Annotated in this window: 59 protein-coding genes and 1 pseudogene (2 of these 60 cut by a window edge); 23 read left to right on the forward strand and 37 right to left on the reverse strand. The window is 39.6% G+C overall.

Going from position 1 to position 57,671, the window contains the following annotated elements:
- Positions 1–566 carry the 3' portion of a DUF2232 domain-containing protein gene (locus IAR63_RS16970; protein WP_187706082.1) on the forward strand. The gene continues 115 nt to the left of window position 1, outside the view, so only the last 566 of its 681 coding nucleotides appear in the window; the start codon falls outside the window, past its left edge; it ends in the stop codon at positions 564–566.
- Between the two features lie 2 nt (positions 567–568).
- Entirely contained in the window at positions 569–1,690 is a 1,122-nt protein-coding gene (cobT, locus tag IAR63_RS16975; RefSeq protein WP_187706083.1) for a nicotinate mononucleotide-dependent phosphoribosyltransferase CobT, read from the forward strand.
- 3 nt (positions 1,691–1,693) lie between these two features.
- On the opposite strand, the gene IAR63_RS16980 is transcribed toward cobT, so the two are convergent.
- Positions 1,694–2,065: a hypothetical protein gene (locus tag IAR63_RS16980; protein ID WP_187706084.1), complete on the reverse strand. Its 372-nt coding sequence runs from the start codon at positions 2,063–2,065 to the stop codon at positions 1,694–1,696.
- A gap of 159 nt (positions 2,066–2,224) precedes the next feature.
- Between IAR63_RS16980 and IAR63_RS16985 the strand changes: the two genes are divergently transcribed.
- A complete protein-coding gene (locus IAR63_RS16985) occupies positions 2,225–2,704 on the forward strand; it encodes a GNAT family N-acetyltransferase (RefSeq protein WP_235678305.1) in 480 nt (159 codons plus the stop codon).
- Here the strand turns inward: IAR63_RS16985 and IAR63_RS16990 are convergent.
- Both IAR63_RS16990 and ctpA read right to left on the reverse strand, forming a co-directional pair.
- Positions 2,701–3,390, reverse strand: coding sequence for a response regulator transcription factor (locus tag IAR63_RS16990; protein ID WP_187707507.1), 690 nt, complete (start codon positions 3,388–3,390; stop codon positions 2,701–2,703). The two genes, IAR63_RS16985 and IAR63_RS16990, sit on opposite strands and share 4 nt — an antisense overlap.
- Before the next feature lie 18 nt (positions 3,391–3,408).
- Positions 3,409–4,668 (reverse strand): carboxyl-terminal processing protease CtpA, encoded by a 1,260-nt coding sequence (gene ctpA / locus IAR63_RS16995; RefSeq protein ID WP_187706086.1) that lies wholly within the window; start codon positions 4,666–4,668, stop codon positions 3,409–3,411.
- Positions 4,669–5,030: 362 nt separating this feature from the next.
- On the opposite strand from ctpA, the gene petB reads away from it, so the two are divergent.
- From petB to IAR63_RS17010, 3 genes are all read left to right on the forward strand, one after another.
- A complete protein-coding gene (gene petB / locus IAR63_RS17000; protein WP_061546032.1) occupies positions 5,031–5,678 on the forward strand; it encodes a cytochrome b6 in 648 nt (215 codons plus the stop codon).
- A 73-nt stretch (positions 5,679–5,751) separates the two neighbouring features.
- Entirely contained in the window at positions 5,752–6,234 is a 483-nt protein-coding gene (gene petD / locus IAR63_RS17005) for a cytochrome b6-f complex subunit IV (protein ID WP_009341662.1), read from the forward strand.
- Between the two features lie 191 nt (positions 6,235–6,425).
- A complete protein-coding gene (locus tag IAR63_RS17010; protein WP_187706087.1) occupies positions 6,426–6,872 on the forward strand; it encodes an ATP-binding protein in 447 nt (148 codons plus the stop codon).
- A gap of 24 nt (positions 6,873–6,896) precedes the next feature.
- On the opposite strand, the gene pyrE is transcribed toward IAR63_RS17010, so the two are convergent.
- From pyrE to IAR63_RS17030, 4 genes are read right to left on the reverse strand one after another with little or no spacing between them, the layout of a single operon-like run.
- On the reverse strand, positions 6,897–7,520 hold the full coding sequence (pyrE, locus tag IAR63_RS17015) for an orotate phosphoribosyltransferase (protein WP_187706088.1): 624 nt from the start codon (positions 7,518–7,520) through the stop codon (positions 6,897–6,899).
- A 27-nt stretch (positions 7,521–7,547) separates the two neighbouring features.
- Complete coding sequence (locus IAR63_RS17020; RefSeq protein WP_187706089.1) at positions 7,548–8,051, reverse strand: GNAT family N-acetyltransferase; 504 nt, start codon at positions 8,049–8,051, stop codon at positions 7,548–7,550.
- A gap of 12 nt (positions 8,052–8,063) precedes the next feature.
- Positions 8,064–9,431 carry a DUF4335 domain-containing protein gene (locus IAR63_RS17025; RefSeq protein ID WP_187706090.1) on the reverse strand — a complete coding sequence of 456 codons (1,368 nt, stop codon included), beginning with the start codon at positions 9,429–9,431 and terminating at the stop codon, positions 8,064–8,066.
- Positions 9,431–10,060, reverse strand: a complete 630-nt coding sequence (locus tag IAR63_RS17030; protein WP_187706091.1) for a DUF3038 domain-containing protein — start codon at positions 10,058–10,060, stop codon at positions 9,431–9,433. Before IAR63_RS17030 ends, IAR63_RS17025 begins: the two co-directional genes overlap by 1 nt.
- A 122-nt stretch (positions 10,061–10,182) precedes the next feature.
- On the opposite strand from IAR63_RS17030, the gene IAR63_RS17035 reads away from it, so the two are divergent.
- Both IAR63_RS17035 and IAR63_RS17040 read left to right on the forward strand, forming a co-directional pair.
- Positions 10,183–10,701, forward strand: a complete 519-nt coding sequence (locus tag IAR63_RS17035) for an adenine phosphoribosyltransferase (protein WP_187706092.1) — start codon at positions 10,183–10,185, stop codon at positions 10,699–10,701.
- Positions 10,702–10,727: 26 nt separating this feature from the next.
- Positions 10,728–11,783, forward strand: coding sequence for an ABC transporter permease (locus tag IAR63_RS17040; protein WP_187706093.1), 1,056 nt, complete (start codon positions 10,728–10,730; stop codon positions 11,781–11,783).
- 127 nt (positions 11,784–11,910) lie between these two features.
- On the opposite strand, the gene IAR63_RS17045 is transcribed toward IAR63_RS17040, so the two are convergent.
- Positions 11,911–12,249, reverse strand: coding sequence for a P-II family nitrogen regulator (locus IAR63_RS17045; protein ID WP_187706094.1), 339 nt, complete (start codon positions 12,247–12,249; stop codon positions 11,911–11,913).
- 113 nt (positions 12,250–12,362) lie between these two features.
- Positions 12,363–14,828, reverse strand: a complete 2,466-nt coding sequence (hetF, locus tag IAR63_RS17050) for a cell division protein HetF (RefSeq protein WP_187706095.1) — start codon at positions 14,826–14,828, stop codon at positions 12,363–12,365.
- A gap of 827 nt (positions 14,829–15,655) precedes the next feature.
- On the opposite strand from hetF, the gene IAR63_RS17055 reads away from it, so the two are divergent.
- Positions 15,656–16,087: a hypothetical protein gene (locus IAR63_RS17055; protein ID WP_096546537.1), complete on the forward strand. Its 432-nt coding sequence runs from the start codon at positions 15,656–15,658 to the stop codon at positions 16,085–16,087.
- Between the two features lie 28 nt (positions 16,088–16,115).
- Here the strand turns inward: IAR63_RS17055 and IAR63_RS18585 are convergent, their stop codons facing one another.
- The 4 genes from IAR63_RS18585 to IAR63_RS17070 all read right to left on the reverse strand — a co-directional run bounded on the left by IAR63_RS18585 (position 16,116) and on the right by IAR63_RS17070 (position 19,554).
- Positions 16,116–16,940 carry a uroporphyrinogen-III synthase gene (locus tag IAR63_RS18585; RefSeq protein ID WP_231922547.1) on the reverse strand — a complete coding sequence of 275 codons (825 nt, stop codon included), beginning with the start codon at positions 16,938–16,940 and terminating at the stop codon, positions 16,116–16,118.
- 33 nt (positions 16,941–16,973) lie between these two features.
- Complete coding sequence (cobA, locus tag IAR63_RS18590; RefSeq protein WP_102981706.1) at positions 16,974–17,696, reverse strand: uroporphyrinogen-III C-methyltransferase; 723 nt, start codon at positions 17,694–17,696, stop codon at positions 16,974–16,976.
- Between the two features lie 11 nt (positions 17,697–17,707).
- On the reverse strand, positions 17,708–18,649 hold the full coding sequence (locus IAR63_RS17065) for a homogentisate phytyltransferase (protein ID WP_187706096.1): 942 nt from the start codon (positions 18,647–18,649) through the stop codon (positions 17,708–17,710).
- Positions 18,650–18,711: 62 nt separating this feature from the next.
- Entirely contained in the window at positions 18,712–19,554 is an 843-nt protein-coding gene (locus IAR63_RS17070) for a methyltransferase domain-containing protein (protein ID WP_187706097.1), read from the reverse strand.
- Between the two features lie 138 nt (positions 19,555–19,692).
- Here IAR63_RS17070 and IAR63_RS17075 point away from each other — a divergent pair, with 138 nt between their 5' ends.
- Positions 19,693–21,027 (forward strand): TrkH family potassium uptake protein, encoded by a 1,335-nt coding sequence (locus tag IAR63_RS17075; RefSeq protein ID WP_187706098.1) that lies wholly within the window; start codon positions 19,693–19,695, stop codon positions 21,025–21,027.
- 3 nt (positions 21,028–21,030) lie between these two features.
- Positions 21,031–21,726, forward strand: a complete 696-nt coding sequence (locus IAR63_RS17080) for a potassium channel family protein (protein ID WP_187706099.1) — start codon at positions 21,031–21,033, stop codon at positions 21,724–21,726.
- Here the strand turns inward: IAR63_RS17080 and queA are convergent.
- Positions 21,723–22,826 carry a tRNA preQ1(34) S-adenosylmethionine ribosyltransferase-isomerase QueA gene (queA, locus tag IAR63_RS17085; protein ID WP_096546545.1) on the reverse strand — a complete coding sequence of 368 codons (1,104 nt, stop codon included), beginning with the start codon at positions 22,824–22,826 and terminating at the stop codon, positions 21,723–21,725. The genes IAR63_RS17080 and queA overlap by 4 nt on opposite strands.
- Positions 22,827–23,304: 478 nt before the next feature.
- Here queA and IAR63_RS17090 point away from each other — a divergent pair, with 478 nt between their 5' ends.
- The 5 genes from IAR63_RS17090 to IAR63_RS17110 all read left to right on the forward strand — a co-directional run bounded on the left by IAR63_RS17090 (position 23,305) and on the right by IAR63_RS17110 (position 29,861).
- Positions 23,305–25,446 carry a DegT/DnrJ/EryC1/StrS family aminotransferase gene (locus tag IAR63_RS17090; protein ID WP_187706100.1) on the forward strand — a complete coding sequence of 714 codons (2,142 nt, stop codon included), beginning with the start codon at positions 23,305–23,307 and terminating at the stop codon, positions 25,444–25,446.
- A gap of 138 nt (positions 25,447–25,584) precedes the next feature.
- Entirely contained in the window at positions 25,585–26,661 is a 1,077-nt protein-coding gene (locus IAR63_RS17095; protein WP_187706101.1) for an NAD-dependent epimerase/dehydratase family protein, read from the forward strand.
- 118 nt (positions 26,662–26,779) lie between these two features.
- Positions 26,780–27,379 carry a DUF1349 domain-containing protein gene (locus IAR63_RS17100; protein ID WP_223007669.1) on the forward strand — a complete coding sequence of 200 codons (600 nt, stop codon included), beginning with the start codon at positions 26,780–26,782 and terminating at the stop codon, positions 27,377–27,379.
- 170 nt (positions 27,380–27,549) lie between these two features.
- Positions 27,550–28,653 carry a DMT family transporter gene (locus tag IAR63_RS17105; protein ID WP_187706102.1) on the forward strand — a complete coding sequence of 368 codons (1,104 nt, stop codon included), beginning with the start codon at positions 27,550–27,552 and terminating at the stop codon, positions 28,651–28,653.
- A 92-nt stretch (positions 28,654–28,745) separates the two neighbouring features.
- Positions 28,746–29,861 carry a hypothetical protein gene (locus tag IAR63_RS17110; RefSeq protein WP_187706103.1) on the forward strand — a complete coding sequence of 372 codons (1,116 nt, stop codon included), beginning with the start codon at positions 28,746–28,748 and terminating at the stop codon, positions 29,859–29,861.
- 124 nt (positions 29,862–29,985) lie between these two features.
- Here the strand turns inward: IAR63_RS17110 and IAR63_RS17115 are convergent.
- Together IAR63_RS17115 and IAR63_RS17120 are read right to left on the reverse strand one after the other, a co-directional pair.
- Positions 29,986–30,417 (reverse strand): annotated as a pseudogene (locus IAR63_RS17115) (S-adenosylmethionine:tRNA ribosyltransferase-isomerase); the annotation flags it as partial.
- 129 nt (positions 30,418–30,546) lie between these two features.
- Entirely contained in the window at positions 30,547–30,780 is a 234-nt protein-coding gene (locus IAR63_RS17120; RefSeq protein ID WP_187706104.1) for a hypothetical protein, read from the reverse strand.
- A 167-nt stretch (positions 30,781–30,947) separates the two neighbouring features.
- Here IAR63_RS17120 and IAR63_RS17125 point away from each other — a divergent pair, with 167 nt between their 5' ends.
- Positions 30,948–31,589, forward strand: coding sequence for a pepsin/retropepsin-like aspartic protease family protein (locus IAR63_RS17125; protein WP_187706105.1), 642 nt, complete (start codon positions 30,948–30,950; stop codon positions 31,587–31,589).
- Positions 31,590–31,786: 197 nt separating this feature from the next.
- Here IAR63_RS17125 and IAR63_RS17130 read toward each other — a convergent pair whose 3' ends face one another.
- The 10 genes from IAR63_RS17130 to IAR63_RS17175 all read right to left on the reverse strand — a co-directional run bounded on the left by IAR63_RS17130 (position 31,787) and on the right by IAR63_RS17175 (position 39,543).
- Positions 31,787–32,035: a HetP family heterocyst commitment protein gene (locus IAR63_RS17130; RefSeq protein ID WP_187706106.1), complete on the reverse strand. Its 249-nt coding sequence runs from the start codon at positions 32,033–32,035 to the stop codon at positions 31,787–31,789.
- 142 nt (positions 32,036–32,177) lie between these two features.
- Entirely contained in the window at positions 32,178–33,275 is a 1,098-nt protein-coding gene (locus IAR63_RS17135) for a T3SS effector HopA1 family protein (RefSeq protein WP_187706107.1), read from the reverse strand.
- A 75-nt stretch (positions 33,276–33,350) separates the two neighbouring features.
- Positions 33,351–34,499 (reverse strand): phosphotransferase family protein, encoded by a 1,149-nt coding sequence (locus tag IAR63_RS17140; RefSeq protein ID WP_187706108.1) that lies wholly within the window; start codon positions 34,497–34,499, stop codon positions 33,351–33,353.
- A 17-nt stretch (positions 34,500–34,516) separates the two neighbouring features.
- On the reverse strand, positions 34,517–34,726 hold the full coding sequence (locus IAR63_RS17145) for a hypothetical protein (RefSeq protein ID WP_187706109.1): 210 nt from the start codon (positions 34,724–34,726) through the stop codon (positions 34,517–34,519).
- A 116-nt stretch (positions 34,727–34,842) separates the two neighbouring features.
- Positions 34,843–35,076 carry a hypothetical protein gene (locus IAR63_RS17150; RefSeq protein ID WP_006278661.1) on the reverse strand — a complete coding sequence of 78 codons (234 nt, stop codon included), beginning with the start codon at positions 35,074–35,076 and terminating at the stop codon, positions 34,843–34,845.
- 73 nt (positions 35,077–35,149) lie between these two features.
- Positions 35,150–35,386 carry a hypothetical protein gene (locus tag IAR63_RS17155; protein ID WP_006278660.1) on the reverse strand — a complete coding sequence of 79 codons (237 nt, stop codon included), beginning with the start codon at positions 35,384–35,386 and terminating at the stop codon, positions 35,150–35,152.
- A 63-nt stretch (positions 35,387–35,449) separates the two neighbouring features.
- Entirely contained in the window at positions 35,450–35,680 is a 231-nt protein-coding gene (locus tag IAR63_RS17160) for a hypothetical protein (RefSeq protein ID WP_006278659.1), read from the reverse strand.
- A 304-nt stretch (positions 35,681–35,984) separates the two neighbouring features.
- The gene (locus IAR63_RS17165) at positions 35,985–36,221 is read right to left on the reverse strand and encodes a hypothetical protein (protein ID WP_187706110.1); all 237 of its coding nucleotides are present in this window, start codon (positions 36,219–36,221) and stop codon (positions 35,985–35,987) included.
- A 229-nt stretch (positions 36,222–36,450) separates the two neighbouring features.
- The gene (locus IAR63_RS17170) at positions 36,451–37,974 is read right to left on the reverse strand and encodes a M16 family metallopeptidase (RefSeq protein WP_187706111.1); all 1,524 of its coding nucleotides are present in this window, start codon (positions 37,972–37,974) and stop codon (positions 36,451–36,453) included.
- Between the two features lie 21 nt (positions 37,975–37,995).
- On the reverse strand, positions 37,996–39,543 hold the full coding sequence (locus tag IAR63_RS17175; protein ID WP_187706112.1) for a M16 family metallopeptidase: 1,548 nt from the start codon (positions 39,541–39,543) through the stop codon (positions 37,996–37,998).
- Positions 39,544–39,696: 153 nt separating this feature from the next.
- Here IAR63_RS17175 and IAR63_RS17180 point away from each other — a divergent pair, with 153 nt between their 5' ends.
- A complete protein-coding gene (locus IAR63_RS17180) occupies positions 39,697–40,323 on the forward strand; it encodes a TetR/AcrR family transcriptional regulator (RefSeq protein WP_187706113.1) in 627 nt (208 codons plus the stop codon).
- A gap of 113 nt (positions 40,324–40,436) precedes the next feature.
- Here the strand turns inward: IAR63_RS17180 and IAR63_RS17185 are convergent, their stop codons facing one another.
- Complete coding sequence (locus tag IAR63_RS17185; protein WP_187706114.1) at positions 40,437–40,637, reverse strand: hypothetical protein; 201 nt, start codon at positions 40,635–40,637, stop codon at positions 40,437–40,439.
- Between the two features lie 60 nt (positions 40,638–40,697).
- Here IAR63_RS17185 and IAR63_RS17190 point away from each other — a divergent pair, with 60 nt between their 5' ends.
- A complete protein-coding gene (locus tag IAR63_RS17190; RefSeq protein ID WP_187706115.1) occupies positions 40,698–41,129 on the forward strand; it encodes a DUF29 family protein in 432 nt (143 codons plus the stop codon).
- 350 nt (positions 41,130–41,479) lie between these two features.
- Entirely contained in the window at positions 41,480–42,076 is a 597-nt protein-coding gene (gene sodB, locus IAR63_RS17195) for a superoxide dismutase [Fe] (RefSeq protein WP_006277967.1), read from the forward strand.
- Between the two features lie 185 nt (positions 42,077–42,261).
- Here sodB and IAR63_RS17200 read toward each other — a convergent pair whose 3' ends face one another.
- The 5 genes from IAR63_RS17200 to IAR63_RS17220 all read right to left on the reverse strand — a co-directional run bounded on the left by IAR63_RS17200 (position 42,262) and on the right by IAR63_RS17220 (position 52,220).
- A complete protein-coding gene (locus IAR63_RS17200) occupies positions 42,262–44,691 on the reverse strand; it encodes a hypothetical protein (protein WP_187706116.1) in 2,430 nt (809 codons plus the stop codon).
- A 123-nt stretch (positions 44,692–44,814) separates the two neighbouring features.
- On the reverse strand, positions 44,815–46,617 hold the full coding sequence (locus IAR63_RS17205; protein WP_187706117.1) for a phospholipase D-like domain-containing protein: 1,803 nt from the start codon (positions 46,615–46,617) through the stop codon (positions 44,815–44,817).
- 31 nt (positions 46,618–46,648) lie between these two features.
- Positions 46,649–48,343, reverse strand: coding sequence for an AAA domain-containing protein (locus IAR63_RS17210; protein WP_187706118.1), 1,695 nt, complete (start codon positions 48,341–48,343; stop codon positions 46,649–46,651).
- Between the two features lie 47 nt (positions 48,344–48,390).
- Positions 48,391–49,989, reverse strand: a complete 1,599-nt coding sequence (locus tag IAR63_RS17215) for a DUF2357 domain-containing protein (protein ID WP_187706119.1) — start codon at positions 49,987–49,989, stop codon at positions 48,391–48,393.
- Positions 49,989–52,220 carry an AAA family ATPase gene (locus IAR63_RS17220; protein WP_187706120.1) on the reverse strand — a complete coding sequence of 744 codons (2,232 nt, stop codon included), beginning with the start codon at positions 52,218–52,220 and terminating at the stop codon, positions 49,989–49,991. Before IAR63_RS17220 ends, IAR63_RS17215 begins: the two co-directional genes overlap by 1 nt.
- Positions 52,221–52,408: 188 nt before the next feature.
- Between IAR63_RS17220 and IAR63_RS17225 the strand changes: the two genes are divergently transcribed.
- The gene (locus IAR63_RS17225; RefSeq protein WP_187706121.1) at positions 52,409–52,819 is read left to right on the forward strand and encodes a slr1601 family putative cell division protein; all 411 of its coding nucleotides are present in this window, start codon (positions 52,409–52,411) and stop codon (positions 52,817–52,819) included.
- 132 nt (positions 52,820–52,951) lie between these two features.
- On the opposite strand, the gene IAR63_RS17230 is transcribed toward IAR63_RS17225, so the two are convergent.
- Positions 52,952–53,680, reverse strand: coding sequence for a tetratricopeptide repeat protein (locus IAR63_RS17230; RefSeq protein WP_187706122.1), 729 nt, complete (start codon positions 53,678–53,680; stop codon positions 52,952–52,954).
- Positions 53,681–54,039: 359 nt separating this feature from the next.
- Here IAR63_RS17230 and IAR63_RS17235 point away from each other — a divergent pair, with 359 nt between their 5' ends.
- Both IAR63_RS17235 and IAR63_RS17240 read left to right on the forward strand, forming a co-directional pair.
- The gene (locus IAR63_RS17235; protein ID WP_187706123.1) at positions 54,040–54,504 is read left to right on the forward strand and encodes a hypothetical protein; all 465 of its coding nucleotides are present in this window, start codon (positions 54,040–54,042) and stop codon (positions 54,502–54,504) included.
- Between the two features lie 45 nt (positions 54,505–54,549).
- Positions 54,550–55,110, forward strand: coding sequence for a glutathione S-transferase family protein (locus IAR63_RS17240; RefSeq protein WP_006277233.1), 561 nt, complete (start codon positions 54,550–54,552; stop codon positions 55,108–55,110).
- 21 nt (positions 55,111–55,131) lie between these two features.
- Here the strand turns inward: IAR63_RS17240 and IAR63_RS17245 are convergent, their stop codons facing one another.
- From IAR63_RS17245 to ebsA, 4 genes are all read right to left on the reverse strand, one after another.
- Entirely contained in the window at positions 55,132–55,623 is a 492-nt protein-coding gene (locus IAR63_RS17245; protein WP_006277231.1) for a YajQ family cyclic di-GMP-binding protein, read from the reverse strand.
- A 160-nt stretch (positions 55,624–55,783) separates the two neighbouring features.
- On the reverse strand, positions 55,784–56,287 hold the full coding sequence (locus tag IAR63_RS17250) for a hypothetical protein (protein WP_006277230.1): 504 nt from the start codon (positions 56,285–56,287) through the stop codon (positions 55,784–55,786).
- 93 nt (positions 56,288–56,380) lie between these two features.
- Positions 56,381–57,484 (reverse strand): phosphotransacetylase family protein, encoded by a 1,104-nt coding sequence (locus tag IAR63_RS17255; RefSeq protein ID WP_187706124.1) that lies wholly within the window; start codon positions 57,482–57,484, stop codon positions 56,381–56,383.
- Between the two features lie 139 nt (positions 57,485–57,623).
- A protein-coding gene (ebsA, locus tag IAR63_RS17260; protein ID WP_083383531.1) for a type IV pilus biogenesis protein EbsA crosses the window boundary here: on the reverse strand, positions 57,624–57,671 show its end. The gene runs 318 nt beyond the window's last position; only the last 48 of its 366 coding nucleotides appear in the window; the start codon falls outside the window, past its right edge; its stop codon occupies positions 57,624–57,626.

The following is a 57,671-nucleotide window of genomic DNA, read 5'->3' on the forward strand; positions in this document are numbered from 1 at the left end:
TGCTTTGGTTTATAAACTTTTACTTTCCCCTAGGTCCAATTCTACGTATACTTTTTTCAATTCCTATTGCTTTAGTTTATTTACGCTGGGGTAATCGTGCTTCTTGGATGGCGGCCATCACCTCTGGGTTGCTACTTTCGGTTTTGACTGGACCCGTTCGGAGTCTTTTATTTATTATGCCCTTTGCTTTTTTGGGTGTGTTATTGGGAGCAAGTTGGCATCGTCGCGTTCCTTGGGTTGTTTCCATCAGTTTAGGTACTATATTATGTACATTAGGAGTGTTTTTTCGTCTCTGGTTACTTTCTATCTTATCTGGTGAGGACTTATGGATTTATCTAACTAACCAAGTTACAGAAATTATCGAGTGGTTATTCCTTAATTTACAAATATTAACTACTCCCAGTACTTTAGGGGTTAAACTAGCAGCATTGCTACTAATTATGATTAATAACTTAATTTATATGTTTATAGTCCACTTGGCAGCATGGTTACTATTGGAGCGTCTGGGAAATTCCATACCTAATCCGCCACATTGGATACAAGTAGTAATGAATTATGAAGATTAACTATGATTAATACTTACACTCAAGTTGGTCAAGGTGAAAAATGGATACGAGATTATAAATCGGGTGCACCGGTTTTCGCTTGTATTTTAGGTTTTACAGAAACCTGTTTAATTCCGGGTATTTCCGCTGCTGGCTTGACCCCAGAGGATAGAAAATATACTGCTTGTGCAGATGCTGAATTTTTGTACTATGGTGCCAATCATCCATCTCAATATTCCCTACCCCCCTTAATTGCTGGTGCTTCCCCGGTTTTGATTTCCCGCGCTGTCACAGAAGGTTTACAAATACCAGTTTATTTATTTAATGCGGGTCTACCCCTTATCCCCTCCCCCCCCTGTATTGATTTAGGTGGAACCGTAGCTCGGTGTTTAAGTACGGCTATATCAATAGAATATAGTACTGTTCAACACTTGCTAAAACAGGGCCTACTCTGGGGTGAAAAACTTAGCACTAATATTACATCCGGATATTTAATTTTGAGTGAGTGCGTTGTTGGTGGTACTACCACTGCTCTATCCGTTTTAACTGGTTTGGGAATTGATGCGGTTGGTAAGGTTAACAGTAGCCACCCCATTTGTAATCATGACCAAAAATGGTCTATAGTCCAATCTGGTTTAAATAAGATAGGTAGTTTTGGCGATCCTTTGGAAATTGTAGCCGCAGTGGGAGACCCTATGCAAATAGTAGTAGCTGGAATGGCGATCGCTGCTAGTCGCAAGTGTGGGGTTATACTGGGCGGCGGTACTCAGATGTTAGCGGTTTATGCATTAATACAGGCAATTGGGCAAGTTCATTCTTTATCCTGGCAACCGGAAGCAATTGTAGTGGGGACAACGCGCTGGGTCGTGGAGGATACCACTGGAGCTACGGTTGATTTGGCTTTGAGTTTGAGTAAAAATAGGTTTGCTGAAGGTCAAATTCCTCCTCCCCTATTAGCTACACAGTTAAGTTTTGCCAATTCTATTTACCCCCAGTTGCAAGCTTATGAGCAAGGATTTGTCAAGGAAGGTGTGGGTGCTGGTGCAGCTTGTATAGCTGCTTGCATGAGTTATGGTTGGCAACAGGAGGAAATTTTAATGGCCGTTGAATCCCAGGTGGAAAATATATATAAAAATACTTATTGAGTATTAATGAATTCTCATTCGTAACAACTGTTCTTCTAATGCTGCAATTCGGTTATAAGCTGCCGTTAATTGTGCGGTGAGTCGTTGGATCTGAACCTCTGGTGTGATGGTACTATCTCCCCCGTGCAGACGGTTATTTTCGCTAAAAACACCATCAGTAATTACATCCTTATGTTCTAAATCCCTAGTTGAACTAGTTGGGATTTTAACTGGGAAGCGTTCATTTTGGTCAGTTTCTGGATGACTATACCCGTTTGGATCTAAATAGCAATTTGCCAACCCTTGGGACAGTTTCCTGTCAAGGCTTTCAATTACCTGGTATAGAGCATCTACTTTCTGGCTTAAAGTCAGTATTTGCTTTTTTAATGATTCCATTGAATACCTTTGATTCCCAAATATTATTTCTATGTTATTCAACTTACGGACATTGTTAAAAATACTTAGGATTTATTTAATCTTTCTTCAAAGTTAAGAGCGGGAATATGGAGAATATAATTTAGGAGTTAAGGATTGCTATATGGAATGGAGGAAAATATGGCATCGGACTTGGTAATTCGCCAAGGTGAACTGGGGGATTTACAGGTTCTGGTTGAATTTAACCAGGCATTAATATATGAAACTGAAAACAAACAACTACCCATTAATGATATTAATGCAGGCGTGGAAACACTATTAAGAAATCCCACTTTAGGATTTTATCTTTTAGCTCAGAAGAATAATCAGGTGGTTGGGTCCTTAATGGTTACCACAGAATGGAGTGATTGGCATAATGGTTTATACTGGTGGATTCAGAGTGTATACGTTCATCCGAACTTTCGTCGCCAAGGGGTTTTTAAAGCTTTATATCAAACCGTGAAACAGCAGGCAAAAACCCAAGCAAGTGGGCTGAAAGTTTCTGGGTTTAGACTTTATGTGGAAAAAGAGAATGTAATTGCCCAAAGGACTTATCAGTCCCTGGGAATGGAAAAAAGCCGCTATGAGATTTTTGAAGAACTGTTAGAACGTAATAATTAGGTATCTAAACATTTAAGACGATAGCCAACACCATGAATAGTTTCGATCAAATCCTTGGGGGCTCCCACATTAATCAGTTTAGCTCGTAGGTTCCTAATATAAGTTCTAATGGTTTCTTCTTCTGGTGCATTTTCCCAAGCCCAAATTTGGTCAATTAAGATGCTACGAGTAGCAATACGTCCATTACAACGCAATAGAGCTTCCATAAGAGCAAATTCTTTAGGTGTCAAATGAATAGGTTTCCTCCCATATAAAACTTTATATGTGCTAAAATCTAAGTACAAGTCACCCCAGGTAAGAGTGTTACTGATTACAGGCTTTGATCTGCGTAATAATGCGCGAACTTGGGCCATTAGTTCTTGTAAATTAAAGGGTTTGACCATGTAAGAGTCCGCCCCAGCATCCAAACCCGTAATTTTATCGCTAATTGTATCCCTAGCAGTGAGCATGAGAATGGGCAAAGTACAACCATGGTCACGCAGTTTTTGGCATAGTCGAATCCCGTCTAGTTTTGGTAGGGTAATATCCATAATGATCAGGTCATAGTTTCTTCCTGGTAGTTCTTTTAATTGCCTCCAAGCAGCTTCACCATCCTTGACACATTCTACTTCATACCTTTCCATAGTTAGAGCTTCTGTCAGGGATTCTGTTAGGTAATAATCATCCTCTACAACAAGAATCCACATCATTATTTAACTGATATTTTAACTTGACTTTTTTAAGCTTTCTGCTATCAGCAGTTTTTTGCTTAGTATCTCTAAGGCAGCTTGATACTGCTTATCATCTGAACTACCTACTTGTTCACGGGTAATCATTGATTGTTTGACCTCTACATCTGGCTTAATTCCTGATTTATTAATATCTCGATGGTTAGGTGTTTCATATTTAGCAATTGTCACCGCTAATCCAGAACCGTCATTTAGTTCAAATAAGGACTGAATTAACCCTTTACCAAAGGTAGTTTCACCGACTAGCTGGGCCCTACCATTGTCTTGTAAAGCACCCGCTAAAATCTCGCTGGCACTAGCAGTCCCCTGGTTGACCAAAATCACTAGGGGATCCTGAGTTAAGGCTGGACCAAAGGCTTCAAAACTCCCTTGTATACCTCGACGGTTAACAGTATATACTACTATTCCCGAGTCTAACCATTGACGGGCTACCTCAATTCCCGCTTGTAATAGTCCCCCTGGATTATTGCGCAAATCTAAAATGTAGGCTGTAGCTCCCTGTTCTTCCAGGCTATTAATTGCATTTGCTAGCTCCAAGGCAGCATTAGCATTGAATTGTGAAAGACGAACATAACCAATGGGCATTCCTTCTGAAGAAAAACGTAAATCAGCTAGGACCGGATTTAATTCAATGCGATCGCGCACTAAAACTACTTCTTGAGCTGGTTGTCCCTCGCGACCAATCAGTAGGGTGACTACTGTGCCAATGGGCCCACGCATCCGCGCTGCTGCTTCATCCAAGCTGATATTTTCCGTGGATAATCCTTCAATTTGTAAAATCCGATCTCGTGGTTTTAAGCCCGCTCTCTCTGCGGGTGAACCCTGAATAGGTGTAATTACCTCTAATATACCGGTTTCAGAATTGAGAGCGATTTGTAAACCTACACCGGTCAACTCTCCCGAAGTGTTAACTTGTAAACTGCGATACTGATCCGGGTCTAAAAATCTGGTGAAAGGATCATCTAGACTTTTAAGCATATCTCGCACTACTTTGTATGCTGCTTGATCATTTCCCAGGGGTTGTTTAAAAGCTCGTTGTCTTACACTTTCCCAGTTTTGGTTATTAAAAGTTGCATCTATATATGACCGGTTAACAATTCGCCAAGCCTCAGCTACTACTTTTTGCTGTTGGGTCAAAGCGATAGCTGATGGAACAAAGTAGCCAAAATCCCAGATGAAAGCCAGGCTAAAAGCCAAAAGTAACGAAAATCCCCATCGTAAGAGCCATTTATTCATGGAGCTTTTTTCCTCTTATTCCTAACTAAACTAATTATTAACCTCCGGTAGGGAAGTTTTTAATGAAATTTCACCCTCAATTATGTTACTTTTTTTTATGGGGGTGTCTTGTAATCAATTCTGAAGGTAATTATTCTTCGGATGACATGGAAAAGCACAACCAGCCAAAAAACGATAAAATCTTCTTGGGAACCAACATCTTTCACGTTGGCTTGCAAGGGGAACGCAATATATTCCATATTTACAGAATGTTAAGTTTCTGAAAAACCTAACATCTTTGTAACCTAGCTGCTCTTTTTGCGCATCCCAATAGCTTTGGGACACTTATCCACCACAAGTAATTTGTAGGGACTTGAGATTATATGGCCAGCGTCTATGATTGGTTTGAGGAACGTTTAGAACTGGAAGCGATCGCTGAGGACGTAACCAGCAAATACGTACCACCCCACGTTAACATCTTTTACTGTTTAGGCGGAATTACTCTAGTTTGTTTTCTAATTCAGTTTGCCACTGGATTTGCCATGACATTCTACTACAAGCCTACAGTAGCAGAGGCATTTTCCTCCGTGCAGTACATAATGAATGAAGTTAACTTTGGTTGGCTAATTCGCTCTATCCATCGTTGGTCCGCCAGCATGATGGTATTAATGATGATCCTCCATGTTTTCCGGGTATACTTAACTGGTGGGTTCAAAAAACCAAGGGAACTGACCTGGGTTAGCGGAGTAATTTTAGCAGTAATCACTGTTTCCTTTGGTGTAACTGGTTACTCATTGCCTTGGGACCAAGTAGGTTACTGGGCGGTGAAAATCGTTAGTGGTGTGCCAGAGGCAATTCCCGTAGTAGGGGTTCTAATTTCCGATTTATTACGTGGTGGTTCCAGCGTAGGTCAAGCCACCCTAACCAGATATTACAGTGCCCACACCTTTGTACTACCTTGGCTAATTGCAGTATTCATGCTGTTCCACTTCTTGATGATCCGCAAGCAAGGTATTTCTGGACCATTGTAATTGCTGTAAAACTGTAATTAGTGGAAAATTGTAATTACCAGACACTTGAGTAATCGGGAGACAACAACTAAAAATGTCCACACAGAAGAAACCTGATCTAAGCGATCCTATTTTAAGAGCGAAACTGGCTAAGGGAATGGGTCATAACTACTATGGCGAACCTGCTTGGCCAAACGATTTGCTCTATGTATTCCCCATTGTAATTATGGGTTCATTTGCATGTATTGTAGCCCTAGCTGTACTAGAGCCTGCATTAGTAGGTGAACCAGCAAATCCTTTTGCCACCCCTTTAGAAATTCTGCCCGAGTGGTATCTGTTCCCAGTGTTCCAGATTCTCCGCTCTCTACCCAATAAACTTTTGGGAGTATTGGCCATGGCATCAGTACCCCTGGGACTGATTCTTGTTCCTTTTATTGAAAGCGTTAACAAGTTTCAAAATCCATTCCGTCGTCCGGTAGCAACAACAGTATTCTTATTTGGTACTCTTGTTACTATCTGGTTAGGTATTGGTGCGGCATTGCCCTTAGACAAATCCCTAACTTTGGGACTATTCTAAATTAGTGAATATGATGTCCTAATTTTGCCGGTCTCAAACTAATGCCTGGGGGTTTTAAAAGTGTATGAGAGAGATCACTAAGAAATCTGTTTCGTGTGATTTCAACTGATATGCTTTTGAAACCAACAGGTAGCCAGCGTGTCCTAAGTAGAGCTGTTAAATGGCTAAACAACAATTTTAGACTCAGGTCAATGCTTACTAAAGTGCAGCAAGACCGAATAACAGTAAAAAGCGACTTAAAACTACAGAATCAAGTCCAGGAGTGGTTTGAGGCCTTTTGTTTACAATATCTTCTTCAAGAAGGCTGGTCAGAAAGCCAGATATACCGCATGAACCTGGCATTAGCAGAGGGTTTCACCAACGCAGTGCGTCATGCTCATCGGACTTTGCCACCAGAAACAAATATAGAAATTGAATTGGGTTTATGGGTAGATAGATTAGAAATCCGGATTTGGGACTACGGTCAACCCTTTAATCCTGACCAGATACCAGAACCTAAACCCGGTACTCTACAAGATCATGGTTATGGGTGGTTTTTAATTCGTCGTCTGGCAGACCATGTGGTTTATGAACGTACAGATAATGAGAGAAACTGTTTGTTAATCGTAAAAAACCGTTTTGAAGGCACAGTCGCTTAAACTAGTATACCTAATCTATAGCTTTCAAACACCCTTTAACTCTTGATACATTTGCTGCAAATCAAAAATAGTAAACAAGCTATCAAAATGCAAGTTAAATGATTGATACAATTCTCTTCCTCCTTGGAGTCTGTCTACGAGAGAGATTACCCGGTCAACCTTATAACCAGCTGCTGTGAGGCGTTCTACTGCTTGAAGAGCAGATTTCCCAGTGGTAACCACATCTTCCAAAACCACCACCTTAGCTGCTGGCGGTAAATTTGGACCCTCAATATAAGCCATTGTACCATGTCCCTTAGCTTCCTTACGAATAATTAGGGCGGGTATGGGTCTACTTTCATAAACAGAGACTACACTAACCGAAGACACAATGGGATCAGCGCCCAGTGTTAAACCAGCGACAGCTTGAGTATCCACTGGTAAAATATTAAGTATTAATCTACCTATAGCTAGGGCACCTTGGGGATGAAGAGTGACTTGTTTGCCATTGATATAGTAGGAACTGCGCCTTCCAGAGGAGAGAACAAAATCACCTTCCTGATAAGCAAGCTGACAGAATAAATCTAGTAACTTCCGACGTAGGAGGGTCAAATCACTTGTAGTTGACCAAATTGTGGAATCATGAGATGTTTCGTTAGAATGGGACATTATCACTTATTAACTGTTAATGGATGTCTATGATTGGTTTTGCCCAATCCTTAAACCCATAATAATTAAATCCCGTTCCACACCTGCCAAATCAGCAACCTTGGGTAAGAGTCCCCAATGTTGAAAGCCAAATTGAGCAAATAGTTGTAAGCTGGGTTGATTATGGGCGAAAATAAAGCTAAGGAGAGTTTTTATTCCCAAATTGGGACTTTCATGGATCGCTTTTACAAGTAAAGTTTTGCCCAAACCACGTCTGTGAAAGCTGGGAGAAACATAAATGCTGATTTCAGCCGTAGCATGGTAAGCAGGTCTACCGTAAAAGGATTGAAAACTTAGCCAACCAGCAATATTGTAATTTATTTCCACTACCCACAGAGGACGTTGTGAGGGTACTCTTTCCTGGAACCATGTCATCCGACTTTCCAAGGTTACAGGTTCCAGATCTGCAGTGGCCATACGAGTGGGAACAGCTGCATTATAAATGGCGACAATTGCTGGCAAATCTAACTCCGTGGCATTGCGGATAATCATCTCAATTTAGTCCTATCTATATCCTTCCCACGGAGAAACTTCTAGAACACCATTGGGTCTGAAAACCACTCGAAAATGAGCCAGAGGTTCCCGGTTTTTAGGGGCGGCTAAATTTGAACCGTAGAGGCTTTTAAATATTTCTGGTAGGGGAGTTTCTGTATAATAGTCAAAGGCAACTTGGTTTAATGGTTCGTAATCGGCAATTACACCGTTTTTGTTGATGGCTACTCGATATCTCAGTTCTCTTGGAAAGGAAGGTTTAATACTCCAGTTCTGGCGAATCGTCTGATATAGGGTTTGATTTAACTCCCTTATGGAACTAGGATCAGTAATTTTATCACCTATAACATCTGGGGTACGACTATACCCAATCCATGGACTAACTTGTAACTGGGCCCTATTTGTAAACACGACCCTAAATTGAGCTATGGGCTCTTTATTACTAGTACCACTGACGGGATTGTATAACAACCTAGGTAGGGGGGTTTTCTCTATTTGATCACTAGAACCTTGATTAAGTGACTTATATCCTATGATGCGCCCATCTGCTGCTACACCTATACGATAAACCAAATTTTCTCCTATTTGTCCCCGATTTTGCCATTCTGAATTGATTTGATTATAAACTTGCCGGTTTAAAGACTTCAACTGGGAGGGGTCAGTAATTTCCGGCACAGTATTGAGTAGTGCTTCTAAATCTTGAATATTAGATGCTACTGTGGAATCAGATGTGGGTGATGTTGTGGAAGCAGGTGATGATTCTGGTACTCCTGAGCTAGTTTGTGTATTCTGTGTAGTTGGATTCCACTGAGGTGGAGGAATTAATCCGAGGGATAAGGCTGCTATAGCTAAACTTGATACTCCTACAGTAGCTGGTACTGCTTGTCTCAATGCCATCTGACCAGACATACCATAACTTCTGCTAACCGGTTGTAATTCCAAGATCAGTTCTGGCAATGTTTGGCTATCAGCAAAAAATTGGTCAACCGCCTCCACTAAATCAAATAGCCCCACCGTATTCATGTCTATTCTCAGGGGGTTCTCTCGGGTGTCCGTAGAATCTGAATATATAATTAGTTGGTGTCTGTCACTATTAATTCTTTCTACTTCTACTAACTCTGACCCCTTGCTGTGCGCCTGGGGATTGGGTACGTTACTTAAAAATTCCTGTGCATAGCCACTCACAGCCCTAACCAAACTCTCGAAGAATTCTCTGCCCCCACTTATGGGTTGATTATAGCCTGACAAGTAGCATTCAGCATTAATGAGTATGGACATCTCCGGACGGGTCTGAGACACAAGGGTTGCTGAAGGAGCAGTACTAAATCCTTCCAAAAGGATTGTGCAGTTAGGTAAACTATATTTACGTTGAATGTTCATTATACCTCACCATCAAAAAGAGAAATCCAAAAGCGCTGCATACCCGCCGTACCAGTGCAAAATAGTAGTTTGGCTAATAAATCTATGGCAAGTTGATCTAACTTTTCATCCCCATTGGAATTGGGTGCAAGTAGGACAGAACGTCTGGGATTCATCCGACTTTTAAAATGGGTTCTAAATCTTTCTAAATAATTAGCTAGACGCAAATTATGGGACAGGGGAATTTGTTTTTCAGATAGTTGTTGATATATCATTAGCAGCTGACGAATCACCACGGTCAATCTTTTGGCAATATGAGAGGTAATAATCACTAGACATTTAGCCTCTATGGTGGTTAGGGGACGGCGGCTGTGAGCCTTGCGCAATGGGTTAGCAGCACGCATTCGCCATAAATTAACCCGATTCCTGATCACTTGATTGAGTTCCAGTTCCTGGGCAAAGGTGAGTATGGCCTCTGAGCCACCTAATTCAATGGACTCAATTGCCAGTAGGATTAGGTCAATGTCTATGGCAGTTCTCCGGGGACAGGCCCTAGTTGCGATCGCCGGATCTGGTAGTGTTTCCAAAATCATTGGGATAGAACTATCAGTGGGAGGCTCAAATGTAGTTGTGCTTGCATAGGAGTTCATGCTCTAAGATATCCTGTAATATACGAGTAAGAAATTTAGTATGGCAAGTTTGTGATCTTTGATTGCATTTTAGTTTCCACCATTCTACCATATTTTGTATTAACAGTGAACACCAGACTAGTATGAACTTAAAATCCCTCATTCGTGACATACCTGATTTTCCTAAGCCTGGAATTTTATTTAGGGATATTACTACTTTACTTTGTGATCCTCAAGGTTTGCGCTACACTATTGATATTTTGGCAGAAAAATGTGGAAATTTGGAAATGCAGGTAGATTGTGTGGTGGGTATGGAGTCAAGAGGTTTTATTTTCGGTGCACCTCTGGCTTATAGGTTAGGATCTGGTTTTGTCCCTGTGCGGAAAAAGGGAAAGTTACCAGCAGCAGTTCACAGAATTGATTATCAGTTAGAATATGGTACAGACAGTCTAGAAGTACATCAGGATGCTTTGACTCCTGGCAGTAGGGTTCTAATTGTAGATGATTTGATTGCTACCGGTGGTACTGCTAGTGCTACAGCTAAGTTACTAGAAAAAATCGGTTGTGAATTGGTGGGGTTTGGTTTTATTGTTGAACTTAAAGATTTGCAAGGACGCAAACATTTACCTGATGTGCCAATTATATCTTTGGTAGAATATTAATAGGTTATGAAAAATCAAGATTACCCATGAGAGATATCAAGACGAAGATCAAAATTCCCTGGGTTAGGAGTCGGGATTGGTTAATTAAACTGGTTACTGATGAAACCTGTATTTATGTTATCAAGCGGTTATTACAGGCTTTGTTAACTGTTTTTCTGGCCTCCGCACTGTCGTTTTTTGTCATGAAGTTCTCTCCAGGTGACTATATAGATACACTTAGGCAAAACCCCAAGATTTCCCCGGAAAGGATTGAGGAAATTAGGCGGCAATTTGGATTGGATAGAACCTGGTGGGAACAGTTTTTACTGTGGATCAAGCAAATCATCACTAAAGGTGATTTTGGCACCAGTTTTGTTTACCAACGTCCTGTGGCTTCCCTTATATGGGAAAGGATACCGAATACCTTGTTGTTGGCAGTTGCATCCTTGATTGTTACCTGGGCGGTAGCTATTCCTCTGGGTGTTATTGCTGCTGTTCAACAAAATCGGGCCACGGATAAGGTTCTTCAAGTGTTGAGTTATGCTGGTCAAGGTTTTCCCAGTTTTATTACAGCTTTGTTTCTGCTGTTTGTAGCTCAAATTACTACCCCTTTATTTCCGGTAGGTAATATTACCAGTCTTAACCATGCTGAATTGACATGGTTTGGTAAAATATTAGATGTTAGTTGGCATATCCTATTGCCTTTGATTGCACTAAGTATTACCAGTTTTGCTGGCTTACAAAGGATTATGCGTGGTCAACTACTAGATACTCTGCGCCAAGACTACATTCAAACTGCTCGGGCAAAAGGGCTGCCAGAAAACCGAGTTATTTATGTTCATGCTTTGAGAAATGCTATTAATCCTTTAATCACTTTGCTGGGATTCGAACTAGCCAGTCTACTAAGTGGTGCTTTTATTACAGAAAACTTTTTTAACTGGCCTGGTTTAGGCAAGTTGACTTTACAAGCTGTTTTGGCAAAAGATCAATACTTAGTAATGGCTAGTTTAGTGATGAGTGCCGTATTATTAATTTTTGGGAATTTAATTGCTGACCTAATGTTAAAAGCGGCTGATCCTAGAATCAGGTTAGAGGACTTATAGCCTTGGCTACATAAACTAGCGCTGCTGAATTAAGACCTTCAACAACGCTTCCTGTGAGTTATAGGAGCAAATACAAAGTTCTCTAACCCTAATTAGAATTAGTGGTCAATAATTGCTCGGATAAAATCTAGACAGCTTCACCATTCTTTTCACCGGTACGAATGCGGATAACACTATCAACGGGACTAATGAAAATCTTGCCGTCGCCAATTTCTCCCGTGCGGGAAGCGGAAATAATTTTATCTACCACCATATCCACTTGGCTATCCTCAACGACAATTTCTAATTTGAGTTTTTGTAAAAACTCCACGGTATATTCTGAACCACGGTAGCGTTCCATTTGACCCTTTTGTTTGCCAAAACCCCGAACCTCGGAAACCGTCATACCAACAATTCCTGCATTCACCAGAGCAATTTTTACATCGTCCAACTTAAATGGACGAATTATGGCTTCTACTTTTTTCATTTTTTTTTAGTTCCTGAATTCTCAGATGTTTATATATCTAACCAGATTTTTTGTCGGTAATGTTAACCTAATTCATTTAACACTGATGAGAAATGGATCTTATGTATTTTATATCACCTTTTTTGATTTTCTTGCAACAGGGACTGCCAATCGGAAATAGCTTGTTCCGTCCACAACCAATTCCGGGTCAACCTCGCCACTGTAAATTGCTCAGGTTCCTTCTCAATTATCATTTGACGCAGTTTTATTGCTTCGTCAATATATCTTTGCCTTCTATTGGGAGATTGACCACTTGCGGACTTATATAAACCCAAAGCCAATCCCCCATAAGCAGTTAATGACTCTAGGGAGACCTTTTCACCAGTATAACCTGATCCTACAGTAACTAAGCCACCACTATTAGATTTTAAAGAAAGATTGAGTGCCCTAAACCAGACATCATTAGCATTATTTAACTTTCCCTCAGCATAATAAGCAAATCCTAGGGCATTATTATACATAACAGAACTGGGTTGACTCTTTACTGCAACTTCCCAGTAACGCCGGGCATCATCAATGCTATACTTCTTATCTCGGATTTGAGCGGACTGCCAAGCCAATCTTCCAAGGAAAAAATTAAGACTGGGGTCTTTCCAATGCTTGGAAGGAACTGAGGAAAGAGCAGTATCTGCAAATTTAAAAGCACCTCGGTTTAATAGCTCTTCCACAGCAACGAGACCCTTATCTAAATTGCCCTGGCTCAATTGGGTTATTGCTTGGCTAGAAACAATTTCGGTTTTAGCTGTTTGTAGGTTAACTGCTTCTAGTGTTTCCTGAGAGGAGGCAATATTAGGTATATCGGGAACCCACGGACGACGATTCGACCACCAAATCAGGGCAATAATCCCCACAGCCAAGGTACTGGCCGCCAAAACTCCCAAAATTACTTTGGGCTTAGGGTAAATGGCAACTTTAGTTATTGGTAGTAATGGTACATGTGGAGAAACCCTTGTCCTAAGTTCTCTATAAAGCTGGCTCGATGATTTGGGCGTGCTTGAATCACTCCCACCACTTAATTCCCTTTCTTCTCTGGTACTTTCCTGTGCCTTGATTGGTATTTCTAGTTGGGTGATGGACATTTGTTCACCAGCAACCGGTTTATTATTAATTGTGCGAAACAACTCAGTTACGATCGCCGCATCTTGGTCATTATCTTCCCCGTCGTGGTTCACTTGATCTAAATCCCAGTGATTATCCTCTAGCCAGTCTAAATCTGATGATTCTTTTATTAAGCCATAGTCCATGATTTCTTCTGGACTTAAAGTAGCTTCTAAATCATCTATTTTCTGTTTAGATAATTCACCTTCCAAGTCGGTCATCAGTGATTGATAATCTCCAAGAACCTCTAAACTGCCAGAAAAACCTGATTGAGGTCTGAGAAAACCCTTAAATTCCCTGTGTAAATACAACGTAGGCAAAGCCCAGTACACCTGATGGGAACCATAGGCGGAAATTAACCCCTGGCGCACCCGACTTACACATAAATCCAGAGGGTAGCCTTGACGAAGATTACGATAAAATAGTTGTGTTAATGTCAAAGCTACTTCGTCAGGAATGCGTTCAGACATAGCTAAAACACTACTAATACCTCTTTTAACTAGACTTTCCGTTAAGTTCTGCTCCCCCGTATCTCCTTCACTATTGGATTTAGCTCTATAGGATCCCAAACAGGAGTTAAACACGGCCATTTGAATGTTATTATTGACCAGTAACCCCGCTAAATCATCACCCGTTAGTGATTCCGTTAGTCCTGTTCGACGACTCACTAGGTAAATCTCCCCTCCGCGAGAGCCTACATTACTATGGCCTGAATAATGTAGAACCTGGTATCTTCCCTGTTCTAGGGCCCGAGTTAATTCTTCCCTACCCGGTTGCTCTAAAACCGTTAGTTTAATTTCTGGCAGGTCTTGACTAATTTCCCCCTGAACCCAATTATTACGATCCAACTCCGATTTCAAATTAAATGCCTCTTGTTTAAGTAAGTCAAGTCTAGCCTGATCCACAGGACAGGAAATTACCATTAACACTTTGATGAGATTCTCTTCTTGATGTTTAGGTAAGCGTGTGGGACTTGACACAGAAAGAACACCATTTTGATAGCGAGAGAAAGCAATATAGGGACCGGTAGCGACAGGACGGTCTCCCGCATGCATAACTTCCCAGGGTAATCGTGCCAATTTGTTGTCTTTTAGTCCTAAGCGCAATCGCAACAACTGCTGTTGATTTTGGGCAACGCCCTGAGCTGTAATCCAACTATCTCTGAGGGTACCTTGAAACAGTGCATTATATAATTTTTGACCTAGTGCCACAAGGTTTACAGAGTTTCTGGCAGTGCCCGCACCAGACTGGGTCGAACCCTCCCCCTGTAGGACTAATTTTAAGGGGTCATTCATTAAATGTCCCGCAGCTGCTAACCATTCAGCTACGGGCCAAGTCACCAGTTCTTCTGCTAAGGGCACCCCAGGTGCGACTTGTTCCGTCCGCACCAAGTAGTCACTTTGCCCTACTGGGGTTACGGAAATATGAAATTCCTGGGTCACAACCTTTCCTGTTTGCCTCCTAAAACTTGCTTCTTACCTAAAAATAAAAAGTTCCTAGTCTCCTTTTGTACTATATTAATATTTTGCTAATACTTTGGAAGTATTTTTTTGGCAAATGTTCCCATTCGACCATCATTTTTTTCCTGGATGGTTTGGAACTTTATCCGGATTCAACTAATTCACACTGGAACTCTTTAGTGGTAGATGCACCTTGATCTTCAACTCCCCTAGCTGGCTGCAGGCCTTTAGGGGTTTTTTCTTGGCCCTAATCAATCTAGAGTTGGAAACTGGTTTAGCTAGCCAATTAAGAAAATTTCTCATGACCAATATATTTTTTCCGGAACAGGGCATATTGCCAAGGAAGACCTAAATGGTAGATGCACCCTGATAATTAATCTCCTCCAGTTGGTTAACGCCCCTGGAGGTTTTTTATTGGCTAGTTCCAGTTTTTATTGCTCATAAAATTAAACAAGCCCAAAATTCATCCGGATTACCCTCTCCCACGACAGGATACTAAGGTGGTAGATGCACCCTGATAACTAATCCCCCCCTAGTCGGCTAAAACCACTGGGGGTTTTTTTTAGGCTTTTTACCCAGTCCAATTCTACCACTTTTGATGAGTCCCTGATAACTACCTTTTATGTCTTTGTCTTTCTTTATCTATTTTTACCTCAAATCCCCTCCCAGAATGATTGCTCTGATCACAAATTGAAACCAATTCAATATTCTCAGAAAACTCGGTTAGAAACCCATTGCGGCTATCCACAACAGAGCTATGATGTATTTTAGTGATGTTAGCTCCAAATAGTTCAATATATCTGTAAACTATGGAACGTGGTCTTTTTTGGTTGCCTTTATTAGGGGTTTTTTTTTGGTTGGCTTGGCAAGGTGCAAGAGAGTATCAAAAGGTTGAAACCTATCGTCTCTGGGCTGAAAGTTTTCAGCGCTCTAAGTATGATATTTACGGGGTAATTGGTCAAAAAGACAACGACATTACCTGGGGGAAACCCACACCCCAAGCCATTGTCCAAGTGCAGACCTTTTCTCTGGAGGATGTTCAAGAAATCCGCCTTCTGATAGATGGTCAATCAGTCAGGTTGGACCAACCGCCCCAAAAGGGTCGTTTAATAGAACTGGAGTTCATATTTCACCCAGGTGCTGCTTTTGCTCCATCTCTAAATATACCTTTTACCGAGATTCCTTTGGCAGCTCAATGGGGTTCTTTCCTGGAAAATAAGTTACAAAATTTACAGTCTTAGCATGTCTTATACAAATCTCAGTAAAAAATTAAACCTGGGTTTTTGACCATTCAACGATTGCCTTGATTAGTCCATCAATGGTATACTGTTGGGCGTTAATGTCTACTCTACCTAATAAATCTATACAAGTTTTGGATGTTTGTGGACCAATAGAGGCGATCGCTGTTTTCTTTAAGTAGTGTTCTATCTCTTGAGGTAAGTTATTTACTAATAGTACACAGAAAAATTTGACGGTCTTGGAGCTGGCAAAGGTAATTACATCTACTGACTGATTAATCAGGACCTGCTGTGCTGTGGTAGGTATGCTCTGGGGACAAAGAGATTCATAAGCGGGAACTTCCACCACTTGGGCACCTTTTTGTGTTAGTTCTTTGACCAAAATCTCTCTCCCTCCACTTTCAACCCGGGGAAATAGGATCTTTTTACCTGCTAGGTTTTCGGGAAAGTTGTTCACCAGGGAGTCAGCTATGAAGTCAGGGGGTATGAAATCTGGTTCAAGGTGGTGCGTTTTCAGACTTTGAGCCGTTTTTTCACCGACAACAGCAATTTTAATTCTATTTATTGCTTGTTTAATTAAGGCTTGCTGATTTTTATTTTGCAATGCCATTCTCTCAAAAAAGTATTCGACCCCGTTAGTGGAGGTAAAAACTAACCAATCAAAAGTGGATAATTCTAATATGCTCTGATCTAAGAACATCCAACTGGAAGGAGGACCAATTTCTAGTGCTGGTAGTTCAATTACTCTTGCTCCTAAATTGGTTAGTCCTTGACTCAATTCGCTGGATTGTCCTACTGCGCGGGTGACGAGGATGGTTTTACCGCTTAGGGGTGTGATGGAGATGTTAATTGACACGATTCAAGGAGGGGAAGCAATAATTAATCTATTCTATACTTTTTCCAGAAATTTTCTCAGTCCCACAACTTCTCCAATCACGATTACAGCGGGAGAAAGTGATGTGTCTTTGGTTTTTCCCACTATATTACCTAGTTCACCTATGCAAATTTTTTGCTTGGCAGTTCCAGTCCAGCGAATAATTGCTATGGGAGTGGATTTGGATTTTCCATGTGTGAGTAGTTGGTGGACTATTATCTCTAGGTTTTTTCCTCCCATCAAAATTACTAGGGTTTGTAATCTTGATAGAGCTTCCCAGTCTAAAATATCAGGATCATGTGCTGTAGCTACGGCAAAACACTGACTTAAAACCGTGTCTGTCAGTGGTATTCCAGCTAATAATGGCCCCGCTAGAGCTGAGGAAATTCCCGGGATGATTTCAAATTCACAACCTGCTGATTTTAAGGCGGTAATTTCTGCTATACATCTACCAAAAATAAATGGATCTCCTGCTTTTAGTCTGACTACTTGTTTACCTTCTCGATAATATTTCACCAATAGGTTGTTAATTTCTCCTTGGGAGGTGCTTATACCTCCTCCCCTTTTACCTACATCTAATTTTAAACAGGTACTAGGGACAGAATTTAATAATTCTTCGTCTACTAGTGCATCATATATTAAAACTTGAGCAATCCCCAGCAGTCTATAGGCTTTTACCGTTAGATATTCTATATCTCCTGGTCCTGCTCCTACAATATAAACTTTATTCCTGGACATTTTCTATCGGGTTAATTTAAAAAGGCACTAATGGGAAAGATTAGATATTCAAGGAAAAACATTTTCCAAATTAATTGATAAAATTTGGCAATTTCTTTTTTGCTCTCCAAGTTCACTTTCTGGCTTTTTGACCATAGGAATATTAGGGGTATGGTGTGACTGATGACTAGAAATGTGGGGTTAATTTCTGCTAACTGGAAGATACCAACAATAATCATTCCTATATAACAGAATGTTAGTAGCCACAGGGCAAGATCAAATACCGCTTTTTTCCCCAGTTTGATGGTGAAGGTATTAATGTTATAACGCAAGTCCCCCTCTAAATCAGGTATGTCTTTAAATATGGCGATCGCCATGGTAAAAACCAGGATAAATAAGGTTAAAGTCCATACGGCAAAGGGTATGCCCTGGCTTTGTTGTAATAGCCAACTAAAATGTAGAAACAGTCCCAAGTTGACAATGGTTCCCCGAACGGAAAAAATACATAGAGCTGCCCAAAATGGAAATTGTTTTAATCTTAATGGTGGTAAGGAATAGGCCGTTCCAATGACTAGGCTAGTTACTACCATGGCTAATAAAAATGGTCCACCGATCGCAGCTAGAACTAGAGCTAAAATACCTGTGGTGATCACAATGAACCTTGCCTGTTCTTCGGTGAATTCTCCTGCAGCTATGGGTAAATGGGGCTTGTTGATTTTATCAATATCTACGTCTATTAGTTGATTTAAACCTACAATATAAATGTTTCCGGATATACAAGCTAACCAGGTCATTAAAATTTGACCTAAATTTGCTACGGAGAAACTAGAGTTGGTCACACCAAGAGTCAGCAAATATAAACCTAGCACACTTAGAGTTGTGCCTATAATAGTATGAGGTCTGGAAAACTTCCACAAGCTGTGGAGCCAATTTGTGGCAACTATGGGCGAATTAGAAGGAGGAAACTGATTCATGGGCTATTTATAGGTGGTTTATGCTTATCCGTAAATTATATATGGTTCATTTAGTTAACTGGCTATTTAATTCCACATAATAAACCAAATTTAATTAAACCCCTTTCATATCCACGGCGCATTAAACTAAGGGAGAGCGCCGCTTGAATTGTAGTCCAACCAGAAAACAATAACCCCAGGAATGCTTGGGGGGTAAAAGCAGAATCAATTACCACATTCCAAAAAGGTGCAACCCCAGTTGACCAATCGGCAGTCTCAATGTTTTTTAGTCCTAATTGACTGGCGATCGCATAGTATTCTGGTAGGGAAATCACATAGGGTAGACAATAAGCCCGGTAAATATCTTGTAGGTGCTTTTGTTCATCCTCAGTCAGTGGTAAAACATCCGTGGGACGATGACACCATGTTACCATGATTAAAGTACCACCTGGTTTTAACACCCGATAACACTCTTGCAGAAATTTGGTTTTATCTGGCATGTGTTCACCACTTTCTAGTGACCACACCAGATCAAAGGAATTATCACCAAAAGGCATTTCTTGAGCATTGGCCACTAAAAAACTACTCCTTGATTGCAAATTGGCTTCCAGTGCCCTTTCTTTGGCTCTAGCGGATTGAATTGGGCTGAGGGTAATTCCTGTGGACATGGCATGAAATTTTTGCGCCAAGTATAGGGAACTACCACCTATTCCACAACCCACATCCAAGATATCATCTGCATGTTTTACTCCTGACCAATTTAGCACTGCTTCAATTAAATCAATTTGTGCTTGCCTACGTTCCTTTCTTTCTCTTCCATCCGCACCATAATAGCCATGGTGCATGTGTTCACCCCAAATTTGTTCCCATAAACCAGAGGAAGCATCATAAAATTCTTGGATTTGCTGATAAATTTTTGTACTCATGTTCTTAAATGTAAAAATTACTAAAAATCAAAACTCTGGAAAATATTTTTTAGAGGTGGCACATATGTGTTTAACTTAAATATAAAGCAATTTTGCTCAATAAAAAAATCCTGAAAAAATTCTTAACTCAAGTTGGTTATGACTGTTGCTCGGACGATATGCTTGGGGTTTATGGCGGTTATCTTATGTGGAACCATTCTCTTAATGATGCCATTTTCCACTAGCACTGGTACATGGAATGACCCAATAGTAGCACTTTTTACCTCAACTTCCGCAGTCTGTGTGACCGGACTGTCAGTGGTTGATCCGGGTACTTATTTTTCCTTTTGGGGTCAACTGATTATTGTGCTGCTGGTACAAATCGGTGGTTTAGGATATATGACAACCACCACCTTCCTGATTTTATTAATTGGCAAAAGATTTGATTTAAGGCAAAAGATAGCTATTCAACAAGCTCTAGACCGTCCGGGGATGAGTGGTAGTAGCCAAATTATTCGCTCCATTATCGCCACAACTATAATTTTTGAGATTACAGGAATTTTCCTCCTGCTCCCCGCTTTTGTCCCTGACCATGGTTGGAATTATGGACTATGGTTGGCCATATTTCACAGCATCAATTCCTTTAACAATGCGGGATTTAGTTTATTTAAAGATAACTTAATAGGTTATCAAACCTCCACACTCGTAGTTTTTACCGTGACTGGGTTAATCATCTTTGGGGGGATCGGTTATCAAGTAATTTTAGACATGTATCTTTGGTTGCGCGATCGCCTAAAAAGAAAAGGGACGTTTACAGTATTCTCCCTTGATTTTAAAGTAGCAGTTAGCACTACCTTACTATTACTAGTGATGGGGACAGTAGCTTTCTTTCTCATAGAAATTAGAAATCCTGAAACCTTTGGCAAATTTGGATTTTCCGATCAACTATTATTAGCTTGGTTTCAGTCTGTTACTCCAAGAACAGCTGGTTTCAACACTATTGACATTGGCAAGATGAGTGATGCAGGTTTATTTATTACCATTGCTTTAATGTTCATTGGTGCTAGTCCGGGTGGTACGGGTGGTGGGATAAAAACAACAACCTTGAGGGTACTAACCAGCTGCACAAAAGCAATACTTCAGGGTAAAGAAGAAGTTTGGCTCTATGAGCGCAAAATAGCCATAACTCTTATTTTAAAAGCGATAGGTGTGGTTTTCGGCTCTTTGGCAACCGTCTTGTCAGCAACAGTTCTGATTAGTTTGACCGACCCAAAACTAGAGTTCATTCAAATTCTTTTTGAGGTGGTCTCAGCTTTTGGTACAGTGGGATTATCTACAGGGATAACTGGTAGTATTTCTACTGCTGCTAAAATAATTATAATTGTCACAATGTATATAGGAAGGGTCGGTGTTTTATTGTCAATGTCAGCAATATTAGGAGATCCTCGTCCCAGTAGAGTTCACTACCCAGAAGGAAATTTGCTTGTAGGTTAGTTTATGGACATTTCATCATTGAAGTTCTTCCGCAGTTTAAAACAAGACAATCACCAATTTGCAGTAATTGGATTAGGTCGTTTTGGCCGTTCTGTTTGTTCCACATTACACGGTTTGGGTTATCAGGTCTTAGCCACAGATGTGGATGAAAAAAGGGTATCTGAAGCATTGAATGAGTCAATTGTTGCTCATGCAGTGCAGTTAGACTCCACTGAGTCAGCAGCACTTAAAGAAGCGGGCATTTTTGAGTTTGATACGGTTATTGTAGCTATTGGCAACTATATTCAGGAAAGTATTATTACCACTCTTAATGTTAAGGAAGGTGGTGTGCCCCATGTGGTTGCTAAAGCTTCCAGTGAGGTACATTGTAAGCTGCTAAAAAGAGTAGGTGCAGACCATGTAGTATTTCCCGAATACGAGGCAGGTTGTGCTTTGGCACGCACACTAACTAAACCATCAATTTTAGACCGGTTTGATCTAGATCCAGATAATAGTATTGTAGAGTTGATTGTACCCGATGAATTTCATGGTAAAACCGTGGCAGAAATTCAGTTGCGAAGTCGTTATGGTCTAAATTTACTAGCAGTTAGTCAGGATGGTAAGTTTAAGATTAATCCTGACCCTGGTAAACGACTAGAACGTGGTTCAGCGATGGTAGTAATTGGTTGTAATAAGGATATTAACCGCCTACCAATTTAGCTGCAACAAATTCTTGCTTCCGGTAAAATCAACATGGCATCACCAAAAGAATAGAAACGATATCTAGATGCGATCGCCTGGTTATAAATATCTAATAGTCTTTCTCGACCAATTAGGGAACTAACTAACATAAGCAAACTAGAACGAGGTAGATGAAAGTTAGTAATAAGACCTTCTACTACACGCCATTGATAGCCTGGATAGATAAAGAGATTAACTTTGCCCGTATATGGTTGTAAAGAACCACTTTGGGCAGCACCTTCTAAAGCGCGAACTACCGTAGTACCAACCGCAATAATTCGCCCTCCAGCATTTCTGGTAGCGTAAATCTTCTCTACCAAGTCCCCACTAACTTCTATCCATTCTTCATGCATTTGGTGGGTGGTAACGTCTTCCACTTCTACTGGTCTAAATGTGCCGACACCAACATGTAAAGTGAGAAATTCCTGTTGAATACCGCGCTCTCGCAATTTGACCAATAGTTCTGGTGTAAAGTGGAGTCCTGCTGTGGGAGCTGCTATGGCACCGTCATATTTAGCATATACAGTTTGATATTGCTCCTCCAGTGCATGAGAATTATTAATATAAGGTGGTAAGGGAATCTCCCCCAATTTGTGTAAAAACTGGAGCAAAGAAACATTTATAGGCAAATCAAATTGCAATAATCTACCGCCCGTATTCTCATCCCGTTCAATCACCGTAGCTGTGAGTTGGGGGGTTAATTCCGCTCCCTGATCCCCAAAAACAATCTCAGTTCCGATATTAAAGTACTTACCTGGTTTGACCAATGCCAACCAACAGTTATGTTGTTTTTCTTCCAAAAGCAACACTTCCACCCTTGCTCCTGTGGACTTGTGACCATATAAGCGAGCGGGGATAACTCGTGTATTATTCATCACTAATAAATCCCCAGGTTTTAACAATTCTGGTAGGTCTCTAAAGATGTGGTCTAGTGGAGGTGTTAGCGTTCCTGCATCTAGAGAATTAATCACCATTAAGCGAGAACTGTCTCTGGGAACCACGGGGTTCTGGGCAATTAATTCTGGAGGTAGTTCATAGTCATATCCAGATAATGAGATATCTAGGTCACTATTTTGCATTCTTACTCTTTAAATTAGGATATAAGTGGGTCAGTGGAATTAAATATAAGATTAACGTAGGTTGGGTTGAAGTATGAAACCCAACACCACGGGCCTCGTTACTCGACCCATCCTACAAATAATTGTGACCCCTACAAAGTTTCCCATAGTAAAATTACTAAGCTATGAAGCCAAATGCTCAGAGCTATAAGTGAGTAATAATCCTTTTGCTACCATAATGATGGTACCTTTGAAGACAAAAGCAACGACTGGAAACCAAGGGGAGAGAGAAGAGTGGAAATGGAGTCTAATCAAACGGTTATACTTTGCAAAGAAATGTAAACTAACCGCCACGTCCGCTTGACTTATGCAACAAATCTGATACTGTGAATTGTGTTCTGTATCACAAGAGGGAAAGGTAGCGATCAGGTTTATTCCTCAATGCAGTGAGCAGGATATAGCTCATTTATCTCAGATAATATAATCTGATAGTGTTAAGATGACTGAATTTGACGTTTTAATTACTGGTGGATCTGGTTTTATAGGAAGTGCTATTGCTCGCTATCTTCTAAGCTTAGGCAAGTCAGTTGTATGTATGGATCGCTATGATCAAGGTCGCTTAAACGATATTGATGATCGCATCCATAAGGTTTCCGGTGATGTTCTAGATGGGAACTTTGTAGATCAGTGGATCGCCCGTTGTAGCAGAGTCATTCACTTAGCTGCGGTAGTTGGTGTTGATGAATATGTAACCCGTCCCCACGACGTTCTAGATGTTAATATTCTAGGGACACGAAATGTTCTGATGGCTTGCCTTCAGCATAATCGCCCCGTCCTCATTGCCAGCAGTAGCGAAACCTACGGTCTCAACACTGGCATTCTAGAGGAAGATGGTACTCGGATCTACGGCACTTCCCGCAATCATCGCTGGAGCTACGCCATTTCTAAAACGGCTGGTGAGCATTATGCTTACGCATTAGGACGCCTAGGGCTGATGGTAACCTCTGTGCGCTATTTCAACGTTTATGGACCTCAATTAGATGCACCAGGTCAAGGGCGTGTGATTAGTAAGTTCCTAGGACGAATTAGGGATGGCTTACCCCTAATGCTCGTAGATGGTGGCCATGCTGTACGCACCCTCTGTTATATCGATGATGCAGCCGAAGCTACCGCACGGCTTATCCTAGAACTTAGCCCTGACTCTGGCCATAACCATTCAGCGGTAAATATTGGTCGTCCTGAGCCAATTACCATGCGGGAGCTAGCTAACATCATGATCCAGCTTTCGGGACACAAAGGTGGAACCCAAGACATTTCAGGGAAGGAATTTTTTGGTGAAGGCTTTGAGGAAATTCCAGTTCGCGTACCAGATGTGTCCAAGTTGGAGCGCGTTATCAACTTTAAGGCCAAAATCGACCTAGAAGAAGGGCTACGTCGCACCCTGGATTATTGGGGTCTCCTGAGTCCTGAAGCCAGCCAAGATACCTTCCTATCCAGTTCCCCTCCCGCCGTTGTACCCATGGTGCGCCCCCACTTTGCACCCGACGGTGTATTGTTGCAGTCCTTAAATCAGGCTTTAGCTACGGGTCAAGTCACCAACGGTGGACCACACCTGCGTAGTTTTGAGGAGGAGCTGGCCGAGTATCTTGGAGTTCCCGATGTGGTGGTGCTGAGTAATGGAGCTGATGCCTTAACATTAGGACTACAGGTGTTAGGGCGAAAAGGTAAAGCAGTCTTACCCTCCTACACATTTATTGCCACCTTGAATTCCGTCGAATCGGCAGGATTAGAACCGATTTTCTGTGACATTGATCCCGAAACATTTACAATGTCACCCACGGCCCTAGCACAAATTCTAGATCAGGAAAGGGATGTGGCAGCGGTGATACCGGTGAATGTGTTTGGTGTTACCCCGGATCTACCAGCGATTGCCGATCTCTGTCGACAAGCTGGGGTCGAAATTATCTATGACAATTGCCACGGGTTTGGTACCGAAACCTACGGCCGCCGGGTTTCTGAGGAAGCACGCCTACAAATGTTTAGCTTCCATGCCACTAAGGTGTTACCAGCGGTAGAAGGTGGAGCCTTGGTAGGGGCGGATGTGGAACTTTTGGATCGGGTACGAAAGCTACGTAACCATGGGATCGATAGTCATAACCCATCCGCATCTGGTCTAGGGATGAACGCAAAAATGGACGAGCTACGGGCAGCCACGGGTCGCCATGTGCTGCGTCAGTTTCCTGAACGGCTCGAACGGCGACGCTACTATGCCCAACAACTGAGAACCTTCTTCCAAGAGTCGTGTGATGGGGCTTTAATTCCCCAGCGAATTCCCGATGGTGTGGTGTCCAACTTCCAAAATTTAGGGGTACTCATGCCCAGTGCGGCCCACTTTGGACTGAAAGCTGCAATCTCCGCTCTATATGAACGTGGTGTGGAATGTCGGTCATACTTTAACCCAGCGCTACATACCTTAACCCGAGCACGGAGTTATGCCCGCTATCCCCTACCCTTCACTGAGCAGGTTTGGAATTCCCTGCTGTGTTTCCCCATCCATAGCCAAATGGATCCCCAGGATATTGATCGGGTACAGTTAGCAGCCCGATCCGTAGTCGATGCCATGGTTATGCAGCAAGTTTAGACGGATACGTGTGTGAGCCTACTCTGACAAAGATAGTCTTTTACAGTAGGCCTCACCCTAAATTCTTCATTTGCGTAGAATCCGCTATAAAATAGCTCCTACCCTTTCAGTTAAGCCCTTATTCCCCAGAGTTAGGATATGGACATTGCCGTTGTTACTGGTGCGTCTGGTCTCATTGGATCTGCCGCCGTTCGTTTTTTTGCCGACTGTGGTTTACAGGTCGTTGGTATTGACAATGATCTCCGTCGCTACTTTTTTGGAGATGAGGCCTCTACCGCTTGGAACCGTGATCGCCTCCAGCAAGAAGTAGCGAATTACATTCATGAAAATGAGGACATCCGAGATCTCGCTGCCCTAGAGCGAATTTTTAAAACCTACAATACAGACATCAAAGTTATTATCCACGCTGCTGCTCAACCATCCCATGATTGGGCTGCCACGGAACCTTTGACAGACTTTGCGGTTAATGCCAACGGCACTCTCAATTTGCTAGAAATGACTCGGCAACATTGTCCAGGTGCGGTGTTCATTTTTACATCCACTAATAACGTCTATGGGGATGCTATTAATCACTATCCCTTGGTGCAATTGGAAACTCGCTGGGAGCTAGAAACCTCTCATCCCTACTTTGAACGGGGCATTGATGAGACCATGAGCATAGACCACTGCATTCACACCATTTTTGGGGCCTCAAAGGTTGCCGCCGACATCATGGTACAGGAGTACGGCATTTACTATGGTCTTAAAACCGGTATTTTCCGAGGGGGATGTTTGACAGGACCAGATCATTCTGGGACACAACTTCATGGTTTCTTAGCTTATTTGATGAAGTGCGCAATTACCGGGCGACACTACACTGTTTTCGGCTATCAAGCCAAGCAAGTCAGGGATAATATCCATAGCTACGATCTCGTGAATATGTTCTGGCATTTCTACCAGAGTCCCCGCTGTGGCGAAGTTTACAACGCCGGTGGAAGTCGTTACTCTCACTGCTCCATGATGGAGGCGATCGACCGATGTAGTGAAATTGTCGGTAGACCCATGAGTTGGAGTTACAGTGAACAAAATCGTCTGGGTGACCATATTTGGTGGGTGAGTGATGTGCAAAAATTCAAAGATCACTATCCTAAGTGGGACTTTAAGTACAACCTAGATGACATCTTGATTCAAATCTATGAAGGTCTATCTCGGCGAGAAGATAAGGCACTGGTCTAGGAAGCAAGCTGTGTTAAAGTTGATGGACACCTTCCATAGATTCCTGCGACACCCATTTCTATTGTTTTTGAGTTCTGCTATGCTATGTTCCCAGTAATAAACTTCGATAGGATGCTCCATGACCATTGAACCTTCACCACTCACTCCTTGGTCATCAATGCAGTGGCATAACCCCCCTGCGGTATGGCAGAATCGCGGCGATCAACTTTGGGTTAAAACAGGGTTGAAAACTGATTTTTGGCGGACAACTCACTACGGTTTTATTCGGGATTCTGGTCACTGTTACTACCGCGAAGTCTTGGGCAACTTTCAAGCCCGGATCTGTTTTTCTGGGCAATACCAGGAACTCTATGATCAAGCTGGATTGATGGTTAGAGTCAGTAAAACCCATTGGCTTAAGTGTGGTATTGAATATGTAGATGGTATCCAATACGCTAGTACAGTCGTGACACGAGATCGCTCAGATTGGTCTGTTGCGCCCTTGGTAGGTCAACCTGATCGGGTTTGGTTTGAAGTACGTCGCAGAAATGAGGCCATCGCAGTTCTCTACTCCCTGGATGGTGAGAAATTTGTCCTATCACGTCTGACGGATTTTCCCGAAGAACCTACGGTTTGGGTTGGCCCCGTGTGTGCATCCCCAGAACGGGAAGGATTTGAAGTAACTTTTGAGTCTTTCACGGTAGAACTGAGTAGTGCACCAGTGCTTAATATAGTTTGAGTGAGACTGGCCACTATACTAGAAACAGTTAGCGAATACTTGCCGTAGGATTGCATTAAAATTTGCGGCAAGATATTCCAAAAAAATCCAGATAGCAATAGCTGGGTCTCTGTTTGACCTCACTTTCCAGCTACAGTATTGCAACTTCCAAGAATAAAAACTCAGAAATTATGACCCCTGAAACCACTCAACCTTCTAAGGTTAAGCCAGATCAATCCCCAAACTTTGATCGTTCTCCCCTTGCCTTTCTATGGCTTATTCTTGGACTCATTGCACTATCTTCCACAGCGATTTTCATCAAGCTATCCATTCAAGAAATCAGTGCTGAGGCTACGGTTTTCAATCGTTTATGGATAGCCACTTTAGCATTTACAGGACTAAATTGGATCAGACCAGTTAATACTCAATCCACAGAAACAGGCCCTGATCAGTTAGGTGAAGTTGATGACTCACCGAGAGTCCCACTCGCACTGTGGTGGTCGTGGGAGATTATAGGTCTGTTGCTAGCGCTAGGGTTTGTCCACCTGACAGGTCGTTATCTATGGACGTGGTCACTGACCAGCACTACCGCTGCTAATGGTGCCATGTTAGCGAATATGCCGCCCCTATTTACGGCCTTAGGTGGTTGGTTATTTTTAGGACAACGCTTTGATAGACGTTTTTTACTGGGGTTAGCCATTGCCGTTGTTGGAGCTATTACCCTCGCTCTCGGTGACTGGATTCAACCTAAGGAAGTCCTTTTTGGGACGGGTGCCTTGGTTGGTGATGGAGCAGCTTTACTGTCCTCTGTGTTCTATGCGGCTAGCTTTTTGCTGGTTGAAAAACTGCGTCGTAATTTGTCTACCTCTGCTATTTTGGTGTGGCGTTGTGCAATAGGTTTGATGCTAGCAACCCCTATAGTCTGGTTGATGGATGATACAATCTTCCCCATTAGTACCCTGGGATGGGTAGCTGTTTTTGGACTGGGATTAATTAGTGAAGTCACTGGACATGGCCTGATTGTTTATAGCCTGAAATATTTTTCCTCTGCATTTGTCACCATTGTCTTGCTTTTAGAGCCAGCACCCGTTGCAGCGGTTGCCTGGCTATGGTTTGGCGAGTTCCTCGATCCACTTAATATTGCTGGATTCTGTTTGATTACGGTGGGAATTTATTTGGCTAAAACCGGACGTGGCTCAACGGGGGATAGCAATATATTAGAGTCATCTAATCAAGATTCACCAAATCGAAACATCCCGAAATTAGAGCCATCCGATATATCTAGCAAATCATAGTTAAGTTGACGGTCTCTGTGTTCATATTGCTGCTAAGATGAATAGCTATTGTAAAGCCATTCCGCTAGTATAATCTAACTGTTTTTATCTCTATGTCAAATTCGTCCTATTTAACCTCAAAGTTCTGTCGTCAACGAGTGATAACCGGTTTCTTGGAATGGCTATATGGTAAAGATGCTCTGTTTCGGAGTGAAACAGGTTTGATCTATCCTTTGAATGTCCGCTCCTGGGTAGATGCACCTAAGGATAGTGGGGAAGTACTAGGGGATTTACAGTCAGAAACCCGTCAGTTTCCATCGAGTAGTTGGTTGTTAACTGAAATGCAACAGAAAAATAAGCATCTTTGGAATGGTAGAACCTATGCTCTAGATCCCAGAAGTAAAACAGAAGCTGTACCAGGGGAAGAAGATCGCCTTCATTGCATGGTAGGTTCCTATTTTGATACGGTGAACACATGCACTATCTTAGAAGTTGAACTAGAGCGAGCTGTGGCTCACCTTGGCCCTGATTCATCCCCAGAACAGTGCTATGAAGCTTTACCTCTACGCCGTCAACTTCACGGAGATCACCGAGGGCAAAATGCATTACAAGATGCCTGGACAGGACGTAGCCGCAGTGCAGCGGTGGCTATTTCCTGTTGCTTTGTGGTAAATGTCGGTCATACACCCAACCCAAGAGATCAATATCGTTACTTTTTACGTCAGCGATCAGGACAAGTTGCCGATGGTCCCGGTCAATACCATATTGTTCCATCGATGGTTTTTCAGCCCACGGGTACGGATCCATTTGATCCAGATTCCTACAACGTAGAGAAGACTATCCTAAGGGAAGTAGCTGAAGAGCTATTTAACTATGAGGAAGGTGACTTCGATCCCTTGTCCCACCCTGAAATCGCCGACCTAAAAACCTTATTAGACCAGGGTGGTGCAACCCTTAAGATTACAGGAATCGCGATGGACTTACTCTGTTTGCGACCTGAGCTTTTGACTTTACTGTGTATTCAGGATTCAACCTGGTTTGAACGCCATGGGGGATCGCTGTGTTTCTCTGATCATGAGTATGATTACGATCCATCTAGCGGGGAAAGTTGGCGATCTATCCTTGATGATGAACCTTTTCAATCAGAGGGAGAATTGGCACCACATCGTTGTGTAGCGACTGGGGCGGTTAGTGCCCTTCTGGCTAAGCAATATTTATTACGAGAATAACACGTAAATTCTCCAAACCGGGTCAGCAAATCCAATTACTCTATTTTTTGTCAGTTGTCAACTCCCGACTAGTTGGTACTAAGGGAAAATCATCTCTAACTAATTTATTATAGACTTCTTTAGGTATATTACCACCTGTGCTGTCGTCCTTTTCAATTACCGTAGCTGTGAGTTGGGGGGTTAATTCCGCTCCCTGATCCCCAAAAATAATCTCAGTTCCGATATTAAAGTACTTACCGGGTTTGACCAGTGCCAACCAACAGTTATGTTGTTTTTCTTCCAAAAGCAACACTTCCACCCTTGCTCCTGTGGACTTGTTACCATATAAGCGAGCAGGGATAACTCGTGTATTATTCATCACTAATAAATCCCCAGGTTTTAATAATTCTGGTAGGTCTCTAAAGATGTGGTCTAGTGGAGGTGTTAGCGTTCCTGCATCTAGAGAATTAATCACCATTAAGCGAGAACTGTCTCTGGGAACCAGGGGGTTTTGGGCAATTAATTCTGGAGGTAGTTCATAGTCATATCCAGATAATGACATATCTATGTTTTGCATTCTTACTCTTTAAATTAGGATATAAGTGGGTCAGTGGAATTAAATATAAGATTAACGTAGGTTGGGTTGAAGTATGAAACCCAACACCACGGGCCTCGTTACTCGACCCATCCTAAATGGGGAGCAATCTCATGGTAGGTAGGGCGCACTTTTGAGCAGTGATTCCCCATGTTGTCGCCAAAATTCTAAGAAAGAGTCTAATAGGATTTGAGGGTTGATTGTACCATCAGGGTTCAACCAGTTGGGTTCCACCGAGGTTAAAGAGGCGATCGCCACGGAGGCTAAGGTTTTAGGTAAAATTTCTGGATAGCTGGGGTTAGCAATTTCTAGTGCACCCCCGCAATTGCGACGGTTGAGTTTCATTGAGACTATACTAGCAAATAAGTTCCCAGATTTGACCAAGGAGATGATTATACAGTTGCTGGATTTGAAAAGACGTATATTACTCAGTCTCGTTTTTATCAACAGATTCGGACGGAAGAATGCACAGCTTTGCCTAGGTTAAATGTTACACAGGAGATCCCAACAATATGAACGAAACATACAATAGTGCCAAAGAATGGCGTAGGGCAAATTACCGAAAACTAAAACAATATCGTGGAGAATGGATTATTTACACGAAGGATGGCATAGTAGCTCATCACCAGGATTATAGGATAATGACGCAGCAAGTTGACCTTCAAAAATTAAAACCTTTTGAATATATTACTGAGCGTATATACGAAAACGAATTTGTTGAGCCGGTTAAGTTTTTGCCTGTGCGGTTTAGAACGGTGAAAAAACATGACTGGCAACCAAAATATGAGGTCTGTCTAACTTTTCAAAATTCCAAAGTCTTGGAAATGCTTGTAGATTCTGGTTCAGATATTAGCCTAATTACGTTTTATTTAGGTACAGATTTGGGATATATTCTGTCTCAAGGGGAAGTTCTTAGTCATGGAGAGGGAGTGGGAGGGAGTGTTCAATACGTACTCCGACAAGTGGAAATGCAGATTGATGATTATAATTTTTCTGCTCCTCTTGCATGGTTGCAAAATAAGGATTGCCAAGAAGTTTTATTGGGTAGGGAAGTGGTGTTTGATTTATTTGATATTGAATTTAAACAAGCTGAGGAAAAAATCGTATTCAAATATAGGGGGGATGCAGAAAATTTCTTACCTGGCTCCCCTTGAATACCGCGATCGCCCTTTTGATTTAAAATAAGTTTAGAAGTTTAGATGAAGATCGCCTTCATTGCATGGTAGGTTCCTATTTGATAAGTAGGGAGGCACAATTATTTGTAGGATGGGTCGAGTAACGAAACCCATCCTAAGTTAATCTTATATTTAATTCCACTGACCCACTTACCGGGTCAGTAAATCCAATTACTCTATTTTTTGTCAGTTGTCAACTCCCGACTAGTTGGTACTAAGGGAAAATCATCTCTAACTAATTTATTATAGACTTCTTCAGGTATATAGCGGAGAGGATCCCTTCCTGAAAAGGAAATAAATAAAATACAAGCCCAGGCATATTTCCCTGCAATAATGGCATGAATAATTTGCTGAATTTGTATATGCTGGAATGTTATATCTACATTTTCTAATTCTTGCTTTTGTTCAAATTTATCTGGAATCATTTATCACCTCTATCAGTCATCAATTAGTTATTATTCGTCAGTTACTAAAGTTTTATGGTGAACACCATATAAAATCGGACATCAGACTGGTAGTGATCTGGATAGTGAGGAAATAATCCTCACGGTTAAAATTAGACCAGTTTTAAAAAAAGGGAGTATAAATATCCTGAGATTGAGGATTGAGATAAGGATGTTGTAACTGGATATTTTGTAACGCAAACTGTTCAAAGATGGCACTTATTCTCTCCTCTGGCGTATCGTCACCTGCTAGCCACGCTTCGATTAGTCCATTAGCAATAATTTGACAGCGGTGAGTACCGAAACTCTCTTGGTCGCCAAATTTCTGCTCTGGTTCTTCAGCACAACCTAACCCAGGTGCTAGTATTTTAGTGAACATGGGAACCTGTTGCTGAAAGTACAATTTATTTTGCGCATAGATTTTTTGCAAAACTGGCCAGACTGTCTGATGTTGACTTTTATTAAAATAGAGAACAGCTGAATCGTAACGTTGATAATCGCTGGGATTATATAATGCTTTAAAAGAGAATGAAATGTCAAGATCATTGAGATATTGCGTTACACTTTCCATAACTGTTGCTGCTCCCTCAGCTGTGATATTGAAGTAGATGCGCGTAATTTCATGGTTGTTTTGAGTGCCCGCATTAGCCACAGCCATATAAAAGCCGTTCTGTACCAAATTTTTCGGCATTTTAACGGATATAAGCTTTCCTGGATTGAGACCTTGAGTTGTTGGTGATAAGTGTAAATTGGGGTCAATGTGCAGTGTTAATCCGTTTTTATGGACTGCCAAGGTACCATCTGTTTCTTCCTTGACAATCTCCCAATGATGACTCCAGTAACCTTTACCTTTGTTCCCATGGTGTAGACGATCATAAAATTCTAGATCTACCCCAAATAAACTGTTGTTTTCAAGCTGTTTATTCAATTTGCTGTTGTTTCCATTCTCATCTGTACTTGATTTATTATTTATACTAACGTTATAATAGTTGCTATAGATAAAGTTACGCAATTGTAATTGTAAATGTTGCTGTTGTATGTGTAGAGGTAGCTTTTCAAACTGAGAAGTCACAGAGTCTGGTAGAATGGAGTGTTTGTACCGTGTGTGTTTAATAGAATGATAAGACTCAATTTGAATGTGAGTAACCATATCCTGTAGAGAATATTGCAACTGCTCAGGGATTTGTGCCAGGTGAAATTCGAGAGAATTTAATAATTGCATAATTTTGTCACCTTATAGATAAAAACAACTAAAAACAACAAAATCCCCTTTCCCCGCTGACGCTAAAACGCTTAATTACCTCCTTCCAAAAATTGTCTCCATAGATGCTTGAGGGCGACACAAGAGAGTTTTAGCTAACTGAAGAATAGCTATACCAGAATTTCCAAATGTCTTTTCGTGTTGCAGTTTAGCTTGAATAGATGTGATTAATGAAAAGCCAGTAAACTGTACAACTAACTGCAAAAAATTAGGACGGCGCTCTAAAATATCTGGAAAATTAGTTAAATAACCATCTACTAATTCTGCTATAGAAGGTTGTATTAAATGCAAAGGAATCGCTGCTAATCGTAGAGATTCTTCAATTGGTATGGTTCGACTGGTTACCATGCTATATAGCCAAATTTGTAAATAACTAGCAATTATGGAACCCAAATCACTTGCTGGGTCTCCCCAATCACCACGTTCCCAGTCAATGAGGCGAATTATTTTTTCACCCCAGATATGACCGGATGATTGATTTATTATAGATTCCCAATTTAAAGAAAGGAGAATATTATTGAGTTTCAGGTCATTATGGGTTAAACAACAAGCATGATAGGATTGGCCCAATTGGGAAATTGCTTTTCCCAGATTGTCATAACGTTGATACAGAGAAAAGAATTTTAAACCATCTGCAGTCAGGTGACCAAATAGTTCTGGTGTAATTCTAGGTATTCCCTCATGTACGTGAGAGTTTTTCTGTTTTCTGGTGACGTGAGAATTTTGGAAGAAATTTTCATATTCTGGACTATCTAAAGTCAACCGGTGAATTGATGCTAATATTTCCCCTAGGGAGCGAGCAATTGTCATGGGAAATAAATTTTCTCGAGCATAAAACTCACCTATATCCCGATAGTCTCTGAGATAGTTGAAGACAAGGATAGAATTTGCTTGATCAAAATGTATTGCTTCTGATAGGGATGAACGGAGATGATTTACTTCTGAAAATGTTTGAAAAAAATTATGAACTTGCCATTCATCTACAAACTCACCAGTGGTTTTACCCTCTCGATTAATCCGTTCTTGTTTCACCAATAATTGACGGTTATTCGGCAAAGTAAGTAATAGATTAAAATTTTTAGCAGATTTGAGATCAATCTTGCTCCCTGATTGCTCTTCCTCAGTGCAAATTCTTTGAGAAATCAGGTAAGGAAAAACGTTTTCAGAACTTAAAACAAATGGCATGACTTTCAGGTGATATGTTATTCTTGAAAGGAATATGCTAGAAAAGAAATGGCATTAATAGCTGTAATAACAACCATAAACTCAAGGGTTTTGATGCCAAATTTTATTAGACCATCAAAATAAGGGTCTTCCCCACCAAAAACAGTTTGAGAATTGTGATTATTCAGATCATTAATGAATGTTTCTGAGTTAATAGGCTCCAGATCATCGATAATAATTTTAGCCATTGATCTTCTTAATATGTATTAAGGTTATTCTAGAGCCTTTTTGGTTGGCTCTCCTGTGGTATTAGTAATTTACCTTTGATTCCAGGAGAGCCAAACTAGCTAATTATTCGAGTGTATTAGTAGTCGTAGTCGCTGTAGGACTTGGCTAAGTAGGCAATATGACCAATACCGTAGGTATTTACAAATGCTTCTGCTAATTTGGTGAATATGGACATATCACTGAAATCATAAGATCCACCACCATACACAGAAATAGAATTGACATCGCTCATTTCATTGAGAAAACTTTCAGAATCTTGAAATAATTCAGAACCTGTGGTTTGCAATTGACCCAGTTTGATACTTGCCATAATTTCCTCCTCAAGGATTTGTTACTTACTATGAGTGAACCAGAAGTGACCAGGAAATGATCTGGTAATTTTCTTACCAATAATAATCATGATCACTATAAGACTTAGCTAAATAAGCGATGTTACCAATACCGTAGGTATTTACAAATGCTTCCCCTAATTTGGTGAGAGTGTACATGTCACTAAAATCAGACCCACCACCATAAACAGAGATAGAATTGACATCGCTCATTTCATTGAGAAAACTTTCGGAATCTTGAAATAGTTCAGAACCTGTGGTTTGCAATTGACCCAATTTAATACTTGCCATAATTTCCTCCTCAAAGACTGATTGCTAGTGATAGACATTGCTCAAATCAACAGTGTTTTAGTTTTATACTCCACTGCTGTAGGACTTAGCCAAATAGGCAATATGACCAATACCGTAGGTATTTACAAATGCTTCCGCTAGTTTGGTGAATATGGACATGTCACTCACGTTGGAGCTGAATCCACCATGGACAGAAATAGAGTTGATATCACTCATATCATTGAGAAAACTTTCAGAATCTTGGAACAGTTCAGAACCAGTAGTTTGCAACTGTTCTAGTTTGATACTTGCCATAATTTCCTCCTTGGAGACTTGTTCTTATTGGTGAATATGGGAGCGTTTGAGGTTTGCTCAAGCCATACTCCTATTTTTATGGAAGAAAATTCAAAAAATCAAGGGTTTGAACTGTGTTGATTGGACATTACTCATGATTTAATGTCCTTTTATATCGCCCGTTCCACATTAATCTGTGATTACAGTAGTGGGAATTTATCTAATGATGATGAATCTGTTTTTAAAAACAGTTACCTGATATATAATAAATCCTCCCTTTAGCAAGGGAGGAATAATAAGAATTAGTAAAAACTTAAGTCAAATGTTAGAAAGTGACTGAATCTCTCAATTGGTCTAGTGTGTCATCAATCTCCACTCTCCATCTTTCTAGATTGTCGTTGACGCGTCCTAAAATTTGGGAAATGTCACCACTCTCGACCGAATTGGAATTTCTCCTTCTTCGTCTTACACCTCCTTGGATATTAACCATTTCGCCAGGAGTAACTTCTTGCAAAAGGTTGCCATCACCATTGGGGTATAGATCACTGATTTTTATGTCCATTTTTGCATTACCTTGTGAGATCTTGGGTTACCGAGAATTGACTTAGAATTTTAAATTCTTTTTTTCATGTTCTGAAATCATCTCTCAAATTTGCAACCCTTCAACATCAAGTTTATAGACATAATTTCAGGCTTATTGTCTCTAAATTACCCCACTCTATAAGCTAGAAACTCTGGGATTTATCAGTGGGGTAAGAGCTTTGAACTGGTTTCCTATCTCCCGGGAAGATTTACTTTTCAGTTGATTTTTGAGTCTGTGTCTTGGATCCAGGGATGGTGATATCTATTGGTGTGATTTTACTTGCTAACTGGGTTAACGGTGGTTGAATGGCACTTTGATTTCCCACGACTAAAGTAACTAAATTCTCTGGTTTGAGATATTTCTGAGCCACTCTTTGCACATCTGCAGCTGTGGTTTTTCTGACCGCTTTTTGATAGCGAAACAGAAAGTCAGCAGGATAACCATAATATTCATAACGCATTAACCGTGACAGGGTTTGACCTGGGTCCTGAAAATTGAATACAAAAGAATTTAGAGTAGACTCCTTAGCGTACCTTAATTCTTTTTCTGTTACTAACTGGTTCTGAATGCGCTTAATCTCTAATTGGATTGATTTTATAAACTGTACTGTAGCATCAGAACGGGTTTGTCCACCAGTAATAAACATACCCGGATAATCAAAACGGGGATCCCATAAACCATATACAGAGTAGGCTAAACCTTGGCGCGATCGCACTTCATTAAATAGTCTTCCTCCGAATCCATTTAACACTCCATTCATCACATCCAATGCTGCATAATCTGGACTATTGAATTTTCCCCCCAAATGTCCCATTAAAATGCTGCTCTGTGTCAGTTGTGGTTGATTGACAAAGAATAACCCATTTAAATTAGCTTGCTGCACTGGTGGTAATTGAGTTTTAGCAATGTTGGGATTCGGTTGCCAATCACCCAGTTTAGTCTCAATCAGAGAGCGCATTTTTTTCGGGTTAAAATCCCCCACAATTCCCAGGATTATGTTATTAGGATGGAAATATTGCCCATAAAAGTTAATCACATCTTCTCGCTGAATTTTATCGAGAGTTGCATATTCTATAGTGCGTGCATAGGGGCTATTTTCACCATAGATTAATTTGCGAAACTCCCGACTGGCAATATTGTCAGAATCATCATTGCGACGGGCAATACTTCCCCTAATTTGAGTTTTAATCAATTCCAACTTTTCTGGAGCAAAAGCTGGTTCTCGTAAGACTTCTGCAAACAACCCGAACACAGTTTCTAAATCTTCAGTTAAACTTTCAAAACTCGCAGTTCCACTGCTTTCATTAATGTCAGTTTCTACGGATGCTGCTCTTTGTTCCAAAATTTCATTTAGTTGATCCGGCGAATGTTTGTCAGTTCCTCCAATGCGCATCAGTGAACCTACAATGTCACCCAAACCAACTTTATCTCCCGCTTCCCAACGACTACCAGTCTTAATTAGGGTTGTTCCACTAACTAAGGGTAATTCATGATCCTCCATTAAATAGACGACTAAACCGTTGTTTAATTGGAATCGCTCATACTTTGGCAGTTTAATTCCCGGTAAAGAATTGAATTGTAAGTCGCTATAATGCTTCGCCGCTGCTGTTGCTACCCTTGAGAAATTCAAGGTCAATAATAAGGCAATTACTACTGCGAAAAATAATTGCCAACTTTTACCCAACTTGGGGAAAATATTGCGTGAAAATTTCAATTTTTTACTCCTGACCATGATTTTTTTCTTCCTCTCTACCTATGATTTTTGGGAAAGTAATTTACCAATTGTGCGATTTTCCGCTGTGAAGGTTGATTGTGCTACTCTTTTAATATCCGCAGGAGTAACCTTTGTAATGTCATCCAATTGCTTGAATAAATTCCGCCAAGAACCGGTTTTTACTTCATATTCCAATAGTTGCTGTGCCATACCCATATTGGAATCTAAACTCCTCAGTAAACCCGCCCTGGCTTGTGTTTTGACTCGCTCTAATTCTTTCTCAGATACGAGCTGGGTTTGTAATTTGGTAATTTCCTGACCTAGGGCGATCGCCAGTTCATCTACTGTATGACCTGGCGCTGTCAGGGCATAAAATAACATTAAATTAGGATACTTATCTCCTGGAAAACCACTAATTCCCTCCGCCACCAAAGCCACTCTTTGGGTTTCAATCAAGGATTTATACAGTCGTGAAGTCCTACCATCACTTAGTAAACTGCTAATAATATCGTAAACAGCATTATCAGGGTCAGTGATACTGGGACGATGATAGCCCTCCAAATACCAAGGTTGGGAGGGTAGTTCTATTGTAATTTCTCTGGTACTGGTTTGTTTGGGTTCAGGAGTAATTTTAGCTTGTGCTTTCGGTTTAGCTGCATATCTACCAAAATAAATTTTGGCCAATCTTTTAACCTGATTAGGGTTAACATCACCAACCACCGCAATGGTTAAATTACTGGGAACATAATAGTTGTTAAAAAACTCCCTCACATTAGCTGGAGAAAGGTTACGAATATCTTCATCATAACCAATAACAGGTCTCCGGTAAGGGTGAACTTTAAAAGCAACATCGGTGAATTTTTCCACCATTAACCCTACGGGAGAATTTTCTACCCGCATTCGTCTTTCTTCTAAAATCACATCCCTTTCTTTATAAAATTCTCGGAATACCGGTTCTAAAAATCTTTCTGATTCCAGAGACATCCACAGCTCCAATTTATTGGCGGGAAAACTATAAAAGTAACGGGTTGCTTCACTAGAAGTATTAGCATTTAAACCCACACCTCCAGCTTGTTCAACTATTTGACCCATTTCATTTTGTTTCACCAATTTCCCAGCTTGAGCTTCTACGGTTTTGAACTCTTTTTTTAGCTTTTCTAGCTCTTCCGTTCTATTTTCACTCTTGGCAGCTCTAATTTGACTATCTAATTGCTCTAATTTATCTAATAATGGCTTCTCCGCTTTGTAGTTTTTTGTACCAATGCGCTTAGTTCCCTTAAAAGCTAAGTGTTCTAAAAAATGAGCTACCCCTGTCTGTCCATCTGGTTCATCTATCCCACCAACATTTGCATAAGTGAGAAAAGAAACCACGGGTGCTTGATGTCTTTCCAAAACAATAAACTTTAGACCATTATCTAAAGTAAACTCTGTTAGCTGCTTAACAACCCGATCTAAATAGGGCTTAATCGAACTTTGATTACCTTGTAGGGCGATCGCTGTTTGAATGGGAAAATTACCAGAAAATAACAGAAATGCTAGGGTTATTACCAGAAAACGGCTCATACAAGTCAAAATCCAATGGCTCATAGCAAAAATTCAACTAAATTTACACTTCTTTAAAATTCGGGTCAGTTAGCAAACAAAGCATTAATCTTCTATTAAGCTTTCTGTGCTTCCTAACTTTCATGTTAGACAATGCAGATAAAATTCGTGTTCCCTAACACACACCGAATAACTACTATGCCAGTTTCTCATTATTCCTCCCCTTCAGAAACTCAAACCCGTAGCCGCATTCTTATAGCAGCATTGCGTTTATTTGCTTCCCAGGGATTTGATGGCACTACCACCCGTGATTTAGCCCACGCTGCAGGAGTTGCTGAGGGTACACTCTTTCGTCATTTTGCCAATAAAAAGGCAATTCTGGTAGAGGTAGCAACCAATGGTTGGGTAGAAATTCTCACGGACCTACTGACAGAATTGAGTGAAATGGGTAGTTATAAAGCCATAGCTCAGGTTATGCGTCGCAGAATGTGGAACATGCAAAAGAATGTTGATTTGATGCGAGTTTGTTTCATGGAGGTACAGTTTCATCCAGATTTGCAGGATCGCATCCAAACTGAGGTGATTGATAAAATGACCAGTGTTGCAGAAGCATTTTTCCAAACCGCCATGGATAGAGGTGTCTATCGTCAAATGGATGCTAAATTGGTTGCTAAAGTATTTTTAGGAATGTTCGCGATCGCAGGTTTTTCTCATCAAACCCTAATTGATCCCAATGCGTCTCCCCAGGACATGCAACAAATGGCTGAGGGTTTAGCAGATATCTTTTTAAATGGAGTTTTGGTTAAGGAATCCACAATTCAATAATAATTCTCATCGAGAATCTGCTCAGTGGAAAAAGGACACTTTTCTGGGTAATCATCCTGGGAATGAACACTTACACTAAACCCGCTCTTTGACCCTCTCTAATCGCTAATTTTCTAGCATCGGGATATGCTTCCCATAGCGCTTTCTCCCAGAAATAAATGAACATGGTCTGGAGCAACCTCAAGAGCGAGGATATCCCAGTCTTTTTCTTTATAACTATTAGCACCTTGAAGACCCAAGCACAAGCACTTAAAGTCAACTGCGATGGTTTTGTAGGAGTCCTGGTCAAAGTTACCAAAATTTAGTAAAATCATTTTGTAAGTCAGCAAAACCAAGAGTAGCTTTCTACAGCACCAATTTATGGGAGACCGAAAATGGAAGAACTGCTAGAACTCAAAACATTGTTAACTCAAGGAAAAGTTCTTGATGCTCTGGTCTTGGTGGAGGAAATGACCGAGATGAGTAAAGATGACAAGATCAATAAAATTTACAGTTTTGCAGTTATTCTCATACTACATCTAATTAAACGGCAAGTAGAACAACGGACGACTCGTTCCTGGGATATTTCTATTTCTAATGCAGTTCGTCAAATTAATCGCACTAATAAACGCCGAAAGGTAAACGGTTACTATTTAAGTGGTTCTGAATTAAAAGCAGCTCTTGCAGATGCCTATTATTCCGCACTAGATGGTGCTTCCTTGGAAGCTTTTGAAGGTCGTTATTCTAGTGAGGAATTAGCTGAGAGAATTGATTATTGTCGTCTAATGAAAGATGCTTGGGATTTGATCTCAAAGCAACAAAATTAGTCGGACGAAAAGTCAACCCATGGGGGTGTTGGATTAAACTCAACCTACATTAATCTTATATTTAATTCCACTGACCCACTTAATTCCATGCTTTTTTACTCTTCCATTTTATCTTTACATAGTTTGGTCTTTTAACGCCAACTTACTTACTACGTCTACGTTAGTAGATTTTAGTAGGTTTTGTCAAAAGGTTTGGTCGACTTCCCTCCTGTCAAAACATGTAGAGTGTTATTGTATTTTTTGATAATTTCTGTTATAATTGCGGGGAGTGGCCACACAGCTTGGGATTTCTCTAGCCAAGGTGGGACAATAGCTCACGCTGGAAAACCATAAAGAGAGGATTTGAAAAAATGGCATTTACACAGCTTCCTTTACCATACGACTTTAACGCTTTAGAAAGTTACGGCATGAAAGCTGAAACCTTTGAATACCATTATGGTAAGCATCACAAAGCATACGTAGACAACCTAAACAAGCTAACTGAAGGTACAGATTTGGCGGATAAGTCTCTGGAAGAAGTAATCCAAATTTCCTTCAAAGATGCATCTAAAGCTGGGGTTTTCAACAATGCAGCACAGGTTTGGAACCATACTTTCTTTTGGAATTCGCTTAAACCTGCAGGTGGCGGTGTCCCTACCGGAGTATTAGCAGACAGAATTAGTCAAGACTTTGGTAGTTTTGACAAATTTAAAGAAGAATTTTCCACAGCAGCAGCAACTCAATTCGGCAGTGGTTGGGCTTGGTTAGTTGATGATGGTGGTACGCTCAAAGTAATCAAAACACCAAACGCCGAAAACCCTCTAGTACACGGTAAAAAACCACTCTTAACCATTGATGTATGGGAACACGCTTACTATATAGACTTTAGAAATGCGCGTCCAGCATTCATCAAAAACTTCTTAGACAATTTAGCCAACTGGGAATTTGCTGCTGCAAATTTAGGCTAAGTCTGATAAGACATTAATAATAAAAAGTTAAAGCTTTTAAGCGTTCATGTTATAGCTACAGCTATAAGATGAACGTAGGTTGGGCTGAAGTATGAAACCCAAAGTCCGCATGGGTTACCCTAAGCCATCCTACAAATAATTGTGCCTCCCTAATTAGAGGTTGGGTAAATAATTGAGAGGACAATTTAACCCTGAAGCAGATTAGCTATGCCATCTTCTGTTGAGCGTCCTTCAATTAACTCCTGAAAATAGTGATTTAATGGTCTTTCAGAACTAATTGTTTTCAAAATAATCCTATCATTTTGAAATTTGTCAATAACTCTCAAGGCTAGGTGAAATTCTGCCGAATTTGGGTGACAGAAATTTGCGTCATAAGCGCAAAAAGTTAGCAAGTAAATAAGAGATAAAAAAGCATTCTGTTTGTATTGGAACTCGAAATCTCCATAGTGTCTAGTTAGTAAATAGTTGATAATTTTTGTAAAATGTTCCAGGTATAGACGAGAAGTTAACAAGGTGTTAGAAGGATTATTAAAATCATAGTACCAAAGTAAAATTCTGCCATACCCCCACAAGTATTGACTTGTTTCAGATGTATATTGTAAGTCAAATAATTGGAAATATCTTTGTTGTAGTTGTTCAGTTACAGCGATTCTTGATAAACACTGTAAATACTCATTTGACACGTTTTTGTCCCTTCCACTATTATCAATAATTAATTTCACCTGAGAGTCAGAAAATAAACTATCTGACATATCTCGTGAACATATAAATTGTGAGAATTGATATAATTTACCAGTAAGAATTATTGCATTAGTCAGTAAATTTTTCTGGTGGTAACTTACAGGTCTATTGTGTCTTAGATATTGATTAGTCGTAGTAATCATAAAATCAATTACTCTGTCAAATTGAGAATTTGTTAATTTTCGTTTCAACCCTGTAACAATCTCCTCATCCTCAATGGATGAAACCTCGATAAATTGTAGTAAATCAGGATTCTGTCTGTGTCCTAAGTGTTGATAAGCTTGTCTGAAACTTGTACTTAGTTGTTCGTAAGTTCGACTATTAATGACATTTAATTGAGAGATTTGATTTAAAGAATTCATAAAATTTCCAAGAGCTACACTTGCGTTCAAACGTCTAATTTGAGACAGAGATCTTTGTTGACGATTTTCACTGATTCTGGAGGGGGGGATGTAGCTATAAGAGACATTAACCCTGTTGACCAAACTAGTTTTAATAGTATATTGGTTTTGCAAATCTTTAACTTCCAGTCTAGGAAAAGATCCTGGTTGTAGATAAAACAGAATTTGTACTAAGACTTCCTGATCATTTTGGTTGCTGTGATGATTGTGATAGTTTTCAATATCAATTCTGTAATCCTGGGGAACACCATTGATAGAGTAATCAGAACCATTGACTCTAATTGGTAAATTAGCACTATTTCTACCACGGGGAATTTTCACAAAGTCTTGATCTCTACTAGCTATTCTTCCTGTTAAGACTGTAAGCTTACCTTCATAAGAAATAGCATCTCTTTCATCAGATAACTCAATCCATACTTCCTGTCCATCAATAGCTATAGCGAACTCAATTCGATCTAAATAAATTCCAAACAAGGGAAACCCCAGCTGATTTTTTTGGATCCATATCTCTGAAAACCTTTGGATTTGAGGTGTGAAACAAATAAAGTTAGATAAATGCAGGTAGGAAATTTTCTCAAAAATATTATATTGACTGATTAAGACAAACTGGTATTGGGGATACTGGGTAGTAAGTTGATTGACAAGGTTAATATCCGGTTGAATTTGCTGGTAAACAATATTAGCAATATCGAGTATAAGTACAGTGATTCGTTTATAAAAAATTTGGTGGTCATGGTATACTTCGATAATCAAACTTATAGACTCTTGACCAATTTGAGATTGAACAAATCTAAAAAAATTAATCTTGCGTAAATAATCACCCAGGTGGTTAATGCTTTCCTGATTTGTAGCTAATTGAGGGAATTGCTGCTGTAAGAAAAACTCAGCTATGGAATAACATACCCGTAAATATGTTGTTTGAGAATTGCATACACTAGGTAAAGATATCTGATGTCTAGTATCAAGAATAGGAATTTGGTAAGGACTATTTTCTGGTTGTGTAAAAGTAACTGGAACTAAAGTAGAAATATCAAAACTATCGAAATCAATAAATACTAGTGGTTTAAATGGTTTAGGGGAGGGGTTATGTAGGTGTCTTTCAAGAATTGCTTCACGGTGACTCCAATAATGATAAGCACTGCTATATAAATAACCGTCCTTAGATCCCAGACCATACCTCATACTCAGGGTCATTAAATCCAAAGTATCACTAATGATAAATAAACGTTCCCTATCTCCTCCGCTTAGTTCAGTTCCCATAGATAGGAAATTTAACTCCTGGGAATTAATAGTTAACTCAGAAGCAAGAAAATTATTACCTATTGGTGCAGTTAAATAAGGATAATTAGAATATTTATCCAGAAACAATTTGTAGTCTCTACTCGATTGAGGAACTATATCAGATTCTTCCTTCACTAAAAAAGTATACTCACAAGCATCAAAATAAGATTGTAAATTAAATAATCTAGGCATATTTTCCTGTTCCTTACTGATTTTAAGTTTTTATGTTTTTTTGAACCTGGTCTAAATTAAGTAGGGAGGCACAATTATTTGTAGGTTCATCTTATATTTAATTCCACCTACCCACTCTCTAAATTACTTTAATAAATTTAGATTTTCTAGTCTATCAATGATTTGGTTAATTTCCATTTTATCAGTAGTTTTATACATCAAATCATATAAATTTGCCTGATTCATGTTAGGGTTATCATGGAAAATAAAATCAATATTGAAATTAAAATTAATTCCCCCAATGTAAGCTACTTTATTCCCTAAAATAGTAATCTTAGCATGGAGATTATCAATCTTGCGAATATTCTGAACATTAAAGCTCCTCCTATAGAAGTTTTCATATCTCACAGACACACTCGAATCAATAAAAACTCTCGTATTTAATGAACCAAGATAACCTGCTATTTCCCTAGATGGTTGAAAACTACGACTATAAATTCTGATCTGTTCATTGTGAGGAAAATTGCGGAGGTTTTCTATCAAATCTTGCTGATATTGTGCTGATGTCAAAAAGTTATCATGATTTTTTCTATATCTTCGAGGATAAATCACGGAGCGCAACCGAAATCCATCACTATTAGCATCAGGTATAACCTCATTTTTACTGTGATTATACCAAAAATTTTGGAAATAACTAATTAGATGTTCATGCTGAGAATTATTACTAACGACTATTCCAGCTTCCGTATTAAAGTCCAAACTGCGACGAGTCAGATTACAGGACCCCAGATAAGCAGCTTTTTCCGAAATATAGGTTTTTAAATGGAAAGCACCACTACGAATCAGTATATTCTCACTCAACAGCATTCTCAAACAAGATTTTTTACGTTCATCGGTTATTTGATATTGTTCCGGTATGACCATAGAATCTGATATTTGTTCATCAATGCGGTCTAAAAGTTCATTGTTTAAATCTGTTAATATATAAACAGGTAATTTTGCGGACTTGTGACAAATTAATTCTGTTAAGTGCTCATCCTCAATAATATAACTAGAAACTAGTAAAAACTCACTTGCTTGGTCAATAATTTGGTGGATAGTTCTCCGATTTTTACCACTATCGATTACAAAACTAATTTGAGACGCATGTGAGGGATTTGGTTGTAGTTCATCAGGTAAACCTATGGGTTGATATTGGTATGTTGACACATATTGATCAACTAGTAACTGAACATCTGTGGTCAATTTTGATATATAATCTTCCTGTATTTTGCTACTAAATCCTAGGAATGTAATAGCAGATCTTAATCTGATAGGTAATTCCTCTATAGGAATCCAAATTTTCACTTGTTGAACATTATTATTAGATAGGTGACAATCAAAATTAAGAAAGAAATTATTTAAATCATGAGATTTCAAAGCATAATTAATTTTTTCCAAATCAGGTAAATTTTGCCAATAATCTTGAGATGCGTTCCATAGTAGTTGGATAAAATCTGAGTTTAAACCTGGGTAATCAGATTCTTGTATAGTCAGGAGGTAATTTCCCATTTGTTCATAAACAGTACCAGAAAAAATAGGAATTTGTGTATCTCCTGCTGTTAAACTAATGCTTCCTTCCTCGCAGACAAAGTTATAAGCATATTCCTGAATATCTCGATCATTTAATTGAGAGTCTATATGTTTGAGCAACTTGAGAGATGGTACTTGGTAAATATCACTTGCTCTCATAGCACCACGACTTTGTTTGCACAAGTTAATTAAAACCGATTCTGGGATAAAATCTAATCCGAAAGATTGACGTAACAATTCAGGTGTTCTTCTCCGATATTTGGTAGATATCGCTTGTACTTCTTGAACTAAATAATTTAAGGATACGGATGTAGCTTGTGTTCCATTTAATAGCAGTCTTTCAAATTTTCCCGATAATCTAACTTGTATTTTCATAATTCACGGTTGATTGAGATGGGGACTTGATTTAGATGATAACTTGACGTTCTTGAGAGACAGCAGGATGATATAATAATGATCTAAGGGGAGAATTATATCTTCGCCATACATCACAGTCACCAAATAAAAATAGATAATCTTTTGCTCTTGTTAGGGCTATATTAATATCCTCTACTGGAATATTTTTAGGACTACCTGAACAATTAACCATAATGATTTTCCTTTCCTTTCCACTCCATTCTCCTGCTGTACCAACAAATAGTTGATTCTGATATATGGATGAGATTGTAGGTAAAATTTCCTTAATAGCATCTGTCTGGGTTGGAGAAAATGTAATCATCCCTATTTCGGACATAACTTGTCCATCCTGATTTCTGATTAATTTTTCTAAAAATCTAACCATATTTTCTGCTACGGGTTTATCCCCTACCATGGTGTCAGATACATCTTGCCAAATAATTCTTCTATTAATTTGCGATAGATTGATTCCAGGTAGGTTATCATCAATGTAATATGACTGACTATATACCCAATAATTACAAATACACGAGTAGACAACTTTAGCCATGACTGGATGTAGTCTAAACTGTTCCTTTAATGTACAAACATAAGCTGGTGATAAATGCCTTTGCAGCCATTGAAAGCAATTAAATTGCAAACAGTTATAAGGATATGGGATAGATTTTTTAGCTTGTCCATATGTTGGAGACATATCTTCACCAAACAAAACCAGTTTTTTGCATAATCCTGCCAAAAATAATAGCTCTATCCAATGGAGACGATTTGCTTCTTCTACGATGATTATATCAAAACTAGTTTCCCATAAAACCCTATTTTCCACCTGCATGAACTCAGCAACAGTACCAGTAATAGTGACTTGTGGATTGGCTAAAAGTTGACGGGCAATTTCTTCAATTCCTGCTTGTGAGAGGTGATTATAAATTTGGCTTAATCTTAATTGCTCTTGTAAAAAAGGCAATAGTTGTTTCAACCGATAAGCTAATAAGTTTAGTCTTGCTTGGGTTAAGTTTTGAAATTCTGACTCTAACTTTAGTATATCTGCTAATTGTTGATAGGTGTTATTTTCAATAATTGGCAACCATGTTTCTAATTTTGCTGGTGTTCTTAATTTTGACAACTCTACATCTGGTAGTAAATGTAATGGCAAATAATCCATTTTAGCTTGAGCTAAATTATCATAACGTAAGCGATTGATTACCTTTTGATAATAATCCCCTTGTGGGGAAAGTACCAGTGGATAAGTTGTTAGGTTATAATAGGGTGACAAGGATGCCAAATTATGAGCTAAAATCAACATCTTATGAGAACAATCAATAGCCACTTGAGCAAGATTTTTAGCAATAGAGGTTTTTCCTGTTGCTCCTGTTCCGGAAATCACAGTGATAGGACTATTTGAAAGTGCCATTTCCAACGCTATTTGTTGATTTCCACTCAGGGGAATCCTAGGACTAATGGAAGGAAAGTTTAAGGATAATCGCTCCTGAGAGTAAAATGCGCTGTTCCTACAGATCGTTTGTATGATTACCTCTATGGATAATGAGGCAAAATTGTAAATCTCTAATAGTTTTTCCCATTGTGCTTGGGTAACAGGTGAAATTTCAGCTGCTGTATATATTAAATTTTTTAATTGTCTTTTAAATCCGCCTCTATCAAGTTCCTCAATTTTATTTTCTTCAGTTTCATTAGGTTCGTTAAAGTTCATACTAAAGTCCATATTGTAATTCTCATTATAAGTCATAGTATCTTCTGTTAATTGCGTTCAAGCAAATTGGTGATCATTTTGGTAATTATTTCAACGGTTGGATAAAATCCCTGCTCCGTCAAATTTTCCGGTAACTTCATTAACCTGAAATTTTGAGATGCAATTTCTAGATTATGATTTTCCCCATAACTCGAATTATAAGTTGACGGATGTTCTTGTAAATATAATACAATTGCTTGTGAAAATGAATCAAAACTTCTACTTCTTTTTTGCATTTCACTAATTACATCCTGACTGGGAACATACCAAAATACCCAAATGGGAAATTCTAACTTTGTGGAATTTAGTTCCCCAGAATCTAACTGATGAATTTCTAAGGTTAACACCCAATCACCTCTAGAAATTTCAGCTGGTTTCTGCAAACCAAATACATAAACTTGGTTCTGTAAAAATACTCTAACTGTAACATTTTGATCTCTAGTTAAATAACATCCTTGATCAGCAATTAAGTTAGATTTAACCAGGGAACTAGCATTTATATTTACATGATTAAATTTGAGTAATGCCGCTGTGAAGTAAATATAAACCACATCCGCCAATAAGGAATTTCTAAAACTCCATAACTTCTCTTTTTCATACCTCTTGCGTACATATTCTAAATATGCCTGATAAAAACTCTTATATGTAGCATTTTGCTGTAGCACATAATTTGGTTTTGTGAACTGATAGTTTTTATTTTGAATCGTATTAACTATTGGCTGACTTTGAAACAAATCAATTACTAATCTAATTTTTCTAACTTCTCCCCTAAACTGAACTGCTCCACTTCTTTCATATTGAAAACAACTCAAGTGTAAATATCGAGTAAAATAAACCAGAAATTTATTTTCAGGAGTGTTAAAATCTTGATATCGTTGAATCCCCATTAGTTCTTGTTTTGAACCAGCTTTTTCTACAGCAGTTAACCCAGGTCTACGAATATAATCTCGTAAACAATAACTATCCATTTCTTGAATTTTTCCTACTGGCATTGATTCTGCTTGTCTTCTCAGTTGATGACGTAGCTTGTCACCAATTAATTCTAACTTTCGGCGCAATTGATATTTTTTATCTAAGCTGATTACAATTGGTAAATTGGCATCTTTAAGGTTCACAGAGTGTAACTTTTGTGGTACTCGACTGAGCAAAATATGAGATTCCATATTAAATCTTACGGTATTTTCTCCACTAAATATGTCTGTAAACATGCCAATAAATAACCGGATTAATTCGGATACTGTTTTATCCAAACGATTTCCTAATCTATTTTCCCATTCTTCGATTTCTGCTTCCTCTTTAATAGTTTCTAGATCCATAACTTGACCCATGATAGGTAATTTATAAGATTTTTTAGAAACTTCTAAATTCAATACAGACCTTAAATCCTGCCAATTATGTTCATCAGAATAGGATAAATTAGCTGGTTGTAAATAGGGAAACCCGATTTGATAAACTCCCGGAACAATGGTGATAAACCAAGACGATAAAGATAAATCTTCATATGGTTCCAAAACAATAATTGGACGGTCGCTGGCACTCAATTCAGTCGAATTTGAAATCGGGTCAGACTGATTCAGATAGGCAAATAAATTGGAATATATTTTCATTATACCTCTTCATCTTCATATACTAAACCCTGCCAAGTAAACTGTCCATAACGCCCCTTTCTTGCTTTATCAAAGGCTGTAATTAATGGTTGATCATTGATATCATCAATAATTCTGCCCATTTCTTCTAGCTGCTCATGAGCTTCGTCAACCATCACTCCTCGTAATTTGGGCAACAGTTTCTGTCCAAATTGATCAGCGAGGGCAAATTTAAAAGCTGGGGATTCAATACTCTCCACTTGTGGATAGTTAACCACATATTGAGTAATAGCTTGGTAAACACGATGTGCAAATGGGTGTCCCATTTTTTCCATTACCTCATTAGCTTGGTTCAGGAAATATTTGACGCTCCTAACTATTTCAGAATTGGGATTGGGCAATTTCACCCACGATTGAAAATGAGAATAGGGTAGATAACTGGAATCCTGATATTGAACTGTTGCTCCTTGATTCTCCTGACGCAATTTTAAATTTTGTGGTCTACCAAAGGTTAAGACATTTGCTCTATCTAGTACTTTGTCAGATAGGGTCTGTGTAGTTTCATCTTCATTCATCGTTCCCACAAATAAAAAGGAGTTGGGAATTTGTAAACGACGTTCATTTTCACGAATTCGCAAACTACCTACATCCAGTTCTAAGTGGGTCGGGTGATTACGGCGACTTTCCAATTTAGACAAAAACTCACTAAAGTAATATTCCACTCTGGCTAAATTCATTTCATCCAGTAACACAATGACTATTCTGTCCTGCATTTCTGGCTGTCCATATTGATATAGTCCTCTCATTAAGTCAGTTGGTTTAAATTTCTTTTCCACATAGTTATAAAAACCCTGCAAATCCTGGGGAGAATCCCATCGTGGTTGTACAGCTAATGTTAGTAATTGGGCACCAAGATAATTGGCATATCTTTGCGGTAGTTCACTTTTACCCGTCCCACTAATCCCTGCTAAAATTACTAAGGCAGAAATGTCTTGTACTTTTAAAGATGTGTGGAAAGCATTAACTGTTCTAGTTGAAAAAGTTAATCCTTGGGACCTAATTCTAGTAATAAAATCAGCTATAAATTCTGATTCTTGCTTTCTTGGTTTAATTATTTGTGGTAGATTATTCCAAAGCTTTTCTTTCAAAGGCTGTAAGGCTAATTCCGCACTATTTTCTATTTCTACAATTTCCTGTTTGTATCTACTAATTGTTCTTTCAAGTTCCTGTTTTTGTTCTTGTAAATGACCATTGCTCTCTTCTAAAGCTGCTTTCTTACCCTGCCAAGTCTGTGTTTCTGTTTCTACCTCTCTTAACCTTGAGCTTTCGTCTGCAATACTCAGTCTTAAACTATGTAATTTTTCTCTTAATTCTTGGACTTTTTGGTATTCGTTTTGATTTTCTTGGATTGAATGTAAAATTTGTTGTTTTTCTAATTCTAACCTTTGTATTTCTGGTCTTAACTGATTAACTTTTACCTCATAATCTTGGTTTTGTTTAATAATATTATCATAGGTAAAACGCAACAATTCTAAATCAGCTGCACGTTGTTCTAGTTCCTGAGACTGATTTTTCAGATTTTCAACTTGTGTGGTCAACTTCTCTAAATCAATTTCTTTAGCCCGTAATTCCAATTCAATAGAAACAGTTTCTTGTCTGCGGGAATCTAAGGATTCCAGTTGAGAGGTGAGCCCACTGATTTTTCCTTCTAAAGCACTTTTCTCAATTCTAGATTGTTCAATTGCTCGTCTGAGTTCTTCCAATTCTAATAAACGAGGATTCTCTTGATTAATCACACTGATGCGATTTTCCAATTCCTGTTTTTGTGCTGTCAGATTGGCAACTGTTTGGGTAATATCTTCCAATCTAGACTGATTTTGCTCCCATTCTCTTCTAATGAATTCTAACTCAGCTTGCTGATTACCTAATTTCCCTCTCAGGACTACTAGATTTTCTTCTTCCCTTTCTCGGTCTTGTTGTAACTGCTTTACAGTGGGCCTAAGAGTTTCTATTTGTTGGATTAGGTTTGTTGATTCTTGTCTTGTCAGTTCCCGATTTTTTAGTTCCTCAAGCTTAACTAATGTGACCCGATTTCTATCATCTTCCAACTTGCGAACTACAGAAGCTCCCATAATAGCACCAGCAGTGCTACTTAATACCCCTATACTAGCTTGTCCGTTAGCTATACCCGTCAAGATAACACCAATACCCACACCCGCACTAAGCCCACTAACTATAATCAGATCCTTCATGCTAACCCAATACCCCCTTTTATACAACACAGACACTGTAAACAAGCGGAAAGCCACTTAGCATCTATCAAAAGATAGATATTTTTCCACTTAGCTTCTCAATTCCCTACTTCCTCTTATCATACTTGTCAAACATTCCTCACATGGATTACCATGGTGGGCATGATACGTCAGGGCTATTTAGCACAATGAAAGCATTTGAATATATACCACCACTACAGCCTCAAAAACCATCTTCAACTGTACGCCGTCAGTCGAAAAGACACCTTCGCCAGCGATCGCAATTAATTATGGCAATGGAAGTTTTTGGCAAAATCATAGTAAATTTACTTATTATTTCAGTATCAATATCTGCACTGACACGGCTGTTCCCCTATTACTGGTTACAGCAAGACAAGTTAGAAAATATAGAGACACAAGTTAAGCTTATGAAAACTCGCGTTCGCACCCTAAGAGAAGAATTTACCCGTAATTTTGATCCTAGTCAAGCTCAAAGCATTATGAGAGAACACTCTTACCGCTTACAACCTAACCAGCGACAAATTATACTGGTTAATCCAGATAGAAAAACTGTCGAAGCCCTAGATTCCACGCAGTAAAAGGTAGTGAGGAAACTATCCTCAGCTACCCCATCTTACCATTTAAGTGGGTTGAAGTATAAAACCCAACGCCCGCATGGGTTTCGTTCCTCAACCCATTCTACAAATAATTGTGCCCCCTACTTATTTAGTTCATTTATACGTGTAAAAACCTAATTCTCCTAACCAATTTTCCACTTGTAGCCTTAGCCTATAGGTGATTATATCCCCTATCTTATCTAAGGAATTTGTATGGGATAAGACCCTACGGTAATCTGCGATCGCACAGTTCCAATCGCCCCACAGGTGGTAACTCCTACCCCGTTCTGACCAAATGTGAATCTCGAGTTGACCAAACAGCAGGGCAATTTCAAAATCATCAATGGCATCTTTGTACTCTCCTAATTCTCGTAAGGTAATACCCCGATTAATCCAGGCGCGCACGTAGCGGGGATTTAAATCCAAAGCTTGGTCATAATCAGACATGGCCTTAACTAAATCGCCGCCAGCAGCATAGTAGTTAGCTCGGTTATTATAGACGCTGGCCAACCTGGGGTTCAACTGCATGGCAGTATTGTAGTCCAGTAGTGCTTTTTGAGCATGACCGCTTTGAAAGTAGATTAACCCCCTGTTATTATAGTCAATAGCATTTTCAGGATGACTATCAATTATTTGGTTCAGCAAGGCGATCGCCTTTGTGTACTCTCCTTGATGAGCTAATTGTAAAGCGTATGATCGCATATACTTCTCATCCTTTAAAGACCCCATGTCTGGAGCTGCTAATTTTTTTTGGTTATAAGACTTGTAAGAACTTTGCCAATTGTTTCTTTTATATAAGGGGTTATTGTCAGTGTGAGAGTTAAAAAAAGAGTAAGTATCCATATATTTCTGCCCAAGCTAATTGCCCTATGAAATCAAACGATAAAATTTTTCTTGCTGGTAGTTTAGGTGTACTACTGTATTACTATTATGCCATCTGTGTGCCATTTAGAGATTAAGGAGTAAACAGGTGAGAATCAATTCAAACTACCTATACAATTAGGCCATAGACCCAGAAACATATACATCACTCCCAAGACTAATTCCAGACAGAATTTGGGTGTGTGTCAAAATTGAGGAAGCAGGGAGTTACAATCAGGCAAAAAGCTGATTAACACTCTGTGTGGTCACTCCCTAGTGTCACCCTGTACCATTGCATAAACCCAAAAATTCACGAAAAATTCACATTCCGAGTAAACTCCATGACAACAGCAATTTCCCATCCCAATGGTTTAGACCTAAGAACCGATGATTATATAGTTATTGGTTTAGCGACTTGTTTTTATAAGGAAGATGGAGAGGTGCATGAGCTTGAAATTATTGAACCAATTCCTTCAGCAGCATTAGAGGCCATAATAAAAGGGATACCTACATCATATAAACTAGCTTATGCAACCACTTTAGGATCCATACTAGATGGGGAAAACCTGTTATTACCCTCCGGATTTCCTGAAACTGCCCAATTTAGCGAAGAGTTTTTGCAAAGAACATTTTCTGCGACGCGCACTTATAAGCGACGGGAATCGGCCCAAAGCTTAATTCCCATTGGTACAACTAAAAGCGATTTTAATTATTCTACGGAGCGTAAACGAGTATTAAACGCCGCCAGGGTTGTTACCAAAGAGGACAATATTAAACAACATTCCCATACCCACAAGGTGCTTTAAAGATAAATTATCGCTTGAAAAACTTGGAGTAATGATTAGTCAAATATGTTGAAACTATACGGTAGCCTTTTTAGTCGAGCATCAATTATTAAGTGGTATTTAGAGGAGCTAAATGTTCCATACGAGTTTGTGAATCTGGATATGAAAGCAGGAGAGCATCTAAAACCAGATTTCTTAGCAATTAATCCTATTGGAAAAGTGCCAGCAATTGTAGATGGTGAGTTAAAACTTTGGGAATCGGGAGCAATTTTGTTATACTTGGCCCAAAAGTACAGTCAGGTATCCTCATCTTTAGAGACCCAAGCAACCTTTTACCAGTGGGTACTATTTGCTAATTCGACCTTAGCCACAGGTATATTCATAGAAACCAACCGAGAAAAAGAAATGCCGCGTTTATTAGGTCCCTTAAATGATATTTTTTCTCAACAACCATTTCTACTAGGGGATCAGTTTACCGTTGCTGATGTAGCTGTAGGATCTATACTCAGCTATATCCCCATTATGCTGAAGCTGGACTTAAGTAACTACCCAGCAGTCTTAAACTACATGCATAACATCTCCCTTCGTCCAGCATTTCAAAACACCATAGGTGCAAGAAGTAACTAGTTGAAAGAGGAATTCCTCGTTTTAACGGTAGTTAGTGAATTGTAAAGCTACAGGAAAATCCTCTTCTTTTAAGCTTTGGATTACAGCTTGTAAGTCATCCTTGGCTTTGGCTGTAACCCTTACTGCATCCCCTTGAATAGAAGCCTGTACCTTCTTAAAATTGTCACGAATTAGTTTAGATATTTGTTTAGCAATATCCTGATTAATGCCCTTTTTCAGGGTAATTTCTTGACGGACACGATTACCGCTAGCAGACTCAACCTGACCAAAATCAAAGATCTTTTGTGATAGATTACGTTTAGCAGCCTTTTCCCGCAGTATACCATGCACTGACTCCAAAGTCATATTGCTGTCAGTATTAATAGTAACAGTTTTTTCCCCCAACTCCACGGTGGTTTGGGTATCTTTGAGATCATAACGGCTTTTGATGTCTCGTATCACCTGATCAACCGCATTGACCAATTCTTGACGGTCAAAATCGCTGACAATATCGAAAGAAAAACTAGATGCCATAGGAAAAATATAATACCTTTAGTGTTATCTTAAATGAATAATGATGAATACTGAGTAATCATAGTTATTACCCAGTACTCACTGGTAATTAGTCATTCGTATCAGTAGGCGTTTTGGCCCTACTCCACCCCTTGTAAGTGGTTGGGGCCATGATCTCATTTTAATCGAAATAGAACAAGGTTACCACTTTTCTTTGTTCTTCCGCTTCTTTACAAGTTTCCAAGAGAGTACGACTATCATGGAAAGCAAAGCAGACCAATTGCTGACAGCGAGAAACAATTTCTCTATTGCACAACTGGCTAGCCTCACTTAAGGAAAGATTATCATTACTAGGATTTTCCACCAGATGCATCACCTGCTCTAGTTGTTGGCGGGATTCAGAGGGTTGGCGTTCCAAACTTTGGGGTAGAATTACCGTCAGTAAATTCGGATCCGCACGGGTCGCACCTCTGATAGCAGCGGAGTTAGTACCTGTAGCACCGGAAGTAATAATGCGATTGCCCGACAAAACCAGGGCATAAGTCATCATTTCAATAAGATTTTGATGAGTAATTGGTACGTGACGGGAACCTAACAGAGCGATTCTTTTGGAACCAGTTTGTTGGATTGTCGCCAGTTCCTGTGCTAAAGTATCCAGGTTAATCAGTTCTGTTGACTGGCTCAAAGATAGAGATTATCGGATTAAACAACCCAACTATTGTACCAAATGGCCTGCAGGTAATCGGCCAAATGAAGTTACAGATTTCTATCTTTTTTCTTAATTTCCTAGTTGTGACAAGAGACGGTTGGTATCGAAGTGTTCGGACATTAGTTGATTTATGCACTCTACTTTAAGAGGTTCATGGAACCGAACATGACCAAAGGCTCGATCAACAATCTCTACTGTGGTCAAGGTGTCAAGATCCACTGATAAAATAGGAATTTCCAGTTCTTCGGCCCGGTGCAGGATGAAAGGTGGAGGAGGTAATTGTCCCGTGAGGATTAGACATTGAGTAGATGTTTCTAAAGCTGCTTGTTGAATTTCTACCCGATCCCCTCCTGTAACCACTGCCTTGTTACGACGTTTGCGGAAATATTTAACTGCGGCATTGACATTCATGGCCCCAATAGCCAGACTTTCGACTAATAAGTCTAAGCGATCTTCACGACATAAAATATCAGCTTTCAATTGTTTGACTAGCTCCCGTACACTAACGCTACGGAGTAAGGCGTTCTTTGGCAGTATGGCTAATACAGGAATTCCCCGTTCTTCCAAAAATGGGCGCAGGAGATCGTTGGCAGTGTTCAGTTCTTCTGGGGGGACTTCATTGATTATTACACCAAGCAAGCGTGAGCTGATTCCTTCTAATCTAGAACCTATAATTGTTTGGGCTGATAAAATTGTCTCTACTGAGAGAAGAGACTGGTAACGGTGGACTAAAATTACACCGCCATCCAATATATTAGCAACTTCTGGTAAGGATAAACCAAATAAATTTCCCTCGGTCAAATTACCTGGCCCTTCCAAGAGCATCAAATCTCCCCGTGCCACTTGTAAATAATGTTCTACCAATAGTTCCTGGTAATTAGTTTTATCCTCACCCCTTAATCTTTTTTGGACGCTAACCTCATTTAAGCCCAACAGGGTCGGTGCAACTAGATTTTCACCCAGCTTCAAGCTTTCGATCATAAATTGGACATCTTCTTCCATCGGATTGATCTTGGGATTGAATCTACTATTACCCAGGGGTTTACCATAGGCTATATCTAATCCCTTTTGTCTTAGTTGGTAAGATAACCCCAACAGGGTTGCAGATTTGCCGCTGTAAGCCTCTATTGAGCCAATTAGCAAATACTTAAAATTTTTAACAGATGTTGCCACGCCCTGCGCTCCTAATTTGAACTGTCCGATATTTTTATCGGGTTTGCCTACTCCACAAGTAATCTCGGTAGAGCTTACCGTTTGCTCTGAATGAACCGGAATTAGTATTCCTCACTAAAGCTATAATTTCCAAAAACCATTATTCCGGACACAGGAGTTTACGGTAAAAGGCTTTGGAAAAATCAAC

Source organism: Cylindrospermopsis curvispora GIHE-G1 (assembly GCF_014489415.1).
GTDB classification, from domain to species: Bacteria; Cyanobacteriota; Cyanobacteriia; order Cyanobacteriales; family Nostocaceae; genus Raphidiopsis; species Raphidiopsis curvispora_A.

Coding starts and splice junctions, on each gene's coding strand:
- cobT (WP_187706083.1), top strand. CDS start 569: ATGATTAATACTTACACTCAAGTTGGTCAAGGTGAAAAATGGATACGA.
- IAR63_RS16980 (WP_187706084.1), bottom strand. CDS start 2,065: ATGGAATCATTAAAAAAGCAAATACTGACTTTAAGCCAGAAAGTAGAT.
- IAR63_RS16985 (WP_235678305.1), top strand. CDS start 2,225: ATGGCATCGGACTTGGTAATTCGCCAAGGTGAACTGGGGGATTTACAG.
- IAR63_RS16990 (WP_187707507.1), bottom strand. CDS start 3,390: ATGTGGATTCTTGTTGTAGAGGATGATTATTACCTAACAGAATCCCTG.
- ctpA (WP_187706086.1), bottom strand. CDS start 4,668: ATGAATAAATGGCTCTTACGATGGGGATTTTCGTTACTTTTGGCTTTT.
- petB (WP_061546032.1), top strand. CDS start 5,031: ATGGCCAGCGTCTATGATTGGTTTGAGGAACGTTTAGAACTGGAAGCG.
- petD (WP_009341662.1), top strand. CDS start 5,752: ATGTCCACACAGAAGAAACCTGATCTAAGCGATCCTATTTTAAGAGCG.
- IAR63_RS17010 (WP_187706087.1), top strand. CDS start 6,426: ATGCTTACTAAAGTGCAGCAAGACCGAATAACAGTAAAAAGCGACTTA.
- pyrE (WP_187706088.1), bottom strand. CDS start 7,520: ATGTCCCATTCTAACGAAACATCTCATGATTCCACAATTTGGTCAACT.
- IAR63_RS17020 (WP_187706089.1), bottom strand. CDS start 8,051: ATGATTATCCGCAATGCCACGGAGTTAGATTTGCCAGCAATTGTCGCC.
- IAR63_RS17025 (WP_187706090.1), bottom strand. CDS start 9,431: ATGAACATTCAACGTAAATATAGTTTACCTAACTGCACAATCCTTTTG.
- IAR63_RS17030 (WP_187706091.1), bottom strand. CDS start 10,060: ATGAACTCCTATGCAAGCACAACTACATTTGAGCCTCCCACTGATAGT.
- IAR63_RS17035 (WP_187706092.1), top strand. CDS start 10,183: ATGAACTTAAAATCCCTCATTCGTGACATACCTGATTTTCCTAAGCCT.
- IAR63_RS17040 (WP_187706093.1), top strand. CDS start 10,728: ATGAGAGATATCAAGACGAAGATCAAAATTCCCTGGGTTAGGAGTCGG.
- IAR63_RS17045 (WP_187706094.1), bottom strand. CDS start 12,249: ATGAAAAAAGTAGAAGCCATAATTCGTCCATTTAAGTTGGACGATGTA.
- IAR63_RS17055 (WP_096546537.1), top strand. CDS start 15,656: ATGGAACGTGGTCTTTTTTGGTTGCCTTTATTAGGGGTTTTTTTTTGG.
- cobA (WP_102981706.1), bottom strand. CDS start 17,696: ATGTCCAGGAATAAAGTTTATATTGTAGGAGCAGGACCAGGAGATATA.
- IAR63_RS17065 (WP_187706096.1), bottom strand. CDS start 18,649: ATGAATCAGTTTCCTCCTTCTAATTCGCCCATAGTTGCCACAAATTGG.
- IAR63_RS17070 (WP_187706097.1), bottom strand. CDS start 19,554: ATGAGTACAAAAATTTATCAGCAAATCCAAGAATTTTATGATGCTTCC.
- IAR63_RS17075 (WP_187706098.1), top strand. CDS start 19,693: ATGACTGTTGCTCGGACGATATGCTTGGGGTTTATGGCGGTTATCTTA.
- IAR63_RS17080 (WP_187706099.1), top strand. CDS start 21,031: ATGGACATTTCATCATTGAAGTTCTTCCGCAGTTTAAAACAAGACAAT.
- queA (WP_096546545.1), bottom strand. CDS start 22,826: ATGCAAAATAGTGACCTAGATATCTCATTATCTGGATATGACTATGAA.
- IAR63_RS17090 (WP_187706100.1), top strand. CDS start 23,305: ATGACTGAATTTGACGTTTTAATTACTGGTGGATCTGGTTTTATAGGA.
- IAR63_RS17095 (WP_187706101.1), top strand. CDS start 25,585: ATGGACATTGCCGTTGTTACTGGTGCGTCTGGTCTCATTGGATCTGCC.
- IAR63_RS17100 (WP_223007669.1), top strand. CDS start 26,780: ATGACCATTGAACCTTCACCACTCACTCCTTGGTCATCAATGCAGTGG.
- IAR63_RS17105 (WP_187706102.1), top strand. CDS start 27,550: ATGACCCCTGAAACCACTCAACCTTCTAAGGTTAAGCCAGATCAATCC.
- IAR63_RS17110 (WP_187706103.1), top strand. CDS start 28,746: ATGTCAAATTCGTCCTATTTAACCTCAAAGTTCTGTCGTCAACGAGTG.
- IAR63_RS17120 (WP_187706104.1), bottom strand. CDS start 30,780: ATGAAACTCAACCGTCGCAATTGCGGGGGTGCACTAGAAATTGCTAAC.
- IAR63_RS17125 (WP_187706105.1), top strand. CDS start 30,948: ATGAACGAAACATACAATAGTGCCAAAGAATGGCGTAGGGCAAATTAC.
- IAR63_RS17130 (WP_187706106.1), bottom strand. CDS start 32,035: ATGATTCCAGATAAATTTGAACAAAAGCAAGAATTAGAAAATGTAGAT.
- IAR63_RS17135 (WP_187706107.1), bottom strand. CDS start 33,275: ATGCAATTATTAAATTCTCTCGAATTTCACCTGGCACAAATCCCTGAG.
- IAR63_RS17140 (WP_187706108.1), bottom strand. CDS start 34,499: ATGCCATTTGTTTTAAGTTCTGAAAACGTTTTTCCTTACCTGATTTCT.
- IAR63_RS17145 (WP_187706109.1), bottom strand. CDS start 34,726: ATGGCTAAAATTATTATCGATGATCTGGAGCCTATTAACTCAGAAACA.
- IAR63_RS17150 (WP_006278661.1), bottom strand. CDS start 35,076: ATGGCAAGTATCAAACTGGGTCAATTGCAAACCACAGGTTCTGAATTA.
- IAR63_RS17155 (WP_006278660.1), bottom strand. CDS start 35,386: ATGGCAAGTATTAAATTGGGTCAATTGCAAACCACAGGTTCTGAACTA.
- IAR63_RS17160 (WP_006278659.1), bottom strand. CDS start 35,680: ATGGCAAGTATCAAACTAGAACAGTTGCAAACTACTGGTTCTGAACTG.
- IAR63_RS17165 (WP_187706110.1), bottom strand. CDS start 36,221: ATGGACATAAAAATCAGTGATCTATACCCCAATGGTGATGGCAACCTT.
- IAR63_RS17170 (WP_187706111.1), bottom strand. CDS start 37,974: ATGGTCAGGAGTAAAAAATTGAAATTTTCACGCAATATTTTCCCCAAG.
- IAR63_RS17175 (WP_187706112.1), bottom strand. CDS start 39,543: ATGAGCCATTGGATTTTGACTTGTATGAGCCGTTTTCTGGTAATAACC.
- IAR63_RS17180 (WP_187706113.1), top strand. CDS start 39,697: ATGCCAGTTTCTCATTATTCCTCCCCTTCAGAAACTCAAACCCGTAGC.
- IAR63_RS17185 (WP_187706114.1), bottom strand. CDS start 40,637: ATGATTTTACTAAATTTTGGTAACTTTGACCAGGACTCCTACAAAACC.
- IAR63_RS17190 (WP_187706115.1), top strand. CDS start 40,698: ATGGAAGAACTGCTAGAACTCAAAACATTGTTAACTCAAGGAAAAGTT.
- sodB (WP_006277967.1), top strand. CDS start 41,480: ATGGCATTTACACAGCTTCCTTTACCATACGACTTTAACGCTTTAGAA.
- IAR63_RS17200 (WP_187706116.1), bottom strand. CDS start 44,691: ATGCCTAGATTATTTAATTTACAATCTTATTTTGATGCTTGTGAGTAT.
- IAR63_RS17205 (WP_187706117.1), bottom strand. CDS start 46,617: ATGAAAATACAAGTTAGATTATCGGGAAAATTTGAAAGACTGCTATTA.
- IAR63_RS17210 (WP_187706118.1), bottom strand. CDS start 48,343: ATGAACTTTAACGAACCTAATGAAACTGAAGAAAATAAAATTGAGGAA.
- IAR63_RS17215 (WP_187706119.1), bottom strand. CDS start 49,989: ATGAAAATATATTCCAATTTATTTGCCTATCTGAATCAGTCTGACCCG.
- IAR63_RS17220 (WP_187706120.1), bottom strand. CDS start 52,220: ATGAAGGATCTGATTATAGTTAGTGGGCTTAGTGCGGGTGTGGGTATT.
- IAR63_RS17225 (WP_187706121.1), top strand. CDS start 52,409: ATGAAAGCATTTGAATATATACCACCACTACAGCCTCAAAAACCATCT.
- IAR63_RS17230 (WP_187706122.1), bottom strand. CDS start 53,680: ATGGATACTTACTCTTTTTTTAACTCTCACACTGACAATAACCCCTTA.
- IAR63_RS17235 (WP_187706123.1), top strand. CDS start 54,040: ATGACAACAGCAATTTCCCATCCCAATGGTTTAGACCTAAGAACCGAT.
- IAR63_RS17240 (WP_006277233.1), top strand. CDS start 54,550: ATGTTGAAACTATACGGTAGCCTTTTTAGTCGAGCATCAATTATTAAG.
- IAR63_RS17245 (WP_006277231.1), bottom strand. CDS start 55,623: ATGGCATCTAGTTTTTCTTTCGATATTGTCAGCGATTTTGACCGTCAA.